The organism is Hydrogenophaga sp. (genome assembly GCF_018780385.1).
Classification (GTDB): Bacteria; Pseudomonadota; Gammaproteobacteria; order Burkholderiales; family Burkholderiaceae_C; genus Hydrogenophaga.
The window spans coordinates 1-55,209 of the sequence record NZ_JADMJO010000014.1 but is presented as its reverse complement, the minus strand read 5'-3'; the positions used below and the strand labels follow the sequence as shown (position 1 = coordinate 55,209).

The 55,209-nt window shown below is 68.5% G+C and carries 56 protein-coding genes (1 of these 56 only partly in view); 31 read left to right on the top strand and 25 right to left on the bottom strand.

Features of this window, described 5'->3' with window-relative positions:
- From IV113_RS07575 to IV113_RS07565, 3 genes are all read right to left on the bottom strand, one after another.
- Positions 1-4,624 carry the 5' portion of a hemagglutinin repeat-containing protein gene (locus IV113_RS07575; RefSeq protein WP_291082502.1) on the bottom strand. It extends 2,291 nt beyond the left edge of the window, so only the first 4,624 of its 6,915 coding nucleotides appear in the window; it begins with the start codon at positions 4,622-4,624; its stop codon lies beyond the left edge, outside the window.
- 39 nt (positions 4,625-4,663) lie between these two features.
- Positions 4,664-6,394 (bottom strand): ShlB/FhaC/HecB family hemolysin secretion/activation protein, encoded by a 1,731-nt coding sequence (locus IV113_RS07570; protein WP_291082499.1) that lies wholly within the window; start codon positions 6,392-6,394, stop codon positions 4,664-4,666.
- A gap of 154 nt (positions 6,395-6,548) precedes the next feature.
- Positions 6,549-7,295 (bottom strand): IclR family transcriptional regulator, encoded by a 747-nt coding sequence (locus IV113_RS07565; protein ID WP_291082497.1) that lies wholly within the window; start codon positions 7,293-7,295, stop codon positions 6,549-6,551.
- Between the two features lie 115 nt (positions 7,296-7,410).
- On the opposite strand from IV113_RS07565, the gene IV113_RS07560 reads away from it, so the two are divergent.
- The 5 genes from IV113_RS07560 (at position 7,411) to IV113_RS07540 (ending at position 12,758) form a co-directional block, all read left to right on the top strand.
- On the top strand, positions 7,411-8,367 hold the full coding sequence (locus tag IV113_RS07560; protein WP_291082495.1) for a hydroxymethylglutaryl-CoA lyase: 957 nt from the start codon (positions 7,411-7,413) through the stop codon (positions 8,365-8,367).
- Between the two features lie 72 nt (positions 8,368-8,439).
- Positions 8,440-9,630 (top strand): CaiB/BaiF CoA-transferase family protein, encoded by a 1,191-nt coding sequence (locus tag IV113_RS07555; RefSeq protein WP_291082492.1) that lies wholly within the window; start codon positions 8,440-8,442, stop codon positions 9,628-9,630.
- 63 nt (positions 9,631-9,693) lie between these two features.
- Complete coding sequence (locus IV113_RS07550; protein WP_291082490.1) at positions 9,694-10,614, top strand: LysR family transcriptional regulator; 921 nt, start codon at positions 9,694-9,696, stop codon at positions 10,612-10,614.
- A gap of 180 nt (positions 10,615-10,794) precedes the next feature.
- The gene (locus tag IV113_RS07545; protein ID WP_291082487.1) at positions 10,795-11,778 is read left to right on the top strand and encodes a tripartite tricarboxylate transporter substrate binding protein; all 984 of its coding nucleotides are present in this window, start codon (positions 10,795-10,797) and stop codon (positions 11,776-11,778) included.
- Positions 11,779-11,783: 5 nt separating this feature from the next.
- The gene (locus tag IV113_RS07540) at positions 11,784-12,758 is read left to right on the top strand and encodes a D-2-hydroxyacid dehydrogenase family protein (protein ID WP_291082484.1); all 975 of its coding nucleotides are present in this window, start codon (positions 11,784-11,786) and stop codon (positions 12,756-12,758) included.
- Here the strand turns inward: IV113_RS07540 and IV113_RS07535 are convergent.
- The 4 genes from IV113_RS07535 to IV113_RS07520 are packed head-to-tail and all read right to left on the bottom strand — an operon-like array spanning position 12,727 to position 17,446.
- Positions 12,727-13,632: an alpha/beta fold hydrolase gene (locus IV113_RS07535; RefSeq protein WP_291082481.1), complete on the bottom strand. Its 906-nt coding sequence runs from the start codon at positions 13,630-13,632 to the stop codon at positions 12,727-12,729. The two genes, IV113_RS07540 and IV113_RS07535, sit on opposite strands and share 32 nt — an antisense overlap.
- Positions 13,633-13,639: 7 nt before the next feature.
- Positions 13,640-15,739 (bottom strand): acetate--CoA ligase family protein, encoded by a 2,100-nt coding sequence (locus IV113_RS07530; protein WP_291082478.1) that lies wholly within the window; start codon positions 15,737-15,739, stop codon positions 13,640-13,642.
- Positions 15,736-16,527 carry an enoyl-CoA hydratase/isomerase family protein gene (locus IV113_RS07525; RefSeq protein ID WP_291082476.1) on the bottom strand — a complete coding sequence of 264 codons (792 nt, stop codon included), beginning with the start codon at positions 16,525-16,527 and terminating at the stop codon, positions 15,736-15,738. The genes IV113_RS07530 and IV113_RS07525 overlap by 4 nt, the downstream gene beginning before the upstream one ends.
- 19 nt (positions 16,528-16,546) lie before the next feature.
- Entirely contained in the window at positions 16,547-17,446 is a 900-nt protein-coding gene (locus IV113_RS07520; protein ID WP_291082847.1) for a tripartite tricarboxylate transporter substrate binding protein, read from the bottom strand.
- A 191-nt stretch (positions 17,447-17,637) separates the two neighbouring features.
- On the opposite strand from IV113_RS07520, the gene IV113_RS07515 reads away from it, so the two are divergent.
- Positions 17,638-18,426 (top strand): IclR family transcriptional regulator, encoded by a 789-nt coding sequence (locus IV113_RS07515; protein WP_291082473.1) that lies wholly within the window; start codon positions 17,638-17,640, stop codon positions 18,424-18,426.
- A gap of 4 nt (positions 18,427-18,430) precedes the next feature.
- Here IV113_RS07515 and IV113_RS07510 read toward each other — a convergent pair whose 3' ends face one another.
- Genes IV113_RS07510 through IV113_RS07495 form a run of 4 tightly spaced genes read right to left on the bottom strand, consistent with a single transcriptional unit; the run spans position 18,431 to position 21,627 of the window.
- Positions 18,431-19,102 (bottom strand): hypothetical protein, encoded by a 672-nt coding sequence (locus IV113_RS07510; RefSeq protein WP_291082470.1) that lies wholly within the window; start codon positions 19,100-19,102, stop codon positions 18,431-18,433.
- 48 nt (positions 19,103-19,150) lie between these two features.
- Positions 19,151-20,374 (bottom strand): helix-turn-helix domain-containing protein, encoded by a 1,224-nt coding sequence (locus IV113_RS07505; RefSeq protein ID WP_291082467.1) that lies wholly within the window; start codon positions 20,372-20,374, stop codon positions 19,151-19,153.
- 22 nt (positions 20,375-20,396) lie between these two features.
- Positions 20,397-21,056 (bottom strand): LysE family translocator, encoded by a 660-nt coding sequence (locus IV113_RS07500; protein ID WP_291082464.1) that lies wholly within the window; start codon positions 21,054-21,056, stop codon positions 20,397-20,399.
- A 40-nt stretch (positions 21,057-21,096) separates the two neighbouring features.
- Entirely contained in the window at positions 21,097-21,627 is a 531-nt protein-coding gene (locus IV113_RS07495; protein WP_291082462.1) for a hypothetical protein, read from the bottom strand.
- A 177-nt stretch (positions 21,628-21,804) separates the two neighbouring features.
- On the opposite strand from IV113_RS07495, the gene IV113_RS07490 reads away from it, so the two are divergent.
- Together IV113_RS07490 and IV113_RS07485 are read left to right on the top strand one after the other, a co-directional pair.
- A complete protein-coding gene (locus IV113_RS07490) occupies positions 21,805-22,764 on the top strand; it encodes an aldo/keto reductase (RefSeq protein ID WP_291082460.1) in 960 nt (319 codons plus the stop codon).
- On the top strand, positions 22,761-23,441 hold the full coding sequence (locus IV113_RS07485) for a DUF6064 family protein (protein WP_291082457.1): 681 nt from the start codon (positions 22,761-22,763) through the stop codon (positions 23,439-23,441). Before IV113_RS07490 ends, IV113_RS07485 begins: the two co-directional genes overlap by 4 nt.
- Before the next feature lie 17 nt (positions 23,442-23,458).
- Here the strand turns inward: IV113_RS07485 and IV113_RS07480 are convergent, their stop codons facing one another.
- On the bottom strand, positions 23,459-24,127 hold the full coding sequence (locus IV113_RS07480; protein ID WP_291082454.1) for a phosphatase PAP2 family protein: 669 nt from the start codon (positions 24,125-24,127) through the stop codon (positions 23,459-23,461).
- Between the two features lie 202 nt (positions 24,128-24,329).
- Here IV113_RS07480 and IV113_RS07475 point away from each other — a divergent pair, with 202 nt between their 5' ends.
- The 15 genes from IV113_RS07475 to IV113_RS07405 all read left to right on the top strand — a co-directional run bounded on the left by IV113_RS07475 (position 24,330) and on the right by IV113_RS07405 (position 37,015).
- The gene (locus IV113_RS07475; protein WP_291082451.1) at positions 24,330-24,614 is read left to right on the top strand and encodes a phosphopantetheine-binding protein; all 285 of its coding nucleotides are present in this window, start codon (positions 24,330-24,332) and stop codon (positions 24,612-24,614) included.
- Positions 24,615-24,684: 70 nt separating this feature from the next.
- Positions 24,685-25,347: a hypothetical protein gene (locus IV113_RS07470; RefSeq protein WP_291082448.1), complete on the top strand. Its 663-nt coding sequence runs from the start codon at positions 24,685-24,687 to the stop codon at positions 25,345-25,347.
- A gap of 29 nt (positions 25,348-25,376) precedes the next feature.
- A complete protein-coding gene (locus tag IV113_RS07465) occupies positions 25,377-26,723 on the top strand; it encodes an AMP-binding protein (RefSeq protein ID WP_291082444.1) in 1,347 nt (448 codons plus the stop codon).
- A complete protein-coding gene (locus IV113_RS07460; RefSeq protein WP_291082435.1) occupies positions 26,710-27,018 on the top strand; it encodes a 3-hydroxyacyl-ACP dehydratase in 309 nt (102 codons plus the stop codon). The genes IV113_RS07465 and IV113_RS07460 overlap by 14 nt, the downstream gene beginning before the upstream one ends.
- A complete protein-coding gene (locus tag IV113_RS07455) occupies positions 27,015-27,920 on the top strand; it encodes an acyl-CoA synthetase (RefSeq protein ID WP_291082432.1) in 906 nt (301 codons plus the stop codon). The genes IV113_RS07460 and IV113_RS07455 overlap by 4 nt, the downstream gene beginning before the upstream one ends.
- Positions 27,917-28,486 carry a LolA-related protein gene (locus tag IV113_RS07450; RefSeq protein ID WP_291082429.1) on the top strand — a complete coding sequence of 190 codons (570 nt, stop codon included), beginning with the start codon at positions 27,917-27,919 and terminating at the stop codon, positions 28,484-28,486. Before IV113_RS07455 ends, IV113_RS07450 begins: the two co-directional genes overlap by 4 nt.
- A gap of 62 nt (positions 28,487-28,548) precedes the next feature.
- On the top strand, positions 28,549-30,888 hold the full coding sequence (locus IV113_RS07445) for an MMPL family transporter (protein ID WP_291082426.1): 2,340 nt from the start codon (positions 28,549-28,551) through the stop codon (positions 30,886-30,888).
- Positions 30,885-31,526: an alpha/beta fold hydrolase gene (locus IV113_RS07440; RefSeq protein WP_291082423.1), complete on the top strand. Its 642-nt coding sequence runs from the start codon at positions 30,885-30,887 to the stop codon at positions 31,524-31,526. The genes IV113_RS07445 and IV113_RS07440 overlap by 4 nt, the downstream gene beginning before the upstream one ends.
- Before the next feature lies 1 nt (position 31,527).
- Positions 31,528-32,328 carry a polysaccharide deacetylase family protein gene (locus IV113_RS07435; RefSeq protein ID WP_291082420.1) on the top strand — a complete coding sequence of 267 codons (801 nt, stop codon included), beginning with the start codon at positions 31,528-31,530 and terminating at the stop codon, positions 32,326-32,328.
- Positions 32,329-32,443: 115 nt separating this feature from the next.
- Positions 32,444-33,634: a beta-ketoacyl-[acyl-carrier-protein] synthase family protein gene (locus IV113_RS07430; RefSeq protein WP_291082417.1), complete on the top strand. Its 1,191-nt coding sequence runs from the start codon at positions 32,444-32,446 to the stop codon at positions 33,632-33,634.
- Positions 33,631-34,515 (top strand): beta-ketoacyl synthase chain length factor, encoded by an 885-nt coding sequence (locus IV113_RS07425; RefSeq protein WP_291082414.1) that lies wholly within the window; start codon positions 33,631-33,633, stop codon positions 34,513-34,515. Before IV113_RS07430 ends, IV113_RS07425 begins: the two co-directional genes overlap by 4 nt.
- On the top strand, positions 34,512-34,955 hold the full coding sequence (locus IV113_RS07420; RefSeq protein WP_291082411.1) for a hotdog family protein: 444 nt from the start codon (positions 34,512-34,514) through the stop codon (positions 34,953-34,955). The genes IV113_RS07425 and IV113_RS07420 overlap by 4 nt, the downstream gene beginning before the upstream one ends.
- Before the next feature lie 22 nt (positions 34,956-34,977).
- A complete protein-coding gene (fabG, locus tag IV113_RS07415; RefSeq protein WP_291082409.1) occupies positions 34,978-35,697 on the top strand; it encodes a 3-oxoacyl-ACP reductase FabG in 720 nt (239 codons plus the stop codon).
- Between the two features lie 110 nt (positions 35,698-35,807).
- On the top strand, positions 35,808-36,377 hold the full coding sequence (locus IV113_RS07410; RefSeq protein ID WP_291082406.1) for a dihydrofolate reductase family protein: 570 nt from the start codon (positions 35,808-35,810) through the stop codon (positions 36,375-36,377).
- A gap of 95 nt (positions 36,378-36,472) precedes the next feature.
- Positions 36,473-37,015 (top strand): cysteine hydrolase family protein, encoded by a 543-nt coding sequence (locus IV113_RS07405; RefSeq protein WP_291082403.1) that lies wholly within the window; start codon positions 36,473-36,475, stop codon positions 37,013-37,015.
- Between the two features lie 82 nt (positions 37,016-37,097).
- Here IV113_RS07405 and IV113_RS07400 read toward each other — a convergent pair whose 3' ends face one another.
- The 5 genes from IV113_RS07400 to IV113_RS07380 form a co-directional block, all read right to left on the bottom strand.
- On the bottom strand, positions 37,098-37,856 hold the full coding sequence (locus IV113_RS07400; RefSeq protein WP_291082401.1) for a glycosyltransferase family 2 protein: 759 nt from the start codon (positions 37,854-37,856) through the stop codon (positions 37,098-37,100).
- Positions 37,853-38,626 (bottom strand): lysophospholipid acyltransferase family protein, encoded by a 774-nt coding sequence (locus tag IV113_RS07395; RefSeq protein ID WP_291082398.1) that lies wholly within the window; start codon positions 38,624-38,626, stop codon positions 37,853-37,855. Before IV113_RS07395 ends, IV113_RS07400 begins: the two co-directional genes overlap by 4 nt.
- Positions 38,623-39,627, bottom strand: a complete 1,005-nt coding sequence (locus tag IV113_RS07390) for a hypothetical protein (protein WP_291082395.1) — start codon at positions 39,625-39,627, stop codon at positions 38,623-38,625. Before IV113_RS07390 ends, IV113_RS07395 begins: the two co-directional genes overlap by 4 nt.
- The gene (locus IV113_RS07385; RefSeq protein WP_291082392.1) at positions 39,624-40,961 is read right to left on the bottom strand and encodes an NAD(P)/FAD-dependent oxidoreductase; all 1,338 of its coding nucleotides are present in this window, start codon (positions 40,959-40,961) and stop codon (positions 39,624-39,626) included. The genes IV113_RS07390 and IV113_RS07385 overlap by 4 nt, the downstream gene beginning before the upstream one ends.
- Before the next feature lie 109 nt (positions 40,962-41,070).
- The gene (locus tag IV113_RS07380) at positions 41,071-42,606 is read right to left on the bottom strand and encodes a winged helix-turn-helix domain-containing protein (protein WP_291082390.1); all 1,536 of its coding nucleotides are present in this window, start codon (positions 42,604-42,606) and stop codon (positions 41,071-41,073) included.
- A gap of 136 nt (positions 42,607-42,742) precedes the next feature.
- Between IV113_RS07380 and IV113_RS07375 the strand changes: the two genes are divergently transcribed.
- Genes IV113_RS07375 through IV113_RS07365 form a run of 3 tightly spaced genes read left to right on the top strand, consistent with a single transcriptional unit; the run spans position 42,743 to position 44,911 of the window.
- A complete protein-coding gene (locus IV113_RS07375) occupies positions 42,743-43,555 on the top strand; it encodes a class I SAM-dependent methyltransferase (protein ID WP_291082387.1) in 813 nt (270 codons plus the stop codon).
- Between the two features lie 19 nt (positions 43,556-43,574).
- The gene (locus IV113_RS07370) at positions 43,575-44,090 is read left to right on the top strand and encodes an OsmC family protein (RefSeq protein ID WP_291082384.1); all 516 of its coding nucleotides are present in this window, start codon (positions 43,575-43,577) and stop codon (positions 44,088-44,090) included.
- A gap of 2 nt (positions 44,091-44,092) precedes the next feature.
- Positions 44,093-44,911 (top strand): methyltransferase domain-containing protein, encoded by an 819-nt coding sequence (locus tag IV113_RS07365; RefSeq protein WP_291082381.1) that lies wholly within the window; start codon positions 44,093-44,095, stop codon positions 44,909-44,911.
- Positions 44,912-44,915: 4 nt separating this feature from the next.
- On the opposite strand, the gene IV113_RS07360 is transcribed toward IV113_RS07365, so the two are convergent.
- From IV113_RS07360 to IV113_RS07335, 6 genes are read right to left on the bottom strand one after another with little or no spacing between them, the layout of a single operon-like run.
- Entirely contained in the window at positions 44,916-45,743 is an 828-nt protein-coding gene (locus IV113_RS07360) for an ABC transporter substrate-binding protein (protein WP_291082379.1), read from the bottom strand.
- A 1-nt stretch (position 45,744) separates the two neighbouring features.
- On the bottom strand, positions 45,745-46,716 hold the full coding sequence (locus IV113_RS07355; protein WP_291082377.1) for a tripartite tricarboxylate transporter substrate binding protein: 972 nt from the start codon (positions 46,714-46,716) through the stop codon (positions 45,745-45,747).
- A 27-nt stretch (positions 46,717-46,743) separates the two neighbouring features.
- Complete coding sequence (locus tag IV113_RS07350) at positions 46,744-47,733, bottom strand: zinc-binding dehydrogenase (RefSeq protein WP_291082374.1); 990 nt, start codon at positions 47,731-47,733, stop codon at positions 46,744-46,746.
- Positions 47,734-47,752: 19 nt separating this feature from the next.
- On the bottom strand, positions 47,753-48,574 hold the full coding sequence (locus IV113_RS07345; protein ID WP_291082371.1) for an enoyl-CoA hydratase: 822 nt from the start codon (positions 48,572-48,574) through the stop codon (positions 47,753-47,755).
- The gene (locus IV113_RS07340) at positions 48,574-49,764 is read right to left on the bottom strand and encodes a CaiB/BaiF CoA-transferase family protein (protein ID WP_291082368.1); all 1,191 of its coding nucleotides are present in this window, start codon (positions 49,762-49,764) and stop codon (positions 48,574-48,576) included. Before IV113_RS07340 ends, IV113_RS07345 begins: the two co-directional genes overlap by 1 nt.
- Before the next feature lie 16 nt (positions 49,765-49,780).
- Positions 49,781-50,002: a hypothetical protein gene (locus IV113_RS07335; RefSeq protein WP_291082366.1), complete on the bottom strand. Its 222-nt coding sequence runs from the start codon at positions 50,000-50,002 to the stop codon at positions 49,781-49,783.
- A gap of 116 nt (positions 50,003-50,118) precedes the next feature.
- Between IV113_RS07335 and IV113_RS07330 the strand changes: the two genes are divergently transcribed.
- The 4 genes from IV113_RS07330 (at position 50,119) to IV113_RS07315 (ending at position 52,670) form a co-directional block, all read left to right on the top strand.
- On the top strand, positions 50,119-51,036 hold the full coding sequence (locus IV113_RS07330) for a LysR family transcriptional regulator (RefSeq protein ID WP_291082363.1): 918 nt from the start codon (positions 50,119-50,121) through the stop codon (positions 51,034-51,036).
- 181 nt (positions 51,037-51,217) lie between these two features.
- On the top strand, positions 51,218-51,586 hold the full coding sequence (locus tag IV113_RS07325; RefSeq protein WP_291082360.1) for a DUF1428 domain-containing protein: 369 nt from the start codon (positions 51,218-51,220) through the stop codon (positions 51,584-51,586).
- Between the two features lie 49 nt (positions 51,587-51,635).
- Complete coding sequence (locus tag IV113_RS07320; protein ID WP_291082351.1) at positions 51,636-52,112, top strand: DUF4124 domain-containing protein; 477 nt, start codon at positions 51,636-51,638, stop codon at positions 52,110-52,112.
- A gap of 168 nt (positions 52,113-52,280) precedes the next feature.
- Positions 52,281-52,670 (top strand): VOC family protein, encoded by a 390-nt coding sequence (locus tag IV113_RS07315; RefSeq protein WP_291082348.1) that lies wholly within the window; start codon positions 52,281-52,283, stop codon positions 52,668-52,670.
- A gap of 99 nt (positions 52,671-52,769) precedes the next feature.
- On the opposite strand, the gene pssA is transcribed toward IV113_RS07315, so the two are convergent.
- Positions 52,770-53,402 carry a CDP-diacylglycerol--serine O-phosphatidyltransferase gene (gene pssA / locus IV113_RS07310; RefSeq protein WP_291082345.1) on the bottom strand — a complete coding sequence of 211 codons (633 nt, stop codon included), beginning with the start codon at positions 53,400-53,402 and terminating at the stop codon, positions 52,770-52,772.
- Positions 53,403-53,790: 388 nt separating this feature from the next.
- Here pssA and IV113_RS07305 point away from each other — a divergent pair, with 388 nt between their 5' ends.
- Positions 53,791-54,567, top strand: coding sequence for a class I SAM-dependent methyltransferase (locus IV113_RS07305; protein WP_291082342.1), 777 nt, complete (start codon positions 53,791-53,793; stop codon positions 54,565-54,567).
- A 232-nt stretch (positions 54,568-54,799) separates the two neighbouring features.
- Here the strand turns inward: IV113_RS07305 and IV113_RS07300 are convergent, their stop codons facing one another.
- Positions 54,800-55,132 (bottom strand): hypothetical protein, encoded by a 333-nt coding sequence (locus IV113_RS07300; protein WP_291082339.1) that lies wholly within the window; start codon positions 55,130-55,132, stop codon positions 54,800-54,802.
- Positions 55,133-55,209 lie beyond the last annotated feature (77 nt).

The window sequence follows — 55,209 nt, the reverse complement described above, 5'->3', positions numbered from 1 at the left end:
CCTGAATGTGGATGTCCGAGTGATCGCCCTCTCCAGCAGCGCTCAGATTGACGTCACCCCCGGCAGTGATCGTGGAGCCATGAGCGTTGTTACGCTGGCTCTCGGTGCGACTCTCGCTCTGACTGCCACCAATACTGATGCTCACGGACACACCCGCGCCTTTTGCACCGCTGCCAGACGCCGGTTTGCTCAGTCCTTGCAGCGCGCTGTAGCCCTGCAGCGTTGCGGTGGCGGCGCCCAGCGCCTGCATGCGCAAGTCCTGCGTCTGGCTCACCGACTCGACCATTTGCATCACGCCCTGCGCGGCTTCGACCAAAGCGCCGCCCATGCCGAAGGAGATGCCACCCTGCTTGAACTTCTCTTCCGTGGTGCTGCGCTCGGTGGTCCGTGCCTCGGTGATGGCGATGGACTGAGCCTGCACGATGATGTCGCCCCCCGGCGCGAGCACATCGGATCCGGTTTGCGCATACGCCCGCCCGGCGGTGATGCTCACATCGCCGCCGATCGCCCCCACGGTGGACGCAGCTGCGCCAGTCCCCCGGTTCTGCTGCTCGGTGCTGTGCTGCTGGCTGCCCAGCGTGACGCCCGCGCCCGAGCTCAAGAGGCCGCTGGCCTTCTCTTCCCGGAAGTGGCTGCGGCTCGATCGTGTCTGCGCAGCGGTGATGTTCACGTCGCGCCCGGCCGTGAGGTTGATGGCGTCATCGGCAATGGCGCTGGAGCCGGTGAGCGTGATGTCCTGCCCGCCCTGCACCAGGACCTCAGAGCCGCCCAGCGCGGTGCCCACAGCATCGGTGCGGCCGTTGTGGGTTCGGGTCTCAATGCTGGAAGAGCCGAGCAGCCCACTGCTCTTGGCGTAAACGCCGTGGTCGATCTGGTAACTCGATTCACCTGCGGTCAACGCGATGTCGCGCCCGGCCTGCACCGCCAGTGCGCCTTGAGCCTGCACGCTGGCCGCGCGTGTGGTGATGTCCTGCCCGGCCTGCAGCGTGATGGTTGTTCCCTGGATCCGGGTGCCGACTTCTGCGCTTTGCTGCACGCGCGCGAAGTTGCGGGCGTCGTGCATGGCGTCCAGGTGTCGGGCGGTGTTGACGGTGGAGAGATTCAGATCGCGCCCGGCATCCACCTGAATGCTGTCGGCCTGCAGCGCGGCCGCGGTCAGGTTCACGTCGCGCCCGGCGCTGGCCAGCAGCACGCCGGCCTCGCCCGAGACGTAGAGGCCTGCCACGCGGTTGACCTGCTCGCTGCTGTAGCGGCCCACGCCAACAGCTCCCTGGCCGCTGGCGGTGGTGGTCTGCACGTTCAGGTCGTGCCCGGCCTGCACGAGCAATGCATCGGTGGCGCTGATCGTGCCGCCGATGTTGGTCACGTCGTCGCGGGCACTGAGCGCGGTGGTCTGGCCAGTGATGAGCCCGGTGTTGTGCAGGTTCCGGGCGTTGATCCGCACCAGCTCTTGCCCGGCGATGCGCCCGGTGTTCAGCACATCGCCATCGAGGTTCATCTGCACATCACGCCCGGCCATGAGCGCGCCGTCGGCAGACAGATCGCCCGCGCGGGGCAGCAGGTACACGCGCGGCACCAGCGCTTGCGTGGTGCTGCCGTCGGGCAAGGTGATGGTCTGGGTTTCCAGCCAGACGATGTCGCTGGTGAGGGCGGCCACCTGTTCGGCCGAGAGCGAGATGCCCGGGCGCAACTGGTGGGCCTGCGCAAAGGTGGCGCCCGCGGTCATGAGGGCCAGGTACTGCTGTTCGTCGTCGGTGAAATCGCCCAGGAAGCGCTGGCCGGTGAGGGCGCCCACCTGCTCGCGGATGAGGCGCTGCTCGATGAAGCCGTCGCCCAGGCGCTTCTGGGTGGTGGTCGGGTCCAGGCCCAGCGTGCCGAGAAGGTGGTCCGAGCTGAGCCACGGGCGCTCACCGGCAAAGCGCGGGTCGCTCTGGAAGAGGGCGCGCGAGGCCGGGTCGAGGCTCAGGGTGAAGAGCGCGTTGTTCAGGTTGGGCGAGAGCGGAGGCCGGGTGCCCGAGGTGGGCACAGCGGCGCTGTGTGAGGCATAGCGCAGGGCCGGCAACGGCACGGTCTGGGCGATGGTCTCGGCGTAGGGGGTGTGGATCCAGCCGTACTCGGGGTCGCAGCCGAAGAGATCACAGTCGCGCCCCGTCACGCCCCAGCTGCTGAAGGTGCCGCTGCGGCTGGTGGGGGCGCTGACCTCGGTGGCCAGGTTGCTCACATGCACGCCGGTGAGCGTCAGAGCGCCTCCGGCGACGATCTCGCTGTCCTGGTTGAGCAGGCTCTGGCTGGCGGTCAGGTGCATGTCGCCACCACTGACGATGCGCGCGGGTTCGCTGCGCGTCATGACGGCGCGCTGGCTGGTCTGGGTGTAGCTGCTGTAGGCATCAAAGCGCAGAAACTGCCCTTCAGCGGCGGTCTTGAAGCTGGCCACGCGGGTGGTGAGTTCCACCCAGGGCGCCGCCTGGGCCTGCCAGATGGCCACGGCCTGCGGGTCGGGCGGGCTCATCAGGTTGCCCTCGCCGTCGTAGGTGCCAGCGGGCATCTGCCCGGGCGCGTCCCAGGTGGGGGCGGTCATGCCGAAGTGCGCCCAGATGGGCGAAAGGCGGCTGTAGGTGAAGGTGTCGCCCACCCACCAAACGGAGCCACTCTCGCCGTCGTTGAACGATTCGTTGTGCCCGGCCACGAAGGGCAGCGCGCCCAGGTAGTAGGTCTTGAACGCCGGATCGGCGTATGCGCTGGTCTTGGGCAGCAGCCACTCGCGCCGGTGGGCGTCGTACGCGTCCTGCGTGAAGTCGCCCAGCGGCTTGACCACGCTCCAGGCCACATCGTTGGCGTCCAGCGTGCCTGAGGCCAGGTGGTAGACGGTGTGGTTCGTGGCGGCGTCGGTCACCACCGTGTGGCTGATGTGGTCGTTGGCATTGACCAGCACCGGCGTCGTGATGGAGAGCTTCCCCAGCGCTTCGACGTCGGCCGAGCGGTTCTCCAGCCGTTCGGTGGCCACCAGGGACATGTCACCAGCGCTGAGCAGCAGGGCGCCCTCGCGGTTGACCAGCGTGCCCGTGGTGGCGGAGAGGGTGCGGCGCGCGGCGATCACCGCGCCGGTGTCGTTGGTGATCGCATCGGCCTGAATGTCGATGGTGTCGCCGTAGATCCGTCCCGAACCCTCGTTGACCAGCGTCCTGATGCCGATGCGCGTGGTCTGCGCGTCGATCAGGCCGTGCTGGGTGATGTCCCGGGACTGGATGTGCAGCGTCTGTGAGCTGATGAGCGAGCCGCTGTTCTCCAGCACCGGCGTGGTGATGGAAAGATTCCCCAGTGCCTCGAAGCTGGCCGAGCGGTTCTCCAACTGATCGGTGGCCGAGAGCGCCATGTCGCCACCGCTCAGCAACAGCGCTCCTTCGCGGTTGATCAGCGTGGCTGTGGTGGTGGTGAGCGTGTGGCGAGCGGCGACCACCGCGCCCCTGTCGTTGGTGAGCGAGCGGGTGGTGATGTCTAGGGTGTCGCCCTCGATCCAGCCCGAGCCCTCGTTGAGCAGATCACCGGTGGTGATGCGCGTGGTCAGCGCGTCGATCAGGCCGTGCTGGGTGAGACCGGACGTCTTGAGGTCCAGCGTGCTGGAGGCGACGAGCGAGCCGCTGTTGTGCAGCCAGCCGTTGGCATCGAGCACCAGATCACCGCTCCGAGCACTCAGTTTTCCGGCATTGCGCACGCCCACGCCGGCCTCGGTGCCGATCAGGTGGATCTTGCCGGCGTACATGCCGCCCAGCGCGGCCACGTCCAGCGCGAAGGCCGGGGCGCTGCTTGTGGAGGCACTCGGGGTGACGGCAGAAATGTCGGCCGAGACCTCGTTGGCGCCCGTCACGACCGTGATTGCATTGGCCCAGACACCGGCATTGAGTTCAACGGCGCGCGCCAGGATGGCGGCGTGATCGGTCTGCGTGACATCCAGGCCCAGGCCCTCGACCTTCACCTGCCCGCCCTGCACCCGAAAGCCCTCCAGCGCCCCGGCGTTCAGCACCGGCACACCGGTGGTGAGCGTGGCGCGGCTGGCGTTGATGAAGACCGCGCCGTTGACGTTGATGCCGGCGGGGTTGGCAATGACCACCTCTGCGCGTTGCCCACCCACCTCCACCCAGCCGCTCAACTGGGTGGGCTGGCTCGAATTCACCTCGTTGAGGATCACCCGCGCCGGCCCGGTCGCCAGCCAGGGGTTGGCGCCCACCCAGCCGCCGAGTTGGGTCTGCACGTCGGTGCGGCTGTTGTTGAGGATGGCGCCCTGGGCGCCCACATCGAACTGGCGGTAGACGTTGCGCGAGACGCCGGCCGCACTTGGGGTCTGGATGTTGACCAGGGGTGTGCCGTTGGGTGCTGTGAGCACCGTGGGGCGCAGGTTGCCTGCGGCGCTCGGGTCGGCTGTGATTTGCGATTGAGCGGGCAGACCCACGGCGCAGAAGGCCAGCAACAGGGCATGGCGCGCCCTGCGCCAGCGCTTCGGCCTGGCGGCGCAGGCAGGGGCTTCGCCGCTGGTGGATGAACAGGTGCCGGACGAAGCCGTTTCGCTCACGGCCATCAGCTGGCCGCGCGCTGCGTTGAAAACAATGCGGTGGTGGTTGCGGTTCATGGGACTTCAGGAGACGTTGTTGTTTTAGATGGCGGGGGGTCAGAAACCAGTGGCCAGCCAGAAGCCCAGTGCGGCGTGGGCGGTGCGAAAGCCGTCGGGCTTGTGGATCGGCCAACCGGCGAACAGCTCGAACTGCACGTCGCCCGCGTTGCCGCGCAAGCCGACCACCGCGCCGGTCAAGCGGGTGCCGACGAGTCGCTGCGCACTGGGGCCATGCACCTGGCCGTGGTCCAGGCCCACGAATGCCGACGTGCCGATGGCACCGAGTGGGGCGGAGAGCTCGTTGCGCCAGGTCCAGCCGCTCTCGGCGCTCAGACTGGCTTCACCGTCGAAGCCGCGCACCGTGTGGCGCCCGCCAATGGCGAATCGCTCTTGCGGTGCCAGTGGTGTGCGGTGGGCCTGCGCGCGCCATTGGCCGCTGTATTGCCAGGGCTGTGTGCCGAGCTTGAAAGGCCACTTCCATTGGGCGCTGGCCTGGACCAGCGCAAACCGCGAGGTGCCCTCGCCAAAGGCCTCTTCCGGCGAGGGGAGCGAGCCGAAGGCCCCCGTGCCACGCCGGTAGCTCAGGTTCAGATCCAGCGTGCCCGGGCCCACAAAGGCGCGGCGCCCGACGCCCAGCTGCCAGCCGCCCACCCGCCGGCGCTGCACCTCCACCTCGGTGTCGTCGATGAAGTTGCGCGACTGCCGCGCAAACGCCTTGGCGTGCAGGGTGGTTTTGCTCGTGGTGTCGCGGTGCACCAGATACGACAGCGTGGCCTCCTGTGAACCGGTGGTGCCGCGGTAGGCGTAGTCCTGCGCGGCGCCCGCCACGGTCTGCAGGTATCGGTGCCTGCTGAGGTCAACGGCCAGCAGAGCCCGGCCCCAAGGCAGCGAGTAGTGCAACGAGCTGCCGCTGGTATCCCGTGCTCCGGGGTCACCGCCGCCCAGACTGCCCTGCTGGCCGACGTAGAAGAGATCGTTGAGCGAGAGTGGGTTGTCGATGCTGAGCGTTGCGCTGCCCTGGTAGCGACCAGTACTGCGCGAGCCGCTGTCGTCCACGCTCAGTTGCATGCGCACTGGCCGGCCCTGCTTCCAGTGAATCAGCAGGTCGCTCTGACCAGGTTCGTCGGCCGGCACGATCTGGATGTTGGCCTCGGCGCTGGGCACCCGCTTGAAGTTCTCCAGCGCCTGCTCGATATCGCGCAGGTTGAGGATGTCGCCGGGTTGGGCGGGCAAGGCATGGTGCGCGGAGGCGTGTCGCGCCGTGGGATCGGCGAAACGCACCTGCCGGATGCGCCCGGGGACCACCGTGAGCGTCAGGCGGCCTTGGGTTAGGTCTTGTGGTTCAACCAGCACCCGGCTCGTGACGAAGCCGCGCGCGACGACGGCGTGTTGTGCGCGTTGGGCCAGTATCCCGATGCCGCCTGCACCCAGGCAGCGGCGCAGCGGACCGTCCAGGCCGTTGGGTGCGGTGAGTGCGTCGAGCACCCAGCTGAAGCGGGCCGCGTCTTCGCCACGCAATTCGATCTGGTGGATCGGGAAACAAGGTGACTCACCGTCGGGCAGGCGCCGCGTCGGCGCGGCTTCGGCGGCTTCGGGTCGGTGCTCACGCTCCTGCAGCGCTTGGTCGCGCTGACGTGCATCGCGCTCCTCGGCCCGGCGCTGCTCCGATGCGCTCTGCGTTGTGTCGGTGGGGGTTTGACCGATGGCTGGCCATGCCCACAGCGCGCCCATGAGGAGCGTCGCCTCGGCCATGCGCCGAACCGGCCCGGAGGCCCTTCTGCGTTTCATTGATTTCCTCGCCTGAATACTTTTTGGTGATCATTTCGAAACACCGCGCATTCTGGCGAGCGTTCTTCGAAATGAATACCTAAGTGTTGTATTCAGATCGAAGAAATCAAAAATAGAAGAAGAAAGGAGTGAAAATTGACTGACCGGCGCGTGGCTAACCCACCCGACCCCCCAGTTGCCGCGCCGCCGCCAACACCTTGCCCACATGCCGCTCATCAAACCGGTGCGCCGGCATCGTGAGCGTGAGCGCGGCGGCAATCGAGCCGTCCGCATGGAACACCGGCGCCGAGATGCCGGCCACTTCGGCCAGGCGGTCGCCCACGGCGGTCATGAAGCCGTCGGCGCGGATGCGGGCGTGGATGCGTTTCTCGGCGGTGGTGGGTTTGCGGCTGTCGTCGCCCGCGCCAAAGGCAGATAACACGCGTCCGCCCGTGCCCTGGTGCAGCGGCAGCACCTCGCCGGCGCGGATGTGGTCGCGCACGGGGTGCGGTGAGTCCACGCGGTAGAGGCACAGGCGCGTCTGGTTTGGCGCCTGGCCCTGGCGCACGTGGTAGGCCGCGCTCTCACCGGTGGCGGCCACCAGTTGGCGCAGCACGGGCATGACGATGCGGTCCAGCGAAAACGACGCGGCGTAGATGCCGTGCAGCCGCGCCACCTCACCACCCAGGGCGTAGCGCCCGTCGTCCAGCCGCTGCAGCAGGTGCGCGTGTTCGAGCGAGGCGAGCAGGCGCAGGGCGGTGCTTTTGTAGAGCTGCGTGCGCTCGGCCAGCTCGGCCAGGGACAAGGCCGCATCGCCCGCGCGGAACGCGCCCAGCAGCGAGAGCGCGCGGTCCACCGCGGCGGTACCGCCGGTGGCGGCGTTGGCGTCGGCCAGTGACGGGGTTTGTGCTTTGCGCGGCATGGGCTTGGGTTGACAGCGTTGGGGCGATCTGCGATTCTTCCAGCAGAGAGAATACTGTTCTGTCTGACAGAACGCAAGCCAAAGCCAGATTTCAGCCGATTTCCTCCGGTTTCACATGCACAACACCCCCGAAGTCCTCATCAGCGAAGTCGGCCCGCGCGACGGTCTGCAGTCCGTCAAGGCGACCATGCCCACGGCCGACAAGCTGCGCTGGATCGACGCGCTCGTGGCGGCCGGCCTGCGCGAGATCGAGGTGGGCTCCTTCGTGCCGCCCAAGCTGCTGCCGCAAATGGCGGACGCGCCCGCGTTGGTGCAACACGCCCTGCAACACCCCGGCTTGATGGTGATGGCGCTCGTGCCCAACCGGCGTGGCGCCGAGGCCGCGCTGGCCGCGGGCGTGCTCAAGATCACCCTGCCGGTGTCGGTGAGCGAAGCGCATTCCATGGCCAACGTGCGCAAGACCCCCGCACAGATGCTCGACGAGCTGCGCGAGGTGCACGCGCTGCGGCGCGACACGGCGCCCGGCGTGGCCATGGAGGTAGGGCTGTCCACCGCCTTCGGCTGCACGCTGCAGGGCGCGGTGGATGAAGACGACGTGATCCGCCTGGCCGTGGCCTGTGTGAATGCGGGTGCAGACGAAGTGGGCCTGTCGGACACCACGGGCATGGCCAACCCGGCGCAGGTGCGCCGCCTGTTCACGCGGCTGCGCGCCGAGCTGGGCGAGCGCGCGGGCGCGGCCCACATGCACAACACGCGCGGCCTGGGCCTGGCCAACTGCCTGGCCGCTTTTGACGTGGGCGTGCGCACGTTTGATGCCTCGCTCGGCGGGCTGGGCGGCTGCCCGTATGCGCCCGGTGCCTCGGGCAATGTGGTCACCGAAGACCTGGTCTTCATGTTCGAGGCCATGGGCGTGCGCACCGGCATCGACATCACAAAACTCATCGCCGCGCGCGAACCGCTCATGGCCGGCCTGCCCGGCGAACCGGTGTACGGCATGACGCCCGAAGCCGGCCTGCCCAAGGGTTGGATTGCTCACCACCACCCGTCGAGTCCTTCGACAAGCTCAGGATGAACGGATTTTTGTGATCGCCATACCCCTCCGTTCGGGCTGAGCTTGTCGAAGCCCCCTCACCATTCCTGCAACATGACAAAACTCCCATACGAAGGCCTGCGCGTCGTTGAATTCACCCACATGGTCATGGGCCCCACCTGCGGCATGGTGCTGGCCGATCTGGGGGCCGAGGTCATCAAGGTCGAGCCGCCGGCCGGTGACAACACGCGCCGCCTGCTCGGCTCGGGCGCGGGCTTCTACCCGCTGTTCAACCGCAACAAGAAGAGTCTGGTGCTCGACTTGCAATCACCCGAAGGCAAAGAGGCCGTGCTCAAGCTGATCGCCACCGCCGATGTGGTGAGCGAGAACTTCAAGCCCGACACCATGAAGAAGCTGGGCCTGGACTACCAGAGCCTGAAGACGCTCAACCCGCGCCTCATTCATGTGAGCCACAAGGGTTTTCTGCCCGGCCCGTACGACCACCGCACCGCGCTCGACGAGGTGGTGCAGATGATGGGTGGCCTGGCCTACATGACCGGGCGCCCGGGTGATCCGCTGCGCGCGGGTTCGTCGGTGAACGACATCATGGGCGGCCTGTTTGGCGCCATCGGCGTCATGGCCGCGCTCAGTGCGCGCGAGAAAACCGGCGTGGGCAGCGAGGTGCAGAGCTCGCTGTTCGAGAACAACGTGTTCCTGGTGGCGCAGCACATGATGCAGTTCGCCGTCACCGGCCAGCCCGCCGCGCCCATGCCCGATCGCATTTCGTCCTGGGGCATTTACGACGTGTTCAAGGTTCAGGACGACGAGCAGATCTTCCTGGCCGTGGTGAGCGACACGCAGTGGGCCATCTTCTGCGATGCCTTCGGTTATGAAGACCTCAAGGCCGACCCGCGACTGCTGGGCAACAACAACCGCGTGCGCAACCGCGACTGGCTCATTCCGCTGCTGCGCGAACGCCTGGCGCTGCAAAGCGCTGCCGATCTGGCCGCACTGTTCGAGCGCCACGGTCTGCCGTTTGCACCCATCACCAAACCCCACGAGCTGCTGGACGACCCGCACCTCTGCGCCACCGGCGGCCTGGCACCCATCACCCTGCCCGACGGCGAGCGTGCCGGCCAGACCGCGCAGACCGTGCTGCTGCCGCTCGCGCTCGACGGCGAACGCCTGGGCGTGCGGCGCAGCCCGCCGCGCCTGGGGGAACACAGCGCCGAGCTGCTGGCCGAGCTGGGCTACGCGGCCGAAGACGCCGCGCGCCTCAGCCAGACGGTGGCAAAAGCCGCCTGAGAAGTCATCAATCCCGGCGTAAACATCATTGGTTCATAACGACTTGTGGGGTAATCTGCCCCGGTGGACAAACTCAAACAACTCGAAACCTACGCATCGGTGGCCACGCGTGGCAGCCTGACCGCCGCCGCCAAAGCCGAGGGCGTGGCCCCGGCCATCATCGGGCGCCGACTCGACGCCCTCGAAGCCCGCCTCGGCGTGAAGCTCATGGTGCGCACCACGCGGCGCATCACCCTCACCCACGAAGGCAGCGCCTTCCTCGAAGACTGCCACCGCCTGCTGACCGACCTGGCCAACGCCGAGGCCAGCGTGAGTGCCGGGGGCGTGAAAGCCAGCGGGCACCTGCGCATCACCGCGCCGGCCGGCTTTGGCCGCCGCCATGTGGCGCCACTCGTGCCGCACTTTCGCGAACTGCACCCCGAGGTGACGATCTCGCTCAACCTCAGCGATCGTGTGGTGGACGTGGCCGGTGAGGCCTACGACTGCGCGGTGCGCGTGGGCGACCTGCCCGATTCGTCGCTGGTGAGCGTGCGCCTCGCCGAAAACCGCCGCCTCTGCGTGGCCACGCCGCGCTACCTGCAGCACCACGGCAAGCCGCAAACGCCGGCGGATCTGGTGCGCTTTGATTGCCTCACGCTCTCCAGTGACGCATCACAAACGCGCGGCTGGGCCTTCGCCATGCCTGAAGAGTCTGGCGAGACCACCATCACCCACCTGCGCCCCGGCGGCCCGCTGGACTGCACCGACGGCCAGGTCTTGCACGAGTGGTGCCTGGCTGGCTACGGCATCGCCTGGCGCAGCACCTGGGAGGTGGAGGCCGACATTGCGGCCGGGCGGCTGGTGAGCGTGCTTGACGAATTTGCCGCGCCGCCCAACGGCATCTTTGCGCTGTTCCCGCAGCGCAAACACCTGGCGCTGCGCGTGCGCCTGTGGATCGACTTCCTCAAGCACGAGTACGCGCGAGCGGACTTCTGGAAAAACTGAGGCTGCACGCGCGGGCCTGAGGAGAGGGCTACCGACGGGCTTCTCTTCGAAGGTGCTTCCGGGGAACCCCTGAAATTCCATTGAGTGGAATTGAGGTGGTGCGTTTGCCGGGCAGGCCGCCTAAGCTCAAGTCTCCATGGAAGCCGCATCCCGGCACAACCCCAAACAAGAGAGACAACCATGACGATCCTGCACCCCATGTCGCGCCGACGTTTCAATGCCGTGATCGGCGCCAGCCTGGCATGGCCGCTGGCGGCGCACGCGCAGGCGTTCCCCTCCAAGCCGATCCGCATCCTGGTCCCGTTCGCGGCCGGTGGCCCGACCGACCTGATGGCGCGCGCCGTGGGCAAGAGCCTGTCGACCTCCATGGGGCAACCCGTGATCGTCGAGAACAAACCCGGCGGTGGTGGTGTGATCGCCATGAGTGAGGTGGCGCGTTTGCCCGCGGATGGCCACACGCTGGTGTTCCCGTCGATCCTGGCGGTCACCAACCCGGCGCTCATGGCGAACTACCCGTTCGACACGCTGCGCGACTTTTCGCCGCTGACGGTGGTGGGCTACATCCCGCACGCCCTGGTCGTGCGCCCCGACTTCGCCGCGAAGGACCTGCCGGCCCTGGTGGCGATGGCCAAGGCCAACCCCGGGAGCATCAACTACGGGTCGTCGGGCAACGGCACCTCGGCCCACCTCGGGGCCGCGCTGTTCGCGCAACGCGCGGACATCAAGGTCACGCACGTGCCCTACCGCGGCGCGGCGCCAGCGGTGCAGGACCTGCTGGGCGGCCAGATCCAGTTCATGTTCCTGGACATGAGTTCCGCGCTGGCCCAGATCAAGACCGGCAAGCTGCGGGCGCTCGCGGTGGCACCGGCCCGCCGCTTCGCCGGCCTGCCCGATGTGCCGACCGTGGCCGAACAAGGCTACCCCGGCTTCGACGTGCATGGCTGGTACGGCCTGTTCGCGCGCAGCGGCACGCCCGCGCCGGTCATGCAGACGCTGTACGCCGAGGTGAAGAAGGCGCTGGAGTCGGCCGAGATCCGCGACCTGTTCGAGAACTACGGCATCGAAGCCGGCGGCATGACGCCCGAGCAGTACACCGAGCTGGTGCGCAAGGACCTGGGGCTGTGGAAGCGCACGGTCGACCAGCTGGGCATCACCCTGCAGTGAGCGCCATGCGCATCGTCATTCCCGACGACCACCAGGACTGCGTTCGCCTCCTCGATTGCTTCGGCAAGCTCGCTGGGCACGACGTTCGCGTGTTCAACGACACGGTGAAAGGCACCGACGCCCTGGCCGAGCGCTTCGCCGATGCCGAGGCGATTGTGCTGACGCGCGAGCGCACGCGCATCGACGCCGCGCTGCTCGATCGGTTGCCCCGGCTGCGCCTCATCAGCCAGACCGGCAAGCTGGCCGGCCATGTGGATCTGGACGCCTGTACCGCGCGCGGCGTGCTGGTGACCGAAGGCAGCGGCGCGGGTTCGGCCACGGCCGAGATCGCCTGGGCGCTGGCGCTCGCCAGCCGGCGCCACCTGGTGAGTGAAGCGAACCGCTTGCGCGAGGGCAAGTGGCAGGGCCACCTGGGCCAGCAGCTCAGCGGCCAGCGCCTGGGCGTGTGGAGCTATGGCCGCATCGGCCGCCAGGTGGCGGGCTACGGCAGGGCATTCGGCATGCAGGTGTGGGTGTGGGGCCGCGAGGCGTCCACCGCCGCCGCGCGCGCCGATGGCTTCGAAGTGGCGCCCTCGCGCGACGCCTTCTTTGCGCAGAGCGACGTGATCAGCCTGCACGTGCGGCTCGGCGCCGAGACCACCGGCATCGTCACGGCGGACGACCTCGCGCGCATGAAGCCCGCCGCGCTGTTGGTGAACACCAGCCGCGCCGAGCTGATCGCGCCCGGCGCTCTCGAACACGCGCTGGCGCGTGGCCGGCCCGGCTTTGCCGCCGTGGACGTGTACGAACAAGAGCCGGTGCTCGGTGCCCGCCATCCCTTGCTGGCGCTGCCGAACGTGCTGTGCACGCCGCACATCGGCTATGTGGAGAAGGACAACTACGAGCGCTACTTCGGCATCGCGTTCGACAACATCGTCGCGTTCGCGCAAGGCCGCTTGACCGGGGTGGTCAACCCCGCGGCGCTGTCCGTGGCGAGGTGATCGGCGCTTCGGCTGCGCTCCCGAGCCAGGCCAGCAGCATCGGGTTGACCGCGTCGGCCCGCTCGTACTGCACCCAGTGACCGGCAGCGTCCACCACGTCGCTGCGTCCGTCAACCAGGGCCGAAGCCAGCACCGGGGCGATGTTGTCCGGGTCGGCCGTCACATCATGCTCGCCCCAGACCAGCCAGGTCGGCCCCGGGCAGTGCGCCAACACCTCCACCAGACCACCGGCGCGCGAGATGTCCTTGCTGCGAAACCGGGTGCGCACGCAAGCATCGGTGTGCACCCGGACCGCCAGCGCGTCCAGGTCGGCCGCCGCTCCACTGAGCATGTGCATCGCCAGGTTGTGGCGCATCGCCTGCTCCAGCGCTACCGCATCGCCCTCGCGCCACGCCGGCTTCCAGTTGGTCAACTCGCCTTTGGGGCGTCGGCGACCCTGGTGACCGCCGGTGCCCAGCAGGACCAGGCGCTGCACGTGGGGCCGTTGCGCGGCCAGGTGCGCCGCGACGAGGCCGCCGAACGAGAAACCCACCAGGTTCACCGGCGTGTCGGGGCCGATGAGGGCGTCCAGCGTGGACAGCGTCGGGGCCAGCAGCGAGGCCATGCCCTCGCCGTCGGGCACATCCGAGTCGCCGAAGCCCGGCAGATCGACCGCCCACACGGTGTGGTGCGCGGCGAGCGCCTCGATGTTGCGCACCCAGTGCAACCAGTTGCCATGGCCGCCGTGCACCAGCACCACCGGGGTGCCGCGGCCGAAGCCGCGCCAGCAGACCTGACCGCCCGACCAGGCCACCCGTTCGGTGCGGGCCCGGGCAGACAGGTTGTCGATCAGCGCGCGAGCCTGTGCGTCGTTGTCGACCGGGTCGATCCGCATGCGTGCCTCAGCCGGCGGGGGCGAGCACCACCACGCCGTCGGCGGCCTTCACGCCCTGGCCTTCGGCCAGCACGAACACCGGGTTGATCTCGGCCTCGATCAGGCGCTCGCCGAGCTGCGCGGTCATTTGCGAGAACGCGACGATGGCCGAGACGAGGGCTTGGACATCGGCCTTGGGCCGGCCCCGGTAGCCATCGAGCAGCGGCCAGGTTTTCAGCTCCCGCACCATCCCGGCCGCCACTTCCCGGCTCAGACCACCCTCCGGCGGCAGCATGCGCAGTGTCGTGTCCTTGAAGAGTTCGGCGGTCACACCGCCCATGCCCAGCAGGATGGCCGTGCCCAGCACATCGCGGTGCATGCCGAGGATGAGCTCGGTGCCGCTGGACACCATTTCCTGAACGAGAAAACGCGTGGGTGTCACCCCGGCCTTGGCCTGCACGTCGGCGGCCATGGCGGTGAGGCGCTCGCCCACGGCGGTGGCGGGCACGTTGACGGCCACGCCACCCACATCGCTCTTGTGCGTGATCTCGCCCGTCAGGATCTTCAGCACCACCCGCTCGCCCAGGGTGCGCGCGGCCTGCTCGGCTTCAGCGGGCGTGCTCACCACCGTCTCGGCCGTGCAGGGGATGCCGAAGCGCGTGAACAGCTGCTTGCATTCGGCCTCGTTCAGCGAACCGCCGGGAATGTCGTGCACCGACACCGGCTGGCCTGTCGACGCGGCGGCCGGTTCGCTCCAGCGGTGGGTCTGCAGCATGCTGGTGAGCGCCACGGTGCAGCTTTCGGCGGAAGCAAAGGCCGGCACGCCACGCTGCGTCAACAGCGCGGCCACCTCCGGCGCGTGCGGGCTCACGAAGGCGATCACCGGCTTGTCGCTCAGCGGCAGGCAGTCCTGGATGGCTCCGGCCATGAGTTCCGGCATGGCCAGGCTGGAGGAGCCCACGATGATGGTGAGCGCGTCGTAGCTGGGGCTCTCGAGCAAGGCCCGGATGGCCCCGCGCAACAGGTCTGGCTGCAGGCCGGCCAGGGTCACGTCGATCGGGTTGCGGTCCAGCGCGGCGTGGTCGCCGGTCTGCAGGGCGCGCAGGCGCGCGGCGGTGGTTTCGTCCGGCGCCGGCGTGTCGAACCCCGAGACGCCGTAGCTGTCCGACACCAGCGTGCCGGCGCCCCCGGTGGAGGTGAGGATGGCCACGCGCTTGCCGCGCAGCACCCGGCCGGTGGACAGCGCCACCGGGATGTCGAGCAAGTCGCCGAAGGTCTGCGCCCGGATCACGCCCACTTCCCGGAACAGCGCGTCGTACATGCGGTCCGCGCCCGCGAGCGCGCCGGTGTGCGAGACGGCGGCCTTGGCGCCCGCCTCGGAGCGGCCGATCTTGAACGCCACCACCGGCTTGCCGGCACGGGCTGCCTTCAGGGCCGCCTGGCGGAACCTCTCGGGGTGGCGCACGCTTTCCACGTACAGCGCGATCACCTTGGTGGCCTCGTCGTCGGCCAGGTAGTCGACAAAGTCGGCCAGGTCCAGATCGACTTCGTTGCTGGTGGAAATGAGTTTGGACAGGCCGATACCTCGCGGCGCGGCGCGCGAGAGCAGCGCACCCAGGATGCCGCCGCTTTGCGAGACCACGCCCACGGAACCGACCGGGAAGTGGTCCATCTCGAGCGCACCGCTGGCCGAGAGCACGATGCTGTCAGTGAGGTTGACCAGGCCGATCGTGTTGGGACCGAGGATGCGCATGGCGCCCGCGGCTTCGATCAGCTGGACCTGCCGGCGCACGCCTTCTTCGCCGGTTTCGCTGTAGCCGCTGGCCAGCACGATGGCCGCCGCCGTGCCACGCACGGACAGGTCCTGCACGGCCTTGTGGGCGCGCTCGGCGCCGAGCAGCACGATGCCCACGTCTGGCACAGCAGGCAGCGAGGCCACGTCGGGGTAACAGCGCAGGCCGTCGATGTGGTCCACGCGCGGGTTGATCGGGTAGATGTCGCCCTCGAAGCCGTGCTTGCGCAGGTAGGCGATCGGGCGGCCGGCGGTCTTGCCCGCATCGGCCGATGCACCGATGACGGCCACGCTGCGCGGGCGCATCAACCGGGAAATCGGGTTCACTGGGTTCATTCCTTGGCAGCCGCTTTGTTCAGGAAGGCCATCACCGCATCGCGGTGCTCGGTGCTCGTGTAGCAGATGCCCTGGGCCTGGCTGCCCTGGGCGAAGACCTGTTGCGCCGGCAGTTCGAAGGTCTGGTTCAGGATGGTCTTGCTCAGCGCGAGCGCGGTCGCCGAACCCTGGCTCAGTTCGCGGGCCCAGGCCTGCGCGTCGGCCACCAGCGTGTCGGCCGTGGTCTTGCGGTCGGCGATGCCCAGCGCAAGTGCCTCGTCGGCATCCACCTTGCGGCCGGTGAAGATGAGCTGCTTCGCCTTTGAGAGGCCCACCCGGCGCGGCAGGAAGTACATGCCGCCGCCATCGGGAATGATGCCGCGGTGGATGTAGGACCAGGTGAAGCTGGCCCACTCGCTGGCGATGATGAAGTCGCAGGCCAGCGCGGTGTCGGCGCCCAGGCCCGAAGCGGCGCCGTTGACGGCCGCGATCACCGGCTTGGGCATGGTGTGCAACAGCGTCTGGGTGTGGTGCACGCGCTGCTGCCGATGCCAGCCGTTGAAGGCGATCTCGCCGGTGGGCGCGTTCATGCGCTTCTCCATGCCGGAGATGTCACCTCCCGCACAGAAACCCTTGCCCGCGCCGGTCAGCACCAGCGCGCGAATGGCCTTGTCCGCGGCGACATGTTCGAGGGCGTCGATGAACTCGGCGCGCATGGCATCACTCATGGCGTTGCGTTTGTCGGGCCGGTTCAGCGTGAGGGTGGCGATGCCGGTGTCAACCTGCAGATCGATCAATGAGGCGGTCATGTGTGTTCCAGGCGTGGATTCAGTTGGCAGTGATGTTGTTTTCCTTGACGATCTTGCGCCAGCGCGCTTCTTCCGATCGCACATAGGTGTCGAGTTCGGACGGTGCGCCGGCGCTGATCACCAGGCCTTCCTGTTCCACCTTCTTGCGGAAATCGTCCGTGGCCACGGCCTTCTTCGCGGCGGCGTTCAGTCGGGCGATCACCTCCGGCGGCGTGCCTGCGGGGGCGTACAGGCCATACCAGCTTTCCATCACGTAGCCCGGAATGGTTTCTGCGATGGTCGGGATGTTCTTGAGCACCTGCGAGCGCTCGGCGCCGGTCACAGCCAAGGCGCGCAGCTTGCCGCTCTCCAGGCCCGAGGACACGGCGGTGGCCGTGCCGAAGATCATGTCGACCTGGCCGCCGAGCAGATCGGTGAGCGCGGGACCGGCGCCCCGGTAGGGCACGTGGGTGGTCTTGACCTTCGCCAGGTTGTCGAACATCTCGCCCGCCAGGTGTGCCGAGGTGCCATTGCCCTGCGACGCGTAGTTGAGCTTGCCCGGGTTGGCCCGTGCCGCATCCAGGACGTCCTTGACGGACTTGAACGGGCTCTCGGCCCGCACCACCAGCACGTTGGGGCCCTTGCCGATCAGGATCACGGGCGTGAAGGCCTTGTCGTTGTCGTAGGGCAGCTTCTGCATCAGGCTGGGGTTCACGGCGTGTGCAAACGTCGCGATCACCAGCGTGTTGCCGTCGGCCGGGCTCTTGGCCACGATGTCGGTGCCGATGATGGTGCCCGCGCCGGGCTTGTTCTCGATCACCACCGTCTGGCCGAGCTCCCTGGACATGCCCAGGCCGAGGGTTCGCGCAATCAGGTCCGTGCCACCGCCGGGCGCAAACGGCACCACCAGGCGAATGGGTTTGTCGGAGACCTGGGCCATGGCGTTGGGGGCGACCAGCAGCACCGACGCGATGAGGAAGCCCAGTCGCATGGCGGTGGTTCGGCGGGAAATCTGCATGGAATGTCTCCTTGTGTGCGCGGTGTGTGCCGCAGGAGAATGCTACGGTTGATCCCCTGCATTTGCATCCCGATCATTCCACTGAGTGGAATGAAACCTCTTTGCTCACCGCCATGAAAATCCTGCCACCTGGCGACAAGTTCGGCGCCTCCCCCACCAACCGGTCGCTGGTCCGCGGCATCGAGATCCTGCGGGCGTTCCGGCCCGGCTCCAACTGGCTGGGCAATGGCGACCTGGCGGAGCGCACGGGCCTGTCGCCCTCCACCATCAGCCGCCTGACACAGACCCTGGTGACGGCCGGCATGCTGCAGCACGATGCGCAACGCAGGGCCTACCGGCTGGCCCCGCCGGTGCTGAGCTTCGCGCACGCCATGCGCGCGGGCTCGACGGTGCTGGCGGTGGCAGCACCCCTGATGAGGGCGTTGGCCGAAAGCCGGCACATCAACGTCGGCCTGGCGGCGCCCGACAACGACGAGATGGTGTACCTGGAATCCATCCGCTACAACCGCCGTGTGGCGCTGAGGAACGTGGTCTCGGGCCAGCGGGTGCCGATGGAGCTCACCTCGCTCGGACGGGCCTACCTGTCGACCGTTTCAGTTGCCCGGAGAAAGGCGCTGTTCGAGGTGTTCCAGCGACGCGGTGGCGGCCATTGGCGCGAGGTGCAGGCCGAGATCCACGCCGCCATCCAGCAGGTGCAGGAGCAGGGCTTCTGTGCGGCGTCCTGGCAACCCGAGGTGGTGGCACTGGCCACGCCCCTGATCACCGCGGAGGGCGTCTACGTGTTGAACATCAGCGTCTCGACGGAAGAGCCACTGCCCCGCGTTGTGCGCGAGCTCTCCGGTTCCCTGAAGGTGTTGGCCGCCGAGCTTCAGGCGGCGCTGGCCCGGGCCATCGAGCCCTAGCGGCTCACGCGGCCTTGGGGCGCCGCACGGCGCGGACCTTGCCGCTCATGCCGCCGCCGCAATAGAAGAGATCGGCGCCGTCGGACTCGAGGCCGCTCACGCCGGTGCCCGGCGGCATGTCAAGCCGCTCCAGCACGGCGCCGCTCTTCGGGTCGATGCGCCGGATGTCGCTCGCTTCACCTTCCCAGGTGCCGTGCCAGAGCTCGCCGTCGACCCAGGTCACGCCGGTGACGAAGCTGTCGGACTCGATGGTGCGCCGGATGGCGCCGGTGGCCGGGTCGATCTGGTGGATCTTGCGGTCGCGGTACTGGCCCACCCAGAGGCTGCCTTCGGCCCAGGTGAGCCCGGAGTCGCTGCCGCCGCCGGGCGCGGGGATGGACGCCACCACGTCGCCGCTGACGGGGTCGATCTTGTCGATGCGCGCTTCGGCGATCTGGTAGAGGTGGGTGCCGTCGAAGGCGGTGCCGGCGTCGCCGGCGCGCTCCAGCGTGCGGGTGGTCTTGCCGCTGGCGGGATCGAAGGCGACGATCTGCGCGCCGATGGCGGCCCAGACGCGCTGGCCGTCGTGGGTGACACCGGCGACGTGGTCCGAGCCGTTGAAGGGGCCGTACTCGCGCACGATCTCGGCAGGGCGCGCGGTGGTGCGCCGGGGGGCTGGGGCGGTCTTGCTGTTCATGGTGGACTCCTGTTGGGCAGCGCCGTGTCTCGGCGCCTGGAGTCCACTCTATTCAATCGGCAGCGCAGCGGGGAGTAACAAGATCGTCGTGAAACCCGCCAGGGTCGGCGCCAGCCAGCGCCGCGAGCGCGCCTGCCCGATGGCGCGCACCCGGCCGTCGGCTTCCAGCTCGGCCAGCGCGCGCTGCACCGTGCGCTGGCTCGCCCCCAGCGCCAGCGCCAGGGCCGAGGTCGACCACGCCGCGCCGTCGGAGAGCAGCGCGAGCAGCGAGGCCTGCTCGCCGGCTATGGGCGGGGCCAGCATCACGACCTCGCGCCCGTCCAGGGGCTGGAGCATGAAGCCGCGCCCGGTCGCTTCGATGCGCGCCATCGACTTCACAAGCGCGCGCAGGCGGCCGATCTCGACCCGCAGGCGCGCGCGGTGCGTCTCGTCGGGGCGCCGGGTGCGGAACGCGTCCGCGATCAGGGCTTCGCGGTCCACGTCACCGGGCCAGGCCTGCGCCAGCGCGCGTGCCAGGGCGAACAGCACCGGTCGGCGCGCCAGCGGCTGCCACGCGGCGCCTGTGCCCAGGCCGCGGCGGCAGGCGTCGATCACCAGTGCGTCCGAGGCCAGCAGCGCCGCCACCTCGGCCAGCCGCAGTGCCTGTTCGCCGCCACCCGCCACCAGGCGCCGGGCGGCGGGCTGGTCCAGCGTGGTCAGCGCGCGCGCCACCTCGGCCCGCAGTGCCGGCACGCCCGAGCGCTCGGCCGCCGCCTGCGCGCGCGCGAGTGCCGCGCGCGCCGCGTCGACGCGCAATGAGCGCAGCGCGAGTTCGGCCGCGACCAGCTCGGCCACCGCCGCCAGCGCGGGCGACAGGCCGCGCGCATCGAGATGGGTGAGCGCCTGCGTGGACTCGTCCAGGCGGCCGAGCAGCACCAGCCGGCGCGCCGCGATGAGCCGCGCTTGCAGCGCGTTTGCGTGGTCGGCGTGCGCCTCGAGCGTGTCCGCGGCGGCCGCCAGCGGGCGGGGCGAACCACCGAGATCGCGCATGGCCAGCGCCACCTCGGCCTCGGCCACGACGCAGCGCGCGCGTGCGAGCGCCTCGTGTGCGCCGAAGCCCCGGCTGGCGCGCCGCAGCAGTTCGCGCGCACGCGCATGTTCACCGAGTTGGGCCATGGCGATGCCGCGCAAGGCCAGCGCCGGCGGGTCTTCGCGCAGGGCGACGCGTTTGAGCGCACCGAGCGCGTCGCCCCCGGCGAGCGCTCGCGCGGCAGCGGTGATCAGGGAATCCATGGACGCAGGCTACACCGACGTGCTAGGGCTGCTTTGTCGAGCCCCGGGCGCTGGACAGGGCCGTCAGCACCCCCAGGCCGATGAAGGCCGCGCCCGTGAGCCAGCGTCCTGCACGGCGCAGGCCGCCCACGCGCTTCAAGACGGGCGCCACGCTGCCCGCCGCCAGCGCATAGGCCGTGTCGCTGATCGCCGCGATCAACACGAAGAGCGCGCCCAGGGCCACGCTCTGCGCCGCGTGGGACGGTGCCTGCGGTGTCATGAACTGCGGCAGGAAGGCCGCGAAGAAGATCGCGGTCTTGGGGTTGAGCAGGGCCACCAGAAAGCCGTCGCGAAAGATTCGGCCGATGCCTTGCGGCTGGGGACCCTCGGCGCCCGCGCCGTCGGCGGGCGCGCGCAGGGCCTGGATGCCCATATGGATCAGGTAAGCGGCGCCCAGGTATTTGACAACGGTGAATGCCACCGACGAAACCGCGAACAGGGCCGCGAGCCCGAGCGCGGCGCCCACGGCGTTGCCGAAGTTGCCCAGCGCCACACCGGCCACCGACGCCATGCCGTGACGCCGCCCCTGCAACAGGCTGCGCGCGACGATGTAGAACACGCCGGGGCCCGGTGTGACGGCCAGCACGGTGCTGGCGAGGATGAAGGCCCAGAGCAGGGGCCAGGGGGGCAACAGGTCGTGCATCGTGGGCATCCTTCCGGGAGGTCTCCGCTGCTGAAGTGACTCACCCCGCCATCGGCAGCACATGGCCCGTGCCGAGCACCGTGCGGCCAGAGAGCAGTGCGAACCTGACCCCCGGCGTGAGCTGGGCCAGCGCCAGTTCGGGGCGCAGGAACTGCACCTCCAGCGTGCAGGGCACCTCAGGCACCGGCTCCCCATGCGACGGCACCGCCAGGCGGGTGGTGAAACCTTCGGAGCCCACCACCAACGCGCCATCGAAGTAGCCCGCGCGGATCGGCCGGCTGAGCCGGGGCGTGTCGGCCGCCAGCAAGATGAGTTCGATTCGCGCGCTGGGCGTGAACACGGTGCCGGCCGCGAAGCCCTGTGGCAGGTGCTTTGGCGTCTTCGCGCGCTGGATCAGCCACGCGATGATGTTGCCGACGATGGGCAGCCACAGCACCATCAGCATGGAACCCACATCGCGCGCCACCGAAGGCTGCGGCGCAAACCAGCGCACCAGGCCGCCGATGAGGGCGAGCACCAGCATGGCCACGGCCATGAGCTGACGGCGTGCGGAAATGGAGGGTTGGGTCATCGCGGCGGTGGGCAGTGGGGGACAGGTGCTTGAGCGCGGCGCGCTTCGCGAGGCCCGCAACGGGTGGCCATCGATCTTATATGGGCGTGCTCGCGGCGCGGGCGCTGATCCGGATGGACCCTCAGCAAGAGGTCCATCGGGCCGGAACTTCGTGGCCCCACGCCGCGTCCCACCGGCATGAAAACACGCAGCGCCAACGCGTCCTCCCTTCCCGCACCCGGCCGGCGACGCTGGCTGGGTGGCGCACTCGGCGCCGCCGCACTGGCCTCGGCCTGGCCGATGGTGTCGAACGCGCAAGCCGCCGCTGGCAGCGTGATCACGCGTCGCATCCCCTCCAGTGGCGAAGTGCTGCCGGTGGTGGGCCTGGGCAGCTGGATCACCTTCAACGTGGGCAACGACCCCCAGGCGCGCGACGCCTGTGCCGAAGTGGTGCGCGCGTTCTTTGCCGCCGGTGGACGCGTGATCGACAGCTCGCCCATGTACGGCTCCTCGCAGCCCGCCATCGGCCATGCACTCGCGAAGCTCAAGCACCCCGCCTCCCTGTTTTCTGCCGAGAAGGTGTGGATCGGCGATGCATCGCGCGGCGCCACCCAGATGGAGGCTTCGCGCGCTTTCTGGGGCGTGCCTCGGTTCGATCTGATGCAGGTGCACAACCTGCTCTCCTGGGAGGACCACCTGCCGCGCCTGTTCGAGATGAAGGCGAGCGGGCGTCTGCGCTACGTGGGCATCAGCACCTCCGAAGGCCGGCGTCACGTCGAGCTGGAACGCATCATGCGCACGCAGCGAATCGACTTCGTGCAACTCACCCACAACCTGCTCGACCGCGAGGCCGAGCAGCGACTGCTGCCGCTGGCGCAGGAGCGCGGCATCGCGGTGCTGGTCAACCGGCCGTTCCGCCAGGGCGCCTTGCTCGACCAGCTCGCGCGCCACCCGTTGCCGGGTTGGGCGGCCGATATCGGCTGCGACAGCTGGGCGCAGGTGGCGCTGAAGTTCGTGGTGTCACACCCGGGCGTGACGTGCGCGATCCCCGCCACGAGCCAGGTGGCGCACCTGCGGAAGAACATGGGCGCGGCTTCGGGGCTCCTGCCCGACGCGGCCCTGCGCACCCGCATGGCGCGCGAGGTCGCCGCGCTGTGAGCGAGTGGTGGACCTACCGCCCGGCGGACTTCCTGATGTTCGCGCCGGGTACCTACTGGCGCCTGTTCGAGCTGCACAACCAGGCGCTGTGGCCGGCACAGGTGCTGGCCGTGCTGGTGGGCCTCGCCATCGCGGTGGGCCTGTGGCGTGGCCAAGGGGGTGCCCTGCGTGGCGCTGCCTTGGTGCTGGCGCTGGGCTGGGCCTTCGTGGCCTGGGCGTTTCTCTGGCAACGCTACGCGGCCATCAACTGGGCCGCGATCGGCTTTGCCTGGGGCTTCGGGGTGCAGGCGATCGGGCTGCTGGTTCTGTCGACACGCCCGTCGCTGTTGATGTCGTCCGAGCCGCGCCGCCGCCTCGCGGGCCTGGGTCTGGTGCTCTGGTCGTTGCTCGCGCACCCGGTGTTGGCCCCGGCGCTGGGTCGGCCATGGGCGCAGGCCGAGGTGGTCGGACTCGCACCCGACCCCACCGCCATCGCCACCCTGGGCGTGCTGTTGTGCGCCGATGCGTCCACACGCGCCCCGCGCGTTCTGCTGGGCGCGTTGTGTGTGGGCGCCTTGGCGTGGTGCGCCGTGAGTGCCGCCATTCTGGGCACGATGGGAGCGGCGCAGGCCTGGGTGATGCTGGCCGCGATGGTGGGGGCCGCCGGGGCGCTGGGCTTTACCCACGCTCGCGTGTGAAGCCCACGTTGAAGCGATCAGCGCGCGAGTGCCTCGGACGGTGCCGCGCGCAACGAGAGCCAGGCAAACACGCCGCCCACCACGGCACCGGCCAGCACATCGAGAAACACATGCTGGCGGATCGCCATCGTGGACCACAGGATGACGGCGCATTGCAGCAGGCTCAGCCAGCGCAACGCCGCCGGTGCACCCACCTGCGCAAAGATGCGGTGCAGCCACACCGCGGCGTACACGGCTGAGGCCACGTGCAGCGACGGACACGCGTTGCCGGTGGCGTCCAGGCCCTTCATGAACGCCAGCTGGGGATGCTGCGACCAATCGATGTCGAGCACGGGCGTCTGGGTGGGAAAGATCCAGAACAGCAGCAGGCAGAAGATGCACAGCGCCGCCGTCCAGAGGCCCTGGTGGAGGAGAGCGCGCAGGTTGGGCATCCATGCCGAGGGCAGCGACACATACACCCACAGCGATACATAGGCCGCGAAACCCGCCGGTGTGAACGGCACCCAGTCGTCGATGGCGAGCGTGGGCATCATGAATGGGGCGCCCAGCGGATGGCGCTGCACCCAGAAATAGGCCTGAAAGAACACCACCATGAAGGCCATGGTGCCGAAGGCCTTGAGGTACCAGAGGTGGGTGAACCGGGACAGGAGTTGCCGGGGCCAGGCGCGATCGGGGGAGGGGGTCATGAGATGGGGAGGGGTGGGCGACCGGCGACGGGCCGCGCTACTGTACGACAGGCCTGTGCCGCCTGGGATCGCGCCTTGGCGCGCGGCGCACCCATTCATGGTGAAATCGTCGGCTCCGGTCGGCGAGCGCCACCCCATTCGACGTTGCGTGCGCAGGCGCCTCGCTGACGCCCCTCTTTTTTTGTCCCCCTGAATGACCGACATGAACGAACCCGTTTCTCCCGCCACCGTCGACGCCCTCTGGCCCGAGGTGGTCGCACTGATCATCGAAGCCCTCAACATGGAGCTGGTGCCCGGCGAAGTCGATCCCGACGGCCCACTCTACGGCGACGGCATGGGGCTTGATTCCATCGACATGCTGGAGATCTCGCTCGTGATCTCCAAACGCTACGGCTTCCAGATGCGCTCGGACAACGAGGACAACGAAAAAATCTTCGCTTCGCCGCGCGCCCTGACGGCCCACATCGCGAGCCAGCGCACGCAGTGAAAAGCATGAGCGCAGCGCCGGGCCGCCCCAAGCAAGCTCGCACCGCAGTGCAAAGCACGAAGGTATTCCCTTGACCGTCACCTCGGCACTGGGGAACCTCGGCGTGCTGCTTCTGATGGCGGCATGGGTGGTCGCAGCCCACGTGGGCAGCGCAGGCTGGGGCAACGCCGACTTCAACGCCCTGGTCGCGGTGCTGCCGATCGCAGTCGCCCTGCTCATGGCGCTGTGGCGCTGGCCGCAGTGGCCGGTTCGCGCGGCGGGCGTGCTGGGCCTGCTCGCGCTGGTGGCCTGGCTCTGGCCGCAGCTTCGTCACAACGTCCCCTTGCTGTACTACCTGCAGCACCTGGGCATCCATGTGGCGCTCGGGGTGCTGTTCGGCAAGTCGCTGCTCGGCCCGGGGGATGCACTCATCACCCGCCTGGCCCGGCGCATCTTTGACCACGAACTGTCGGACCGCAAGGTGCGCTACACGCGCAACGTCACGTTGGCCTGGACACTGTTCTTCTTCATCAACGCGCTGGTGTCCACGTTGTTGTTCATCTGGGCGCCAGCGGCCATCTGGTCGGTGCATGCCAACTTGCTCACCGGGCCCCTGGTCGGCGCGATGTTCGTGATCGAGCACCTCTGGCGCATGTGTGTGCTGCCACCGCACGAGCGTCCCGGCATCGCCGACATCGTGCGCGCTTACCGTCGCGAGTCGGCGCAGCGCGGCGCGGGACCCTCGCAGCCATGAGCGCAGTGCGCAGCACGGAGGTCCTCCGAGTGAGCCGCTCTCCGTTGCTCAGCGATCGGGGGTTGGACGACGTGCTCGCCTGGCGCGTGCACGGCCCTGTCAAAGTGCGCGAATTCATCGCCGACGCGCTCGCGCTCGCCGCGCAGCTGCCGGGCGGCGGCTGGCTGCTCAACCTGTGCGACGACCGTTACCACTTCGCGGTCGGTTTCGTGGCCGGGCTGCTCGCGGGCAAGGTCAGCCTGCAACCCTCGTCGCAGTCACCCGAAACGCTGCAGCGTCTCGCCGCCGACCACCCCGGCACCAGCTGGCTGGCCGACAAGCCCACCGACCTGCCCGGCGTGCCCGGCACGGTGTTCCCCGATCTCGCCGCCCTGGACCGCCCCGCGGTGCACGAGATACCGCAGATCGACGACGACCAGCCCGTGGCGATCCTGTTCACCTCCGGCTCCACCGGCCTGCCGCAGCCGCACCGCAAGACCTGGGGCAAGCTGGTGCAGAACGGTCAGGCGGAGGCCCTGGCCCTGGGCCTGCTGCAGCGGCCGCAAGCCATCGTCGGCACCGTGCCCACGCAGCACAGCTACGGTTTTGAATCCACCTTCCTCGTGGCCTTGCACGGCGGTTGCCAGTTCGCGGCCGCCAAGCCGTTCTACCCGCAAGACATCGTCGACGCGCTGCAGGCCCTGCCACGCCCGCGCATGCTGGTGACCACGCCGTTCCACCTGTCGGCTCTGCTGGCGTCGGAACTACCGGTACCGCCGCTGGACCTCGTGCTCTCGGCCACCGCGCCGCTCAGCCCCGATCTCGCGCGCCGCGCCGAAGCGCGCTGCGGCGCGCCGGTGCACGAGATCTACGGCTCCACCGAGTCGTCCGCGATCGCCAGCCGCCGCACGCTCGACGGCGCGGCCTGGCATCCGTTGCGCGCGGTGCGGCTCGAGCATGAGGGCGACACCACCTGGGTCAGCGGCGGCCACGTCGAAGGCCGCGTGCCGCTGGCCGACGTGATCGAGTCCCACACCGACGGCACTTTTCTGCTGCACGGTCGCCACGCCGACCTCGTCAACATCGCGGGCAAACGCACCTCGCTGGCCTACCTCAACCACCAGATCGGTGCGTTGCCGGGCGTGGTCGACGCGGCCTTCTTCCTGCCCGATGACGCTGGCGAAGGTGATGGCGTGACGCGCCTGGCCGCCTTTGTGGTCGCGCCCACGCTGGACGCACGCACGCTGCTCGCCGGCCTGCGCCTGCGGCTGGACGCGATCTTTCTGCCGCGCCCGCTGGTGCTGGTGGATGCCTTGCCGCGCAACGCCACCGGCAAGCTCACGCGCCAGGCGCTGCAGGCGCTGTACGCCGAGAAGGTGGGGCATGGACACGGCTGAATCCACCTGGGCCGTGCCGGCCGACCACCCGGCCTTTGCCGGCCACTTTCCGGCGCGCCCCATCGTGCCGGGCGTGGTGCTGCTCGACCACGCCCTCCTGTTGGCCGCACAGATGCGCGGTGCAGCGCCCGGTGGCGGTTGGCAAATTGCACAGGCCAAGTTCTTCGTGCCGGTCGGCCCGTCGCAGGTGTTGCGCTTCGCCTTGCAGACCACACCCCGCGGCACCATCGCCTTCAGCGTGAGCTGCGAAGGACGCGAGGTGGCAGCCGGCAGCCTCGTGCCCCCGGCCCCATGACCGGCGGACCCACACCCGAGTGGATGCGTCAGCAGGAGCGCAGCCACCTGGGCGGCTTGCGGCTGATGGTCTGGATCTCGCTGCGGCTGGGGCGCCCGGTCGGGCGTCTGGTGCTGCGCGGCATCGCGCTGTACTTCGTGCTGTTCTCGCCCACGGCGCGGCGCCACGGGCGTGCTTACCTGGAGCGCGCACTGGGTCGCCCGCCCACCTGGCGCGATGGCTACCGCCACGTGTTCACCTTTGCGAGCACCGTGCACGACCGCATCTACCTGCTCAACGACCGCTTCGACCTGTTCGACATCCGCATCACCGGTGACGAGACGGTGCAACAGGCCCTGGACCGTCAACCCGGCGCGTTTTTGGTGGGGGCTCACCTGGGCAGCTTCGAGGTGTTGCGCGCCATGGCCCACCAACACGCGTGCACACCGGTGGCCATGCTGATGTACGAGGAAAACGCGCGCAAGATCAACGCCATCCTGCGCGCCATCAATCCGCGCGCGCAGCAGGACGTGGTGGCCCTCGGCCACCCGGACTCGATGCTGCGGGCTCGCGACAAACTGGATGCGGGTTGCCTCGTGGGCATGCTGGCCGACCGCTCGCTGGCGAACGACTCCACGGCAGAATGCATGTTCCTGGGCGCGCCAGCGCGTTTTCCGCTGGGGCCTTGGCGCATGGCGGCCATGCTGCGCCGGCCGGTGTTTTTCATGTCGGGCTTGTACCTGGGCGGCAACCGCTACGAACTGCATTTCGAGCTGCTGGCGGATTTTTCCGCCGTCGAACGGATCAACCGTGAATCGGCGATGGCGCAGGCCATGCAGGCCTACGCCGACCGGCTCGGGGACATGTGTCGCCGGGCACCGTACAACTGGTTCAATTTTTTCGACTTCTGGCAACGCACATGATCCAACGACTTCTCATGGGCTTCGTGCTCTTCAGCTTCACCGCCCTGGCCCACGCCGCGTTCGACATCGAGCAGCTCATGGCCGAGCTCGCGCGCAACCCCGGCGGCCATGCGAAGTTCGTTGAAAAACGCCACCTCGCGCTGCTCGACAAGCCGGTGGTGGCCACCGGCGAAATGTTCTACAACGCGCCCGACCGGCTGGAGAAGCGCACCTACACGCCCAAGGCCGAGACCATGGTGCTCTACAAGGACACGCTGAGCCTGGAGCGCGACCGCCGCAAGATGCAGATCCAGCTCAGCCAGCGGCCCGAGGTTGCCGCTTTCGTGGAGAGCATCCGCAGCACGCTGCAGGGCAACCGCGCCTCGCTGGAGCGCAACTACACGCTCCAGCTCACCGGCAACGTCGACGCCTGGGTGTTGACCCTGGTGCCGATCGAGCAACGCATCGCCACGCTGCTCAAACGCATCACCTTGAGCGGTGTTCGCCAGCAGGTGCTGGGCATCGAATACCTGCAGACCGACGGTGACCGCACCGAGATGACCATCGAGCCGGTGAAGAGTCAATGAGCCCCCGCCCGGCCGCTCCGAAGGGGGGCTCGCACCGCAGTGCGAAGCACGAAGGTTTTCCCATGACCAGGAGCGTGTGGCGTGCACTGCTGATCTGGCTCGCGGCGATGGCGCTGGGCCTGGGCCTGCTCTGGAACACCCGTTTTTCCGCCGACGTCTCCTTCTTCCTGCCCTCCAATCCCACGGCCGAGCAGTCGGTGATGGTCGACCAACTGCGCGAAGGCGCGGTGTCGCGCCTGCTGATGGTGGCGATTGCCGGTGGCGACGCGGGGCAGCGTGCCGACGCGTCGCGCGCGCTGCGCGCCTCGCTGGTGGGCAACGAGGCCTTTGCCACGGTGCAGAACGGCGAAGCGGAGGCGATGGACGCCACGCGCGACTTCCTGCTGGCGCACCGCTACCTGCTGAGCACCGCCATCACGCCCGAGCGCTTCAGCGTGGAAGGGCTCAGGAACGCGGTGAACAACAGCATCGATCTGCTCAGCTCGTCGGCTGGCCTGCTGTTCAAGCCCTACCTCGCGCGCGACCCCACCGGTGAGCTGGTCGAGCTGGTCTCGGGCCTGAGCGGTGGGGTGCAGCCCAACGAGATGGAGGGCGTGTGGGCCTCGCGCGATGGCGAGCGCGCCATGCTGCTGGTGCAGACGAACGCGCTCGGCTCCGACACCGATGGACAGGCCGCGGCGGTCGATCTGATCCGCGTGCGTTTTGCCCAGGCCACTCAGCAGCCGGGGATGGCCGGCTTGACGATGGAGATGTCGGGCCCCGGGCTCTTTGCAGTGCGCGCGCGCGCCACCATTCAAACAGAGATCGCGCGGCTGTCGATCATGAGCACGGTGATCATCGCCGTCTTGCTGGGCTTCGTGTACCGCCGCGCTCGCCTCATGTTGCTCACGCTGGTGCCGGTGCTCAGCGGCACGTTGGCCGCCATCGTCACGGTCGGGCTGGTGCATGGCACCGTGTTCGGCATCACGGTGGGCTTTGGTGCCGCGCTCATTGGCGAGGCGGTGGACTACGCCATCTACTACTTCGTGCAGTCCGGGCGCATGGGCACGGTGTCCTGGCGCGAGCAGTACTGGCCCACCATCCGCCTGGGTGTGCTCACCTCGTTGTTGGGCTTTGGCGCACTGCTGTTCTCGGGCTTCCCGGGCCTCGCCCAGCTCGGCCTGTACGCCATCAGCGGCGTGGCCACGGCCGCGCTCGTCACGCGTTACCTGCTGCCGCACCTGGCGGGCCCGGGTGTGCACCTGACCGATGGCGCGCGCCAGGGCCGCTTGCTGCGCCCGCTGGTGGCGCACGCGGGCGTGTTGCGTTGGCCTTTGCTGGCGGTGGTGCTGGTGGCCGGCGTGTACCTGGCCCAGCACCGCAACGACCTCTGGTACCCCAACCTGTCGGCCCTGTCCACGGTCACCGAGGCCGAAGGCGAGCTGGACGGACGACTGCGTGCCGATCTCGGCGCGCCCGACGCGCGCTACATGGCGGTGATCACCGCGCCCGACCGCGAAAGCGCGCTGCAGGCGGCCGAGCGCGCCGGCGAGCCGCTGCGCCGGTTGGTCGACGAAGGGCTCATCGGCGGCTTTGATTCCCCGGCGCGTTTCCTGCCGAGCGAGGCCATGCAGAACGCGCGGCGCGCCAGCCTGCCGCCGCCCGACGAACTCGGTGCGCGCCTGCGGATCGCGCTGGCCGAAGCACCGCTGCCGGCCGATCGGTTGCAGCCGTTCCTGGACGACGTGCAGGCCGCGCGCGGCGCGCCCAACCTCACCCGGAAAGACCTCGATGGCACGGGCCTGGGCCTGGCGGTGGATGCACTGCTGCTGCAACGCCCCACGGGCTGGAGCGTGCTGTTGCCGTTGCGCCCGGCGCCGGGTGCAGCGGGGGCCGACATCCCGGTCGAGGCCGTGCGGACCGCGCTGGCCGGCAGCGGCGCGATCTTCATCGACCTCAAGGGCGAGTTCGACACGCTCTACGGCGAGTACATCGACGAGGCCATCCTGCTCTCGCTGGCGGGCTTCCTGGCCATCATCGTGGTGCTGGCCTTCGTGCTGCGCAGCCCGGCGCGGCTGGCGGGCGTGATGCTGCCGCTGGTGATGGCGGTGATGGTGGTGGTGGCAGGGCTGCATGCCTGCGGAGTGCGCCTGCACCTGCTGCACCTGGTGGGCGTGCTGCTCACGGTGGCCGTGGGCTCCAACTACGCGCTGTTCTTCGACCGCCTCGCACTCGGCGAAACCCTGGACGACGAAACCCTGCTGTCCATCGGCGTGGCCAGCACCACCACCGCCATCGGCTTCGGCGTGCTGGCCTTTTCTTCGGTGCCCGTGCTGCAGGCCATCGGCGTGACGGTGGGACCGGGCGCCGTGCTGGCGCTGGTGCTGTCCGCGGCGTTCGCCGTGAGAAAGCCCGCGCCGTGACCACGCTGCGCACCGTCGGCACGCCGGGCGCTGCCCAGCAGCTGCTCGTGATGCTGCCCGGCGTGGCCATGCGCCCCGAAGAAATCTTCGACGCCGGTTGTGCCACGGCCATCGAACGCCGCGGCCTGCCGCTGGACCTGCTGGCCGTGGACATCAGCGGGGTCGGGCTCGATGCCGTGCACACCTGGGACGCCTTGCAGAGGGACATCCTCACCCCGGCGCGCGAGCGCGGCGCGCGCGTGTGGCTGGGCGGCATCTCGCTCGGCGGCATGGTGGCCATGGCGCACCTGGCCGCGCGGCCCGGCGTGGCCGACGGCCTGTGCCTGCTCGCGCCTTACCCGGGCAGCCTGCCCAGCGTCAACATCGTCGAGCGCGCCGGTGGGGCGGACCAGTGGAAACCCAGCGAAGAAGACCTGCGCGACCCCGAGCTGCGCGTGTGGCAATGGCTCAAGCGCCCGCCCGCCGACCTGCCGGTGTTCATCGGCCACGGCACCGAAGACCGTTTCGCCGCGCGCATCCAGCGCGTGGCCGAACGTTTTCCGCCAGCATCGCGCCACACCGTTGCGGGAGGGCACGACTGGTCCGCCTGGCTGCCGCTGTGGGAACGTTTTCTGGATGCCGGCCACTTCTCCCGCTGACATGTCGCGCTGGACCCCTTCTCCCTTCCTGAGCGCCAGCGCCGCCGTGCACGGCGCGGCCGCGCTCGGCACGCTGGCCGTGCCCGCGGTCTGGCCGTGGGCGCTGGGCGCGCTGGTGGCCAACCACGTGCTGCTGGCCGGCGCCGGGCTGTTGCCGCGCGCCACGCTGCTCGGCCCCAACCTGATCCGCCTGCCCGAGGCCGCCGCGCAGCGGCGCGAGATCGCGCTCACCATCGACGACGGGCCCGATCCCGACGTCACGCCGCGTGTGCTCGATCTGCTCGACGCAGCCAACGCCAAGGCCAGCTTCTTCTGCATCGGCCGCATCGCGCAGCAGCACCCGGCGCTGTGCCGCACCATCGTGCAGCGCGGCCACCGCGTGGAGAACCACGGCTTTGCGCACAGCAATGCGTTCTCGCTGTTCGGGCCTGGCGCCATGCGCCGTGACATCGCGCGCGCGCAGGCCACGCTGAGTGACATCACCGGTGAGGCGCCACGCTTTTTCCGCGCCACCGCCGGGCTGCGCAACCCCTTTCTCGATCCCGTGCTGCACGGCCTGGACCTGCAGCTCGCCACCTGGACGCGCCGCGCCTACGACACCCGCACCGGCGACGCCGAACGTGTCCTGCACCGGCTGGGCAACCAACTCGGTGCGGGCGACATCGTGCTGATGCACGACGGCCACGCCGCCCGCACACCCACCGGTGAGCCCGTGATCCTCGCGGTGCTGCCGCGCCTGCTGCAGACCATCGCTGAACGCCAGCTCAGGCCTGTCACGTTGACCCAGGCGCTGTCCCCATGAGCAGAATCCGTTCAACAGTTCGTGGAGTTCAGGTGTGTAAGGTGGCGCACGGAGCGGCAACGGTGAACGTGCCACCATCTGAGACAATGCCCGACCCCGTTTTTGCCCTGTCCACGTGAAGCCCCTGCTGCTGTCAGCCACCACCATCACCACCTGCCTGGGCGTCGGGCTGGAGGCCCACCGTGCGGCCCTGCGCGAGAACCGCAGCGGCCTGAAGCCCTGTGCTTTCGAGACCGTGGACCTGCCCACCTGGGTGGGCGAGGTCGCGGGGGTGGACGCACACCCGTTGCCCACGGCCCTGGCCGCGTACGAGTGCCGTAACCACCGCCTGGCCCTGCTCGCGCTCAGGGCCGACGGTTTCGAGGATCGCGTGCGCGCCGCGGTGGCGAAGCACGGCGCGGGGCGCGTGGGTGTGTTCATGGGCACCAGCACCTCCGGCATCCTGCAGACCGAGCTGGCCTACCGCGAGCGCGATCCCGCCACCGGCGCATTGCCCGCGTCGTTCAATTACGGCACCACGCACAACCCCTACGCGCTCAGCGAGCTTCTGCGCCTGCATCTGGGCATCACCGGCATGGCCACCACGATTTCCACCGCGTGTTCGTCCAGCGCCAAGGTGTTTGCCGCGGCGGCGCGCCAGCTTGAACTGGGCACGATCGACGCGGCGCTGGTCGGCGGTGTCGACTCGCTGTGCCTCACCACCTTGTACGGTTTCGCGTCGCTCGAGCTCACGTCCCGCGAACCGTGCCGCCCCTACGACGCTGGCCGCAACGGCATCTCGATCGGCGAGGGCGCGGCCTACGCACTGCTCGAACGCGCCGACGCCGCGCCCGCCGACGCCGTGTGGTTGCTGGGTTCGGGCGAGTCGAGTGACGCGCACCACATGTCCGCGCCGCACCCCGAGGGCCTGGGCGCGCGCATGGCCATGGAGGCCGCATTGCGCTCCGCATCGCTGAGCGCAGACGCCATCGATTACGTCAACCTGCACGGCACGGCCACGCCGGCCAACGACAGCGCCGAGGGCCGGGCCGTGTCCGCCGTGTTCGGTGAGCGTGTGGCCTGTTCGTCCACCAAGGGCGCCACCGGCCACACGCTGGGCGCAACCGGTGCGGTGGGAGCCGTGCTGTGCGCGATCGCGCTGGTCGACGGAATCGTGCCCGGCAGCCCCGGCACGCGCTCGCTCGATCCCGCGATCCCGATGAACTACCAGCTGCACAGCGTCGCCGCGCCGCTGCGCCACGCGCTCACCAACTCGTTCGGGTTTGGCGGCAGCAACTGCAGCCTGGTGTTCGGGAGGCGTTCATGAGCCCCCACGCTCCGCCGCTGCGCGGGTCGCTGCCCCCCGAGGGGGCTGATCCGGCTTGGGGCGGCCCGGCGCCGGATCGCTTCAACGCTCCTTCGCCATTGACCGCCTGGATCACCGGCGTGGGCCTGATCGCACCCGGCCTGCCCGACTGGCCGAGCGCGCGCGCCGTGCTGCGGGGCGAGCAGCCCTGGGTGTCGGCGCCATCGGTGTTGCCCGCGGCAGCGCTGCTGCCACCAGCAGAGCGCCGCCGCGCCAGCCGAGTGATCAAACTCACCTTGGGCATCGGCCTGGAAGCTGCGACGGGTGCCGACGTGTCCACGCTGGCCACGGTGTTCAGCTCGTCGGGGTCTGATGGCCACAACTGCCACGCGCTGTGCGAGCAGCTCGCCTCCGCCGACCGCCACGTCTCGCCCACGCGCTTCCACAACTCGGTGCACAACGCGCCTGCTGGCTATTGGGGCATCGCCACGAAATCGATGGCACCCTGCCAGGTGCTGTGCGCCTTCGACGGCAGTTTCGGCGCCGGCCTGCTCGATGCGCTGGGCCAGGTCGTGCTGGACCGGCAAGCCACGCTGCTGCTGGCCTACGACAGCGAGTACCCCGAGCCACTGCTCGCCAAACGCCCGGTGTCCGACTGCGCCGGTGTTGCACTGTGGCTCGAACCTGAACCCGGCGCTCAGGCGCTGGCGCGCCTCACGGTGCAGACCACCGAGGCGCCCGCGCCGCCCTGGGGCCACGCCGCGTTGGAACCCCTGCGCGCGTCCATTCCCGCGCTGCGCGCGCTGCCCCTGCTGGAGCGCCTCGCGAAGGGTGAGGCTGGCGACGTGTGCCTGGACTACCTGCCCGGCCTGCAGCTCGCGGTGCGGATCGAACCGGTATGAACCCGACCCTGGACCACGCCTGGATCGCGGCTCGCATTCCGCACCAGGGCAGCATGTGTCTGCTCGACACCGTCACCGACTGGTCGGCCGATCACATCGTCTGCCGTGCCGTGGGCCACACCGCCCCGACGCACCCGCTGCGCGAGGCCAGTCGCCTGGGCGCGGCCAACGGCATTGAGTACGCGGCACAGGCCATGGCGGTGCACGGCGCGCTCGTGGCCGGTGCGAACGACGCGCCGCGCCAGGGCTACCTCACCAGCGTGCGTGGCGTCACGCTGCACGCCGAGCGGCTCGACGACCTGCCAGGCCCGTTGAGCGTGCGCGCCGAGCGCGTTTCGGGCGATGCCAACAACGTGCTCTACCGCTTCACGGTCCACCACGGTGAACGCTGCCTGCTCGAAGGGCGCGCGGCCGTGGTGCTCGACGCCGCGCAACTCTGAACACCCACAAGGACAAGCAGCCATGAAACGAGCCCTGGTCACCGGTGGCAGCGGCGGCATCGGCGCGGCGATCTGCCAGCGCCTGGCTGCCGAGGGACACCACGTCATCGTGCATGCGCACCGCGCGCTGGCCAAGGCCGAGGCCATCGCGCAGGCCATTCGCGAGAGCGGCGGCAGCGCCGGGGCCGTGGCCTTCGACGTGACCGACCGCGCGGCCACCGCCGCCGCGCTCGCTGTCCTCACCGACACCGGGCCGGTGCAGATCCTGGTGAACAACGCCGGCATCCACGACGACGCGGTGTTTCCCGGCATGAGCGGCGAACAGTGGGACCGCGTGCTCGACGTCTCGCTCAACGGCTTCTACAACGTGACGCAGCCGCTCACCATGCCCATGATCCGCACGCGCTGGGGCCGCATCATCTCCATCTCGTCGATTGCCGGCGTCATGGGCAACCGGGGCCAGGTGAACTACGCGGCGGCCAAGGGGGCGCTGCACGCGGCCAGCAAGTCGCTCGCGCTGGAACTGGCCAGCCGCGGGATCACCGTCAATGCGGTGGCGCCCGGCATCATCGAAACCGACATGATCGGCGGCGCCTTCGACGCCGAGGCGATCAAGCGCCTGGTGCCGATGCAACGCGCCGGCCGTGCCGATGAGGTGGCCGAGCTGGTGGCGTTTCTGGCTTCCGACAAGGCTGCCTATGTGAGTGGGCAGGTGATCTCGATCAATGGGGCGATGGCCTGAGTCCAGGCTGTCCTGCATCAGTTGCCAGCAGGTGTCATGTCGATTTCGCGTCCCCTTGTTCGTCGAACAAGGAAGCCGGGCCGGTTTCCCGGCACCAACGGGAGCGACACATGGGCAAAGTCATCGTGGAGCAGATCGTCAGCGCGGACGGTTATGCCGAGGACGCGGATGGCGGCATCGGATTTTTCGCCAATGCGGAGTGGATCAATGGCGTGGATGGCGAGCAATTGCGGATGTTGTCCGGCGTCGCGGCCATCGTCCTCGGCGCCAGGACCCACCGGATGTTCGCCGACTACTGGCCAACCGCCGATCCCGCAGTCGATCCTGTGGCGACGCCGATCAGGGAACTGCCGAAGTTCGTCGTTTCCTCCTCGCTCGAATCGGCGCCCTGGGGAACGAGCGATTCGGCTGAAGTTCTCAGGGGCGACGGCGTGGCCGCGGTCCGCGGCCTGCGCCACCGATTCACCGGCAACCTGATCGTCTGGGGCAGCCTGAGCCTGAGCGATGCGCTGCTGCGCGCGGGCGAAGTCGACGTGCTGCGTCTGCGTGTGCTTCCGATGCTGCTGGGTCGTGGTCGGTCCTTTGCCCCGTCGGACCTGGGTTTGCGCCGGCTGTCGCTGGCCACCGCGCAATCGTTCGCGGGCGGTCTGGTTGTGCTCGAATACAGCCTGGCGCCCTGAGCAGCGCACACCGCGAGAGCCCTTCAGTCTGCCCGCCGCCTCTTGGAGTGCGGGTTGTGGAACTCTCCCATTCGTCACACCCCAACACGCACCCTATGCCTGCCCTGCTGATCATCGACATGCAAATCGGGATGACGTGGCCGGAACCCGCGGTCCGGAACAATCACCAGGCCGAGACGGTGATTGCCGGGCTTCTCAAAGCCTGGCGATTGCGCAACGCACCGGTTGTCCATGTCCGCCACATGTCCAGGACACCCGGTTCTCCGTTCTGGCCAGGCCAGCCGGGCGCCGAGTTTCAGCCCGCGCTGGCCCCATTGCCGCACGAGCATGTCGTCGAGAAGAATGTCCCGGATGCCTTTGTCAACACGGGGCTTGAACGCTGGCTTCATGCACGTGGCGAGACCGCGCTGGTCGTTGTCGGGGTCAGCACCAACAACTCCGTGGAGTCCACAGCACGCACGGCTGGCAACCTGGGCTTCAGGACGTACGTCGTGTCAGACGGAACGTTTGCATTCGCGAAGACAGACTTCAGTGGTGTCCAACGCTCAGCGGAAGACGTCCACGCCATGGCGCTGGGCAATCTTCATGGCGAGTACGCAACGGTCATCCACTCTGAAGCCGCGCCGAACGCGGCCTGACCCGTCCCTCAAGGCGCGGGTGTCGGGTTGTTGCCGCGCACGACGCGCAGCTTGAACGTCATCATCGGCACCGCTGCCGGGTTCACTTCAAGAGGCGCCGCCACAGCAGCAGCGGCAGCCGCAGCACGAAGCCTGCGAACAGCCGGGTGTGCATCCAGCTCAGCAGCAGGTTGTCGCGCAGGTATTTGAAGTGCGAGACACCGCCTTCCTGGGGCGAGAAATAGCGCACCGGCGCAGCGATGTTGATCGGCCGCGCGCCGGCCCAGCACAGGCGCACCACGGCCTCGGGGTCGAAGTCGAAACGGCGCATGAAACGTGTGCCGTGCATCACCTTGATGAGTGGCGCGATCGGGTAGACGCGAAATCCGTAGAGCGAATCGCCGATGCCGAAGCTCAGCGTTTCCAGATGGGCCCAGCCGTTGGACAGCTTGCGGCCCATCACGCGCACCCAGGGCGCCTCGGGGCCGAACACCGGCTTGCCCAGCACCATGGCATCGGGCGCGGCCAGGGATGCCGCCATGAAATCGGGGATCAGCGTCTCGGGGTGCTGGCCGTCGGAGTCCATGGTGAGCGCGTGTGTGAAGCCGGCCTGCGCCGCCTGGGTGATGCCATGGAGCACGGCCCAGCCCTTGCCCTGGTTCTGTGGCAGCACCAGCACATGCAGGCCGGGATCGGTGGCGGCCTCGGCGCTCAGCCACTCGGCCGAGCCATCGGTGCTGCCGTCCACCACCACCCACACCGGTGTCCATTGCGCGCGCGCTGCGCGCACCGTGGCGAGCACCTTGCGGCCCGGGTTGAAGCTGGGGATAAGGACCAGGTGTGTGGTGCTGCGAGGGTTCATGCCTTGAAGGGTTGTGCGAGCTCGGCGCGGAAGTAGGCTTCAAGCTCGGTGGTGAAGGCGCGCGCATCGCGCGGCGCCTCGAAGCGGTTGCCCAGGCGGATGCGGCAGGTCAATGGCAGGCTGGGCTTGCGCCACAGAGGCCAGTCCTTGCCCAGGTAGGGGCTGGAGAACTCGATGATCAAGGTCTGCACCGGCACGGCGGCGCCGGTGGCCATGAGTGCGGCCGATCTCGACAGCGGGTTGAGCGGGTTCGCCGGGTAGCCCTGCGTGCGCGTGCCTTCGGGGAAGATCACGATCTGCGCGCCTTGTCGCAGCTCGCCCCGGCATCTCAGCACGGCACCCACCAGGTTGTCGTTGCGCACATAGCGCGCCAAGCGCGCTCCCGCACCGAACAGCGGGTTGTCCATCAGGCTGGCCTTCATGATGCAGACCGCGTTGGGCAGGCGTGACGTGAGCAGCACCGCGTCGAGCAGGGAGGGGTGGTTGGCCACGATGACCATGGGCCCCTGGTCGCGCAGCGCGTCGATGGCGGTGAGGTCGAAGCGGCAGGCACACAGCAGGCGCAGCACCCCGACGTACAACCGGAAGCAGCGCATGATGGCCTGGCGGCCCAACCTGCGCCCCAGCGGGCCGGGCAGCACCGGGTACAGCGCGAGCGCCAGCGGCGACCAGCTCAGGCACACCACCGCGAGCGCACCCAGGCCCACCACCATGGCGAAGTGCTCGTACACGCTCCACAGCAACGAGGTCGGGCGGGTCATCGCGTTCATGTCGGTGGCGTCGGGTGGATCGCCTGGGATTCGATTTCCATCAGAAGATCGGCCCGGCAGATGTCGGCCTGCACGCACACCACCGGCGCACCACGCAGCAGAGGCTGCAGCGCGCGCTGCACGGTGTCGGCGTCACCCGCGTGTCGCACGTAAACACGATGACTGAGGCCTTCGAGCGAAAACGGCTGGGTCGAGCGGGCCAGGCGATTGGCCTCCCGGACGATGCATTCGAGGTTGCGCACGGTCTCCACGCATTGCGCGGCCACGTCGCCCGGGTGCACCGTCTCGTGCCCCACGATGCTGGCCGTGCCCGAGATGAACAGCGCCTCTTGCCCGCGGGGGTAGGCCAGCGCAGCGCGCGAGAAGGTGGGTGCGCGCGGCCCGTATTGCGCCGGGTAGCGCCAGGCGCTCACCTGACGCGGGTTCTCCAGCGGCACCACCGGCGAAGTGCCGGCCAGGAAGGCGACCGACAGCGGGCCGCCCGCCACGCCCAGGGCGCAGGCCGCCGGCACCTGGCCACCGGTGTCGCGCTGCGCCTGCACGAACGCCTCGTACCGACCCTGGTTGAACTGGCGGTAGCGCTCCAGCCCATGCGATTCACCGTTGATGCGGCCCAGGTAGTTCCACACCCGCCACAGGTGGGGTGTGGACTGCGCGCGCAGCAGGCCGAACAGACGTTCGTAGACCAGCCGGCTGGCGGATTGCAGAGGCGTGGTTTCGCTGGCATCGCAGTCGTTTTCGTGCAACTCGATCACGCCGTACAGCACGTCGGCGCTGCGCCGCCAGTGGATGCCTTCGCTGTGCCCCTGCTGCACCGGGCCTTGGGTGCGCCAGACTTCCTGCCGCCATGGCGTGCTGGCGTTCAGCAGCGGCGCGCGCAGGTGCTGCAGCGGCCAGGCCACGGCGGGCGCATCCTTGACATCGCCGATCACCGCGCCCCCCAGTTCTGCACCGGCGTCCGGTGTGCCGGCTGCCAGCGAGGTCGTGTGGTGCAGCGTCACGGCGAGCGGGCCAGGGCCGCGTCGTCCACCGGCCGGATGTTGGCGCGGCGGTTGCGCCAGGCGGCGAAGGCGCGCCGGGGCTGCACGATGTTGGCCGCGTAGTACAGCGCCCTGAAGGCCAGCAGCGAACGTCCGATCGGCGCGCCGCCGTACACGTCGCCGGCCAGGGTGGAGAGCAGGGCCTCCTTGACGCGGAAGATGTTGCGCGGGCCCATGAAGAGGTCGCGCATGATGGGGTTGGTCACGCGGTAGATGAACCACGAGAAGGCCTGCGGTCCGCGGCGCATGTGGCGGTCGAAGCGCTTGAGCGCGGCAGCCGCGCGCGCGGGTTCGCGCAGGCAGGTGTCGATGGTCTGCGCGCCGAGCTCACCGCCGCTCATGGCCAGCCACACGCCCGACGAGAACATCGGGTCGATGAAGGTGAAGGCGTCGCCCAGCATCAGGTAGTTGTTGCCGTGGTTGCGCTGGGCGGCGTAGGAAAAATTGCCGGTGGCCTCGACGGGAGAGATGAGGTGGGCGTTCTTCATGCGTTCGGCGAGTCCCTTGCAGGTGGCCACGTTGTCCAGCAGGAACTGCTCCACGCTGCGCCCGTTGCGCGTCTTCATGTTGTAGGGCCAAGTCACCATGCCCACGCTGGTGGCGCCGTCGCTCAGCGGAATGAACCAGAACCAGCCGTGGTCGAACCAGAAGATCGTGATGTTGCCTTCGGCCTCGCCTTCGTTGCGGCGCGCGTTGGCAAAGTGGCCGTACACCGCGGCGCTGTTGTGGAGCGGGTTGCGCTCCTTGATCTTGAAGCGGGATGCGAGAAACGTGTCGCGCCCCGAGGCGTCCACCAGGAACTTCGCATGCCACACGGTGGTGCGGCCGTCGTCGTGTTCGGCGTGCACGCGCACGGTGTGGTCGGGCAGGAACTCCACCGAACGCGCCGTGCAGCCCTCAAACACCTGGACTCCCTTGCGTTCGGCGTTGCGGATCAGGATCTCGTCGAACTCCGCGCGCCTGACCTGGTAGGCGAAGGGCATGGACTTGTCCCAGGCATCGGCGAATTCGAAGGTCTGTGTGTGCTCGTGGTAGGGCGAAACGAATTCGGCACCCGGCTTGTATTGCCCGATGGCGCGCACTTCATCGGCCACGCCCAGGCGTTCCAGCAAGGGCAGGCTGGCCGGGAGCAAGGATTCGCCGATGTGGAATCGCGGGTGGTGTGCCTTCTCCAGCAGCACCACGCGGTGACCCTTCTCGGCCAGCATGGGTGAGACAGTGGAACCGGCTGGCCCGCCGCCGATCACGAGAACGTCGCACTCATGGCGTTCGGATCCTTGTTCGTCGTTGTTCATGTGGGTGCACCGCCAGCACCTGCTCGTGCAGGTTTCGGGGGTGTGGAGTGGGCGGTTGAAAATTGTAGCGGGGTAATCCGAAGGTGCTAGCGATGCGCCTCTGGGCGGATCACCCAGTCCGATCCCACAACAGCGCGATTCGTTCGCCAATCCGCCGCCCGTGCGTCAGCGTCACCTCGTTCAGCGAGAGCTGGCTGCGGCGCTGGCGCGCGGCGCTCAGGGCGGTGATCGCATCGGTGGTGGCGCCCAGGCGGTCGAGGGCGGCGGCCTGCAGCAGGTGCGGGAGGTGGAAGCGCGGGTCGACCCGGCACGACCGCCGGGCTTCCACCAGCGCCTCGTCGACGCGGTCGGCGCGCAGCAAAAAGCGGCCGAGCAGCCAGCCCCAGAAGCCCAGGCGGCGGTCACGCGGGCTGATCTTCATGCCGTAGCGCATGCGTTCGATGCCTTCGTCCAGCTTGCGGTTCATGGCCAGTGCGGCGCCCATCGCCACGTGCGCCTGGGCGTTGCTCGGGTTGAGCTCCAGCGCCTGTTGCAGCGTGTCCATGCCGCGCTTGTAGTGGCCGAGGTCGCACAGGGCGCAACCTGCATAGCCCAGCACCTCGGAGCTGCCGTCGTCCAGCGTGATGGCCGAGTTGGCCGAGGCCAGCACGTCGGCGCGCAGGTCTGCCGTGTCCGCGACCATGCCGATGTTGGTCGCCACGATGGTGAGCAGCGCGTAGTGGCCGTGGCTCAGGCCGAAGTTCGGGTCGAGCGCGGTGCTGCGCCGCAGTTCGGCCCGCGCCGTGGCCATGCCGTCGGCGCTCCAGCCCTGGGCGGCGAGCGCGCCCACGGCCTCGTGGTAGTGCGCCCAGGCATCGAGGTTTTCGGGGCGCTGGCGGCGGATGTGGGCGATCTCGGCCCGGGTGAGTTCGGGTTCGAGTTCGCTGATGATGCCGCGCGCGATGTTCTCCTGCGCATCCACGGCGCCGTCGGCCAGGCTGTCGGCCTGGCTGTCGAACTGCGCGCTCCACAGGATGCGGGCAGAGGCCGCCTCGATCAGCTGCAGCGAGACGCGCAGCGCGTCGGCCTTGGGGCGCACGCTGCCCTGCACCAGAAAACGCACGCCGAGCTGCCGCGCCACGTCCTGCAGCGGCGCTTGCTGGCCACGAAAGACCAGGGACGAGGCGTGCGCGATGAGGATGAAGCCGGGCACACGGGCGAGCAGCGCGGTGACATCTTCGACCAGGCCCTGCGCAAAGAAACCGATGCGGGGATCGTCGGACAGCACGCTCAGCGGCAGCACCGCGATGGTGGGGCGCTCCAGCTGCTCCAAGGCAGGCTGCGCGGTGATCGGGCCTGTGCCGGGGGCCGGGTGCAGGTCGAGCGTGAATCGGTAGCCGCGCCCGGAGATGGTGGTGATGGCGCCGGTCCCGAGGATCTTGCGCAGCGCGGACACGTGCACCGAGAGGTTGTTTTCCTCCACCACCTGGCCCGGCCACACCTGCTCCAGCACCTCGCCCTTGGTGAGCACACGGTCGTGGTGCGTCACCAGGCACAGCAGCAAGTCAAACGCACGCGAGCCCAGCGCGGCGGGTGCGCCGTCGACCAGCAGCACGCGTTCTGACGGCCGGAGTTCGAAGCGATCGAAGCGGTAGGACTCTTGCACGCGGGCTCCCGTTGAACGGTGGCTTCAGAAAATACAGGAAGTCTTCAGAAAAAGCCAAAGACGCCTTGCGCCTCCCGGGCGGACAGTCGGGTCTCCAGACACCCAGATTGTTCAACCCCAACCCGAAGGAAGACACATGGACACCCTGACCGATTTCACCGCCCTCAAGAACCGGCAACAACTGGCCTGGGCCAGTGGTGACTATGCCGTGATCGGCACCACGCTGCAGATCGTGGGCGAATCGCTGGCCGAAGCCTGCGACCTGCGCTGGGACGAATCCGTGCTCGACGTGGCCGCCGGCAACGGCAACGCGAGCCTGGCCGCGGCGCGGCGCGGCTGCGACGTGACCTCCACCGACTACGTGGACACCTTGCTGGAGCGCGGCGCCGAGCGTGCGCGCGCCGAGCACCTGGCCATGACCACCCAGGTGGCCGATGTGGAGGCGCTGCCCTTCGATGACGCCCGTTTTGACGTGGTGCTGTCCACCTTCGGCGTGATGTTCGCGCCCGACCAGCAGCGCGCGGCCGACGAGATGGCGCGCGTGTGCCGCCCGGGCGGGCGCATCGGCCTGGCCAACTGGACGCCCGAGGGCTTCATCGGCCAGTTGTTCAAGACCCTGGGGCGCCACCTGCCGCCGCCTGCGGGCGTCAAGCCGCCATCGCTCTGGGGCGTGAAGTCGCACCTGGAAGCCTTGTTCGGCGACCAGGCCTCGGTCATCGCGACCACCCCCAAAGTCTTCAACTTCCGCTACCGTTCGGCTGAGCACTTCGTCGAGGTGTTCCGCACCTGGTACGGGCCGGTGCACAAGGCCTTCGCGGCCCTGCCCCCGGAGACCGCGGCCCTGCTGGAGCGCGATCTCATCGAGTTGCTCAACCGCCTGAACCAGGGTGGCGCGCGCTCGCTGGTCGTGCCCAGTGAGTACCTCGAGGTGGTCATCACGCGCCGTTGAACCGACCCGGAGACACGCCATGGACGCACAGGAGCACATTCGCAATGCCTTCAGCCGCATGGCGCACGTCTTTGCCAAGAAGCCGGAAGCCGCCCAGGACACCAGCGTGATGCGGGCGCGGGTGGTGGAGGGGCTGCACTGCGAGGCCCGGGAGGGCGACTGGCGCTTCAGCATCGACATGCCGGTGGAAGGTGGCGGCACCGGCGCCGGCCCCACGCCCGGCGTGCACGGTCGCGCCGCGCTGGCGAGCTGCCTGGCCATCGGCTACAGCATCTTCCTGGCGCGTGCGGGCATCGGCGTGCGCAGTCTGGAGGTCGAGATCGCGGCCGACTACGACAACCGGGGCTTGCTCGGCATCGACGGCGTCTACCCCGCCTACCTCGGGGTGCGCCACACGCTGTACCTGGACGCGGACGCCACGCCCGAGCAACTGGAGCCGGTGATCGCCGAGGCGCGCCGGTGCAGCCCCTACCTGCATGTGTTTGCCGACCCCCAGCCGCTGCAGGGCAGCGTGGTGTACGGCCCCCGGGGCTGAGCATGGACGGGCGGCTTCAGCTGCGCGTGCAGCGCTACGGGTGGGACCGCGCCTCGGCCTGGTACGAAGACCTGTGGCGCGAAGCGCTCGCGCCCGCCACGCAAGGGGTGTTGCATCTCGCCCGGCTGCAACCGGGCGAGCGCGTGCTCGACGTGGCCTGTGGCTCGGGCGTGCTCACGCGCGCCGCGCTGGCCGCGGTCGGGCCGCAGGGTGAGGCCGTGGGTTGCGATGTGTCGGCGGGCATGGTGGCGGTGGCACAGGCCGCATCAATCGGCTGCCACTTCCTGCGCACCGATGCACAAGCGGTGGGCGAGGTGTTGCCGCCGGCGCATTTCGACGTGGTGCTGTGCGGCCTGGGCCTGATGTACATGCCCGACCCCGAGGCCTGCCTGGCCGCCATGGCGGGCTGCCTGCGACCCGGCGGGCGGCTGGTGGTGTCGGTCTGGGGCGAGCGCTCGGCCTGTGGCTGGTCCGGTGTCTTCCCCATCGTCGATGCGCGCGTGCAGTCCGAGGTCTGCCCGATGTTTTTCCGGCTGGGCGGGGGCGACACGCTGCGCACCGCGCTGGCCGGGGCCGGTCTGCAGCAGGTGCACACCGAGCGCATCGCCACCACCATCGACTACCCCGACGCCACCACCGCGTGCGATGCGGCTTTTGTGGGTGGGCCGGTGGCGTTGGCCTACAGCCGCTTCGACGCACCGACCCGCGCGGCCGTGCGTGCCGAGTACCTCGGCTCGCTGCGGCGCTGGGCCCGCGCGGACGGTTTTGCGCTGCCGGGCGAGTTCGTGATTGGCGTGGGCGAGCGGGCCTCGGCCCAGTGAGCGCTCAGGGCTTGCGCGCGGGTGCGACTGCGGCGCCCTGGATGCCATGGCGCTGCAGCCCGGCGGCCACGAAGCCGGTGGCCTTCATTTCTTCGATGAAGCTGCTGAGCCAGGCCTGCGCGGCGGTGCGGCCCTTGGGCACGCCCATGGATTGTTCGATCACCATGAAGCGCCCGGGCAGCAGGCGCACGCCGCCCACGCGCTGAGCGTCCATCTCCAGCTGCTGCTTCACGCCGGCCGCCACGTCGAGCTTCTCGGCCAGGAACATGTCGGTCACGGCGGGTGAGGTGGGCGCGCGCACCAGGGTGGCCGCCTTGATCTCGCGCGTGAGGAACAGGTCGTAGGCGCTGCCTTTGCCCACCACCACTTTGGTGCCGGCGCGGTCCACGTCTTCGTTGCGGCGCAGCGGCGAGTCGTTGCGCACCAGATACGAGCCTTCGATCACCACGTAGGGCGCGGTGTATTCCATGTCGGCCGCGCGCACCGGGTCGATCGCCACGAAGGCGAGGTCGACCTTGCCGGCCTTGATGCCTTCCACCACGTTGCCGGCCGAGTTGAACAGCACCAGCTCGATGGGCAGGCCGAGCCGGCGCGCGGCCTCGCGTGCCAGATCCACCGACACGCCCTGCGGCTCGCCCGCGGCGTTGCGCGTGGCGAGGATGGGGTTGCCGAAGTTGATCGCGGCGCGCAGTTTGCCGGTGGGTGAGAGCTGGGCGATGGCCGCTGGTGATGGGGGCGATGCCGGTGCGGTGGCCGCACAGCCTCCGAGCAGCAGGGCACCGGTGGCGAAGACGGCGAACAGGGCGCGGCGTGTGAGGTCGGCGGGGTTCATGTCAGTCGACCTTCACGTTGGCGGTCTTGACCAGGTTGACCCAGAACTTGCTGTCTTCCACCAGGAAGCTGCCGAACTGCTCCGGCGTGCTTGACAACGACACCTCGGTGCCCTCGCGCTCCAGCGCGGCTTTCACCGAGGGCTGCTGCATGGCCGTGCGCAAGGCTTCGTGAAGGGTCTTCATGACGGCCGGTGGCGTGCCCACCGGCACGAACATGCCGTACCAGAACTCGATGTTGTATTCGGGCAGGCCGGCTTCGCGCATGCCGGGCAGATCGGGCACCAGCGGCGAGCGCTCCCGCGTGCTCACGGCCAGCGCGCGCAGCTTGCCGCCCTGGGCCTGCGGCAGCACCGACGGTGACGTGCCGAAGGTCACCTGCGTTTCGCCCGCCATCACCGAGGTGACGGCGATGGCGCCGCCGCGGTAGGGCACATGCGTCATTTCAGTGCCGGTCAGGAGATTGAAGAGCGCCATGCCCAGGTGCGGCGCCGAGCCGTTGCCCGATGTGGAGTAGTTGAGCTTGCCGGGGTCTTTCTTGGCGGCGGCGATCAGATCGGGCACCGACTTGATGGGGCTGCTGGGGGTGACAGCCAGCACCAGCGGCGAGGTCGTCATCTTGCTCACGGGTACCAGGTCGCTGGGCTTGTAGGTGAGCTTGGGGTTGAGCGCCGGGTTCACCGAGATGCTGCTCGGGCTGGCGATCAGCAGGGTGTAACCGTCGGGCGCGGCCTTGGCCACGATGTCGGCAGCAATGCTGGAGCCGGCACCGGGCTTGTTGTCGATGATCACGGTCTGGCCCATGGCCTTGCTGAAGGACTCGCTCATCGAACGGGCCACGTAGTCGGCCGCGCCGCCCGGCGCAAAACCGACCACGATGCGGATCGTCTTGTTCGGGTAGGCCGCGGGCTGTGCCCAGACCGCGCCGGCCAGGGTGCTCAGGGCGAAGGCCAGGATCAGGTTCTTGTTGTTCATGGTGTTGTCTCCTCAGGGGGTTGAAATTCAGGCGGCGCCTGCCGGCATGCGCAGGACGATCTTTCCGATGTGCGCGCCAGCTTCCATGCGCGCCTTGGCCTCGGTGAGTTGCGCGAAATCCATCACCTGGTCGATGCGCGGCTGGATGCGACCGGATGCGATGTGGGGCATGACTTCGGCCACGAAACGCGGCACGGCAGCAGCCCGCTGCGCCTTGCTGCGCAGCTTGTTGGACACACCGAACAAGGTGAGGCGCCTGGCGTGCAGGGCTTCGAGGTCGATGTCGGCGTGCACCACGCCGTCGACATAACCCACCGTGGCCAGACGGCCCTCGAAGGCCAGGGCGCGCACGTTCTCCGAGAACACGGTGCCGCCGACGGTGTTGACGATCAGGTTGGCGCCACGCTGGTCCGTGGCCTGCATGACGGCCGGCGCGAAGTCCGCCGCGCGGGTGTGCAGGGCGAGGTCCAGGCCCAGCGGCTGGAGCGCAGCCAGCTTGTCGGCCGAGCCGGAGGTGCCGATGACGTGCGCGCCCAGTGCCTTGCCCAGCTGCAGCGAGGCCACGCCCACGCCGGACGACACGCCATTGATGAGCAACCACTCGCCAGCCTTCAGGTGGCCCTGCAGCACCAGCATGTCGAACGCGACCAGGAAGGTGAGCGGCACGCTGGCGGCGGCTTCCCATGAAAGATCCGACGGCACCCCCATGGCCTCGGCCGACTCCATCACCGCGAATTCCGAGAAGGCCCCGGGGCAGCGGCCCATGACGCGGTCGCCGGGCTTGAAGCCGGTGACCTCGGCGCCCACGGCCACCACCTCGCCCGCGCCCTCGCCGCCGATGGCCTTCCAGCTGCCGGGCTGCCCATGCAGACCGTGGCCGAGCAGGAATTCGCCGCGGTTGAGCGCGGCCGCGCGCATGCGCACCAGCAATTGCCGTGGCTCCGGCGTGGGCACGGGGCTGTCGCGCAACTCGAGCACCGTATCGGTGTCGGTCATCTGCATCCAGTAGGACTGCATGGGTTCTTCCTTGGTGTGTTCAGCGGCCGGTGAAGACCGGTTTGCGCTTCTGCATGAAGGCGCTGCGGCCTTCGGTGTAGTCGGCGCTCTCGAAGCAGCCGCGGATCAGCGAAGCGCAGAGCGCGCTGTCGAGATCGGGCGAGGGTTTCAGGATCTCGCGCGTGATCGCCTTGCCGGCCATCACCGTGAGCGGTGCGTTCTCGGCGATCGTGCCGGCGTACTCGGCCAGCAGCGCGGGCAGGGCGTCCGGCTCGCAGATCCGCGAGACCAGGCCGAGCGCTTTGGCCTCGGCAGCGTCGATGCGGCGCGCGGTGAAGAACAGGTCTTTCGCCGCGCCCGGGCCGATCAGGTCCACCAGGTTCTTCATGGCCGAGTAGCGGTAGCCCAGGCCCAGCCGCGCGGCGGGAATCGAGAACACCGAATCGCTGGAGGCGATGCGGATGTCGCAGCTGATCGCCACGTTCACACCACCGCCGATGCAGTAGCCGCGGATGCAGGACAGCGTGGGCTTGGGGAAGTCGTGGATGCCCATCAGCGTGGCCTCGGCCATCTTCTCGTAATAGGCCACCGCCTCGCGCGCGGCGCGCATGTCCTCGAACTGCGTGATGTCCGCCCCCGAGACGAAGGCTTTCTCGCCCGCGCCGGAAAACACCACCAGGCGCACGCGGTCGTCGTCCTTCGCGGTGTTGAGCAGCGGCGGCACGGCTTCCCACATGTCGACCGAGAGCGCGTTGTGCCGCGCCGGGTTGTTGAAGCGGATGTGCAGCGTGCGCTCGTCGAGCCAGGTCTGCACGCGTTCGGTGGTGCTGGTGTAGGTGCTGGCGTGGGTGGGTGTGCTCATCAATAGACTCCGGCAGCTTTCATGCGGGCGAGGTCTTCGGCGCCAAGGCCGAGTTCACCCAGGATTTCTTCGGTGTGCTCACCCCGGCGCGGTGCCGCGCGCGCGATGGTGCTGGGCGTGCGTTCGAGCTGCATCGGCTGGCCCACCAGGCGCTGCGGGCCTTGCCACTTCGAGACCACGTCCTTGATCATCCCGAGGTGTTGCACCTGCGGTTCTTCGAGCGCCTCTTTCATGTTGCTGATCAGGCCGCAGGCCACGCCGCCGTCGTTGAACTGCTGCACCCAATGGGCCCGGTCGTGCGTGGCCAGCCGGCGGTTGATCTCGGCGTTGAGCGTGTCGCGGTTGACGGAGCGCGAGGGCTTGTCGTGGTAGCGCTCGTCGGTGATCCACTCGGGCGCGCCGAGGATCTGGCAGAAGCGTTCCCAGATCTTGGAGCCGAACACGGCGATGTTCATGTAGCCGTCGCGCGCCTTGTAGACACCGGTCGGGATGCTGGTGGGGTGGAAGTTGCCGGCCTGTGTGGCCACTTCACCGTCGATCAGGTAGCGCGAGGTCTGGAAGTCCAGCATGTAGACCATGGACTCCAGCAGCGAGGTGTGCAGGTACTGGCCCTTGCCGGAGGCCTCGCGCTCCAGGAGCGCCACCAGAATGCCCTGCGCCGCGAAGATGCCCGCGCACAGGTCGGCGATCGGAATGCCCACGCGCATCGGCGCCTCGCCCGGTTGGCCGGTGACGGACATCAGCCCGCCCATGCCTTGTGCGATCTGGTCGAACCCGGGGCGCGTGGCCAGCGGGCCGGTCTGGCCGAAGCCCGAGATGCTGGCGTAGACCAGGCCCGGGTTGGTGGCGGCCAGCGAGGCGTAGTCGATGCTCAGGCGGAATTTCACATCGGGCCGAAAGTTCTCCACCACCACGTCCGCGCCGGCGATCAGGCGCTTGAGCGTGGCGATGCCCTCGTCTTCCTTCAGGTTGAGCGTGATGGAGCGCTTGTTGCGGTGCGTGTACTGGTAGTCGGAGCCGTCCTGGCCGCCGAGCGTGTCGTCGCCGCGCATGCTCTCGGGCATCTGCACCTGGACCACGTCGGCGCCCCAGTCGGCCAGCTGGCGGCAGGCGGTGGGGCCGGCGCGCACCTGGGTGAGGTCGATCACGCGGAAACGTTGCAGGGCGGCGGAGGCGGGCAAATGGGGCATGGCGTTCGAGCGGGGGTTATGGGCGGCAGAGCGCGCCACTCTGGTTGTCCACAACGATGGTCTGGCCCAGGGACTTGCTCCGGCGCTCGGTGACCACGCGGTCGATCGTGCCGCTGCCACCACGAGCGGACAAAGGCACGACGCAGCGCATGAGGCTGACCGGATAGCGTCGCTCAAAAGAGAGACCGGGCATGGCAATGGCAGCCGATGCTTCCTGCAAGAGGTAGCGGCGTTTCACGGTTCTTGTCTCCTTCGTTGTGGGCGCATGTTGACAGCGAGGGGGTGTGCTGTAAATTGCATCTTTCTGAGGTCTTGATGCAAGCAATGCATGAATGGGGAGACGAGATGAATCCGATGAAACCGACCTTGGCCGACCTGCGCGCTTTCGTCACCGTGGGCGAGCTGCAGAGCTTTGCCGCGGCGGCCAAGGCCCTGCACCTGTCGCAGCCCGCGCTCTCGCGCCGCATCTCGCATCTGGAGAACCAGCTGGCCGTGCGCCTGTTCGACCGCACGACACGCAGCGTGGCGCTCACCCAGCTGGGGCAGCGCTTCCTCGGCCAGGTGCGCAGCGTGATCGACGGCCTCGACCGCTCGGTGATCGACCTGCACGATGTGGCGCACCTGGAAGCGGGTGACGTGACCATTGGCTGCGTGTTCTCGGCCGTGCACCACTTCCTGCCCGGGGTGATCCGCAGCTACCGCGAGCAGCACCCGCATGTGCTGGTGCGCATCATCGAAGAGGGCGCGGACGAGGTGCTCGCCAGCGTGAAGAGCGGCGAAGCGGACTTCGCGCTCAACTACACCGGCATGCAGGACCCCGAGGTCGAGTTCACGCCGCTGCTCAAGGAGCCCTTCGTGCTCGCCTGCCAGGTCGGGCACCCGCTCGCGAAGCGGAGATCGGTGCGCTGGGAAGAGCTGGCCGACTACCCGTATGCGCTGGTCTCGCACGCCAGCCGCAACCGGGTGCTGATCGACCAGGCGCTGGCCGAGCTGGCGCCGCTGCCACGACCGGTCTGCGAGTTCCGCCACATCTCCACCTTGATCGGCTTCGTGGACAACGGGCTGGGCGTGGCCATCGTGCCGCAGCTGACCTTGCCCCGCCAGCCTGCTTCCATCGTGGGTGTTCGACTGGAGAACCCCGCCATCACCCGCACCATCGGCCTGATCCGCCGCACCGGGCGCAGCCTGTCGCCCGCCGCCACGGCGTTCGCGCACCTGCTGACGCAGGCCAGCCGCGCCACGGCCAGCCCACGGCGCCGGTTGCCGAAGTAGTGGTGGCGGAGGGTGCCGTCCAGCGACGGGCTTGAGCTGGCGGGGCCCAGGGGTCTATGCTGAGGGCGCAGCGGCGGCCGACCCGGCAGGCCATGTCGATTTGGCTACCTGTCGTTCGTCGATGGGATACGAGGCGCCCACAGGGGGCGCGTCGACCGGTCAACCCAACAGGAGTGAAGACATGTCTTACATCGACGGTTTCGTGATCGCAGTCCCCACCGCCAACAAGCAGAAGTTCATCGAGCACGCGCGCAAGCTCGACCCGATATTCCTCGAGCTGGGCGCCATCCGTGTGATCGAGGGTTGGGGCGACGACGTCCCCGACGGCAAAGTCACCGATTTCCGCCGCGCAGTCCAGGCCACGGCCGACGAGACGGTGGCCTTTTCGTGGGTCGAATGGCCGGACAAAGCCACGCGCGACGCCGGCATGAAGAAAATGATGGAAGACCCGCGCATGGATCCGGCCACACCCGGCAACCCACCCATGCCCTTCGACGGCAAACGCATGATCTTCGGCGGCTTCGAACCGGTGGTTGAAGTGAAGGCTTGAGCAGCGGGGGTCGTACCATGCTCTTGGCTTGTAACTACCGGTGGTCAATATGGGTGCTGCTCGTTGGGTCTGTTTCTCGCTTGCGATCGCACTGGCGTTCGGTAGCAGCGGCGCTCTCTCCGAGGTGTACCGCTGGAAAGACAGCAATGGCAAAGTTCACTTTGGCGATCGGCCGGATTCCACCGATCCGCAGGTGGTGAAGGAAGTCATTGTTCCCAGCCCCAATCTGGCCACGGGCCTCAAAGGCATGCCTTCCACAACTGCCGGCGGCAAGCCCAAAGCCGTTGCGGGCGAAGAGACCACCGTCCCAGCGGCTCCAGTGGGCGCAGCTGAAGGTTCCAGACCCAAATCTGCACCCAAGCGCGGCATCGCCGAGCAAAGCAAAGACAGCTGCCAAGCCAAGGTGGCAGCGTTTCGAGCCAGCAGGGCTTGCTTCGACGCTTGCGGCAGCACCAATGGAAGATTCGGCACACGAAACAACGCCGGTTGTGAGCATTGCGTCGAGCAACCGATGCCCAGCTGTTGACGCATTGCGCGGTCATCGGGGGCGCATCTGGCGCCTTTTTCTCGGATTCTCTGGCATGGTCGATGGACCACGCGCCGTAAACAGGAGAACACACATGAGCTACGTTGACCGATTCGATGGCCAAAGCATGATTTCCGGCGGATTTCACGTCATCCTGGAGAAGATGTGATGCTGCAGGACTCCCCGATGTACTCGTACATTCCGGCGAAAGACATCGCCCGCGCGCGCCGGTTCTATGAAGACAAGCTCGGGCTGCGCCCGAAAGAGGAGACGAATGGCGGGGTCGTTTACGAATTCGGCGGCAGCACGGCCGCCTTCCTCTACCCGACGCCGAACGCCGGCACCTCGCTGGCCAGCCAGGCTTTCTGGTCGGTGCACGACGTCGACGCGGAGATGCAGATGCTCAAGTCGCGCGGCGTCCAGTTCGAGAACTATGACGACATGCCAGGCGAACGCAGCCCTCAAGGCGCGATCACCGCTGGCGGGGCGAAGGCGGCATGGTTCAAGGACAGTGAGGGCAACATCATGGCGTTGATCCAGACGTTGTCGAAGGGCTGAAAACCGGAGGCAACTGCCGCCTTGCTTGTCCGAGGTGACACCCCCAACGCTTGTTCCCAGCCAGGCTGAAGAGGCTGCTACCAGCCTGCACTGCGTCCTTCAGAACTTGGGGATGCGCAGCGTCTTGCTGATCATGGCCGTGCCCGACAGCGCGAACAGCAGGCTCATGGGATGCAACGGCCAGGGCCCGAGTTGCCACACTCCGCCCCACAGTTGCGCACCCAGCGCACCCTGCCAGGCGGCCCATGACAGCACCGCGGTGAGGATCACACTGGTGGGGATCGGCGTGCCTTCAAAGTAGGCCACCTTGCCTGAGTCGGTGGTCAGTTGTTCGGCCGTGACGTTGAAGCGCGCCAACCGGCTGACGCCGCAGCAGACGAAGTAGCACAGGATGACGATGTCGCAACCGCTCTGCAGCCCCGCGGCAAAGCCCAGCGCTGCCGGGCCGACGCCGAAGGAGATGACGTCGGCCAGTGAATCGAGTTCGCGGCCCAGCGGCGAATGCTGGTGCCGCCAGCGCGCCACCTTGCCGTCGAAGACGTCGAAGACGAAGGCCAGCGGTGTCATTGCGGCCGACAACAGAAAGTGCGTGAGCGAGCCGCTGGCCATGTACATCATCGCCAGGAACACCGACAACACGCCGCAGGCGGCATTGCCCAGTGTGATGAAGTCGGCCAGATGAAAGCCGCGGATCATCGTGAAGCGGCGTGGCGGGGGGGTAGAGGGCGTCATGTCAGAGTCTCCGTCGTTGGCTGTGATTAGACAGGGAACGCGACATCGAGCAGCGCTGCGGCGGCAGCCACGTTCATGGTGCGACTACCGCCAGACGCGCAACGGATGCGCTGCTCGTAGCCGCGGATGATCAACGTCAGCTTCGTGGCTAGGCGGCCAACTTGCGGTCTCGGCCATGACTTCGCTTCGATGCTACTCAGCTGGCCAGCTGGCCGCAGATCGGGACACGAACCGGCGGCACGTGTCTGGTATGACAGGACAGCACGACAGACCGGCACTTGGCATCGACTTCGCCCCGCGGTAGCATGTTGCTGTGGCATGACACGTCTCGAACGACGGGCAGATCGCGGTGCCCAGCCCAGCCCAGCCAGCACGCAGGCCAGTCTCGATGAACACCAACCCGATAGAAGCCCTGTGGGCGGTCGTGAAGTCGCAGACCGGCCGGGTTCGCGAGTGGCATGGCGATGATCTCCTCAACCATCAGCCGCGCTACCTCGCAGACCTGCGCCTGATCGAGTCGCTCACCCCGGCCGGCACGGTCCTCGAAGTCGGCTCGGCACCGTGCCACATGACCGCGCTGCTGAGTCTTGCTGGCTTTTCTGTGGTGGGTGTGGACGTCGATCCGGGCCGCATCGCCGAGCTGATCCAGCAGCTTGGTCTCGACGTGCGGCGTTGCGACATCGAGCGCGAACAGCTTCCATTTGAAGACGGTTCCTTCGGCTGTGTGATGTTGTGTGAGACGTTTGAACACCTGCGCATCGACCCCGCATTCGTTCTGAGCGAGATCAATCGAGTCTTGGCTCCCGGGGCCACACTGGTGCTCACCACGCCCAACGTCTATTCGTTACCCAGCCTGGCTCGGTTTCTGCTGGGACGCAGCATCGCCGATCCCGTGACGGAGTTTGGCAAGTTGCGCCGATTGGGTCACATGGGTCATGTGCGTGAGTACTCTGCGGATGAGGTTCGGCGCTTTCTTGAAGCTTCCGGTTTGGCGGTCGAGTCCATCGATTACCGATTCCACGCCCCGCTGGTCGGCCGAAAGAAGAAGCTGCTGTCCCTGGCCTATCACCTCGTGCCCCGACGCTTCCGGCGCGAACTCGTGTTCGTGGCGCACAAGGTCGCAGAGGGACCGAACTTGAGCGCCTTGGTGCCACTGCTGCCGTAGGGACTCGCGAAGCCTCGCGGGGCCATACAGGCATGTCGACACGCTCCAACGCGCGAGAAAGTGCAGGCCCAGAGGTCGGTGCAATCGCGAGTTGCCACCCCTGTCATGACAGGAAGCCACGCTCCTGCAGCAACGCGCGCAGTTCGGCCGAGTCGATTGACTCGTTGACCTGGCTGACGGCTGTGGGCTCGATGCGGACTGTGAGATGCAAGAAGCTGAAGGCCTGCTCAAGCTATTTCAGCAGGGTTATCACTGCACCAGCACACGCTATTAATGCAAAGCACACCAGTGCGGCGCAGCACATGTGATACGCCACCGGCCGTTCCGAATGGGCGATGACGGCCCCCCATCGACGAAGCGGTGCCCTGCGGCTCCAATGGCGAACCAGCATGGCGGTCGTCATCGCGCCAAAAGCTAGCGTCGTGCTCGCAATGCCGTACTGGTTCCGATAGCCCAGCCACATCGACACCACAAGCACGAGCAGGCAAATGCCACTGACAATCCAGAGGTAGTCAAGAAGCTCCGGCCGCTTGTAGTTGGATAAGTCGCTGCTCAATACCTTCATGATTTGTCCAACGTCCGCTTCTGGCCGATGCCCGCCATGGTAGCCGCGTCTTGAGCGGGTCCGAAGGGGGCGTCACA

Excerpts from the sequence above, each read along its gene's own strand:
- IV113_RS07570 (WP_291082499.1), bottom strand. The coding sequence starts at position 6,394 with ATGAAACGCAGAAGGGCCTCCGGGCCGGTTCGGCGCATGGCCGAGGCG.
- IV113_RS07565 (WP_291082497.1), bottom strand. The coding sequence starts at position 7,295 with ATGCCGCGCAAAGCACAAACCCCGTCACTGGCCGACGCCAACGCCGCC.
- IV113_RS07560 (WP_291082495.1), top strand. The coding sequence starts at position 7,411 with ATGCACAACACCCCCGAAGTCCTCATCAGCGAAGTCGGCCCGCGCGAC.
- IV113_RS07555 (WP_291082492.1), top strand. The coding sequence starts at position 8,440 with ATGACAAAACTCCCATACGAAGGCCTGCGCGTCGTTGAATTCACCCAC.
- IV113_RS07545 (WP_291082487.1), top strand. The coding sequence starts at position 10,795 with ATGACGATCCTGCACCCCATGTCGCGCCGACGTTTCAATGCCGTGATC.
- IV113_RS07540 (WP_291082484.1), top strand. The coding sequence starts at position 11,784 with ATGCGCATCGTCATTCCCGACGACCACCAGGACTGCGTTCGCCTCCTC.
- IV113_RS07535 (WP_291082481.1), bottom strand. The coding sequence starts at position 13,632 with ATGCGGATCGACCCGGTCGACAACGACGCACAGGCTCGCGCGCTGATC.
- IV113_RS07530 (WP_291082478.1), bottom strand. The coding sequence starts at position 15,739 with ATGAACCCAGTGAACCCGATTTCCCGGTTGATGCGCCCGCGCAGCGTG.
- IV113_RS07525 (WP_291082476.1), bottom strand. The coding sequence starts at position 16,527 with ATGACCGCCTCATTGATCGATCTGCAGGTTGACACCGGCATCGCCACC.
- IV113_RS07520 (WP_291082847.1), bottom strand. The coding sequence starts at position 17,446 with ATGGCCCAGGTCTCCGACAAACCCATTCGCCTGGTGGTGCCGTTTGCG.
- IV113_RS07515 (WP_291082473.1), top strand. The coding sequence starts at position 17,638 with ATGAAAATCCTGCCACCTGGCGACAAGTTCGGCGCCTCCCCCACCAAC.
- IV113_RS07510 (WP_291082470.1), bottom strand. The coding sequence starts at position 19,102 with ATGAACAGCAAGACCGCCCCAGCCCCCCGGCGCACCACCGCGCGCCCT.
- IV113_RS07505 (WP_291082467.1), bottom strand. The coding sequence starts at position 20,374 with ATGGATTCCCTGATCACCGCTGCCGCGCGAGCGCTCGCCGGGGGCGAC.
- IV113_RS07500 (WP_291082464.1), bottom strand. The coding sequence starts at position 21,056 with ATGCACGACCTGTTGCCCCCCTGGCCCCTGCTCTGGGCCTTCATCCTC.
- IV113_RS07495 (WP_291082462.1), bottom strand. The coding sequence starts at position 21,627 with ATGACCCAACCCTCCATTTCCGCACGCCGTCAGCTCATGGCCGTGGCC.
- IV113_RS07490 (WP_291082460.1), top strand. The coding sequence starts at position 21,805 with ATGAAAACACGCAGCGCCAACGCGTCCTCCCTTCCCGCACCCGGCCGG.
- IV113_RS07480 (WP_291082454.1), bottom strand. The coding sequence starts at position 24,127 with ATGACCCCCTCCCCCGATCGCGCCTGGCCCCGGCAACTCCTGTCCCGG.
- IV113_RS07475 (WP_291082451.1), top strand. The coding sequence starts at position 24,330 with ATGAACGAACCCGTTTCTCCCGCCACCGTCGACGCCCTCTGGCCCGAG.
- IV113_RS07460 (WP_291082435.1), top strand. The coding sequence starts at position 26,710 with ATGGACACGGCTGAATCCACCTGGGCCGTGCCGGCCGACCACCCGGCC.
- IV113_RS07455 (WP_291082432.1), top strand. The coding sequence starts at position 27,015 with ATGACCGGCGGACCCACACCCGAGTGGATGCGTCAGCAGGAGCGCAGC.
- IV113_RS07450 (WP_291082429.1), top strand. The coding sequence starts at position 27,917 with ATGATCCAACGACTTCTCATGGGCTTCGTGCTCTTCAGCTTCACCGCC.
- IV113_RS07445 (WP_291082426.1), top strand. The coding sequence starts at position 28,549 with ATGACCAGGAGCGTGTGGCGTGCACTGCTGATCTGGCTCGCGGCGATG.
- IV113_RS07435 (WP_291082420.1), top strand. The coding sequence starts at position 31,528 with ATGTCGCGCTGGACCCCTTCTCCCTTCCTGAGCGCCAGCGCCGCCGTG.
- IV113_RS07425 (WP_291082414.1), top strand. The coding sequence starts at position 33,631 with ATGAGCCCCCACGCTCCGCCGCTGCGCGGGTCGCTGCCCCCCGAGGGG.
- IV113_RS07420 (WP_291082411.1), top strand. The coding sequence starts at position 34,512 with ATGAACCCGACCCTGGACCACGCCTGGATCGCGGCTCGCATTCCGCAC.
- fabG (WP_291082409.1), top strand. The coding sequence starts at position 34,978 with ATGAAACGAGCCCTGGTCACCGGTGGCAGCGGCGGCATCGGCGCGGCG.
- IV113_RS07410 (WP_291082406.1), top strand. The coding sequence starts at position 35,808 with ATGGGCAAAGTCATCGTGGAGCAGATCGTCAGCGCGGACGGTTATGCC.
- IV113_RS07405 (WP_291082403.1), top strand. The coding sequence starts at position 36,473 with ATGCCTGCCCTGCTGATCATCGACATGCAAATCGGGATGACGTGGCCG.
- IV113_RS07400 (WP_291082401.1), bottom strand. The coding sequence starts at position 37,856 with ATGAACCCTCGCAGCACCACACACCTGGTCCTTATCCCCAGCTTCAAC.
- IV113_RS07395 (WP_291082398.1), bottom strand. The coding sequence starts at position 38,626 with ATGAACGCGATGACCCGCCCGACCTCGTTGCTGTGGAGCGTGTACGAG.
- IV113_RS07385 (WP_291082392.1), bottom strand. The coding sequence starts at position 40,961 with ATGAACAACGACGAACAAGGATCCGAACGCCATGAGTGCGACGTTCTC.
- IV113_RS07375 (WP_291082387.1), top strand. The coding sequence starts at position 42,743 with ATGGACACCCTGACCGATTTCACCGCCCTCAAGAACCGGCAACAACTG.
- IV113_RS07370 (WP_291082384.1), top strand. The coding sequence starts at position 43,575 with ATGGACGCACAGGAGCACATTCGCAATGCCTTCAGCCGCATGGCGCAC.
- IV113_RS07365 (WP_291082381.1), top strand. The coding sequence starts at position 44,093 with ATGGACGGGCGGCTTCAGCTGCGCGTGCAGCGCTACGGGTGGGACCGC.
- IV113_RS07360 (WP_291082379.1), bottom strand. The coding sequence starts at position 45,743 with ATGAACCCCGCCGACCTCACACGCCGCGCCCTGTTCGCCGTCTTCGCC.
- IV113_RS07355 (WP_291082377.1), bottom strand. The coding sequence starts at position 46,716 with ATGAACAACAAGAACCTGATCCTGGCCTTCGCCCTGAGCACCCTGGCC.
- IV113_RS07350 (WP_291082374.1), bottom strand. The coding sequence starts at position 47,733 with ATGCAGTCCTACTGGATGCAGATGACCGACACCGATACGGTGCTCGAG.
- IV113_RS07345 (WP_291082371.1), bottom strand. The coding sequence starts at position 48,574 with ATGAGCACACCCACCCACGCCAGCACCTACACCAGCACCACCGAACGC.
- IV113_RS07340 (WP_291082368.1), bottom strand. The coding sequence starts at position 49,764 with ATGCCCCATTTGCCCGCCTCCGCCGCCCTGCAACGTTTCCGCGTGATC.
- IV113_RS07330 (WP_291082363.1), top strand. The coding sequence starts at position 50,119 with ATGAAACCGACCTTGGCCGACCTGCGCGCTTTCGTCACCGTGGGCGAG.
- IV113_RS07325 (WP_291082360.1), top strand. The coding sequence starts at position 51,218 with ATGTCTTACATCGACGGTTTCGTGATCGCAGTCCCCACCGCCAACAAG.
- IV113_RS07320 (WP_291082351.1), top strand. The coding sequence starts at position 51,636 with ATGGGTGCTGCTCGTTGGGTCTGTTTCTCGCTTGCGATCGCACTGGCG.
- IV113_RS07315 (WP_291082348.1), top strand. The coding sequence starts at position 52,281 with ATGCTGCAGGACTCCCCGATGTACTCGTACATTCCGGCGAAAGACATC.
- pssA (WP_291082345.1), bottom strand. The coding sequence starts at position 53,402 with ATGACGCCCTCTACCCCCCCGCCACGCCGCTTCACGATGATCCGCGGC.
- IV113_RS07305 (WP_291082342.1), top strand. The coding sequence starts at position 53,791 with ATGAACACCAACCCGATAGAAGCCCTGTGGGCGGTCGTGAAGTCGCAG.
- IV113_RS07300 (WP_291082339.1), bottom strand. The coding sequence starts at position 55,132 with ATGAAGGTATTGAGCAGCGACTTATCCAACTACAAGCGGCCGGAGCTT.